Annotated in this window: 49 protein-coding genes, 1 pseudogene and 1 riboswitch; of the genes and pseudogenes, 29 read left to right on the top strand and 21 right to left on the bottom strand. The window is 73.1% G+C overall.

What is annotated here, in order from left to right; translation table 11 throughout:
• Position 1 precedes the first annotated feature (1 nt).
• Positions 2–1,150: an alpha/beta hydrolase gene (locus tag ACFC1F_RS18120; RefSeq protein ID WP_376159389.1), complete on the top strand. Its 1,149-nt coding sequence runs from the start codon at positions 2–4 to the stop codon at positions 1,148–1,150.
• Positions 1,151–1,256: 106 nt separating this feature from the next.
• On the opposite strand, the gene ACFC1F_RS18115 is transcribed toward ACFC1F_RS18120, so the two are convergent.
• Entirely contained in the window at positions 1,257–1,586 is a 330-nt protein-coding gene (locus ACFC1F_RS18115) for a MoaF N-terminal domain-containing protein (protein ID WP_148641765.1), read from the bottom strand.
• Between the two features lie 271 nt (positions 1,587–1,857).
• Between ACFC1F_RS18115 and ACFC1F_RS18110 the strand changes: the two genes are divergently transcribed.
• Both ACFC1F_RS18110 and ACFC1F_RS18105 read left to right on the top strand, forming a co-directional pair.
• Complete coding sequence (locus ACFC1F_RS18110) at positions 1,858–3,189, top strand: esterase/lipase family protein (RefSeq protein WP_376159387.1); 1,332 nt, start codon at positions 1,858–1,860, stop codon at positions 3,187–3,189.
• 225 nt (positions 3,190–3,414) lie between these two features.
• A riboswitch (cyclic di-AMP (ydaO/yuaA leader) is annotated at positions 3,415–3,580 on the top strand.
• A 2-nt stretch (positions 3,581–3,582) separates the two neighbouring features.
• A complete protein-coding gene (locus ACFC1F_RS18105) occupies positions 3,583–4,866 on the top strand; it encodes a hypothetical protein (protein WP_376159385.1) in 1,284 nt (427 codons plus the stop codon).
• A gap of 27 nt (positions 4,867–4,893) precedes the next feature.
• Here the strand turns inward: ACFC1F_RS18105 and ACFC1F_RS18100 are convergent, their stop codons facing one another.
• Both ACFC1F_RS18100 and ACFC1F_RS18095 read right to left on the bottom strand, forming a co-directional pair.
• Positions 4,894–5,574, bottom strand: a complete 681-nt coding sequence (locus ACFC1F_RS18100) for a hypothetical protein (RefSeq protein WP_376159383.1) — start codon at positions 5,572–5,574, stop codon at positions 4,894–4,896.
• 186 nt (positions 5,575–5,760) lie between these two features.
• Entirely contained in the window at positions 5,761–6,558 is a 798-nt protein-coding gene (locus tag ACFC1F_RS18095; protein WP_209409059.1) for an IclR family transcriptional regulator, read from the bottom strand.
• Between the two features lie 200 nt (positions 6,559–6,758).
• Here ACFC1F_RS18095 and aceB point away from each other — a divergent pair, with 200 nt between their 5' ends.
• Together aceB and ACFC1F_RS18085 are read left to right on the top strand one after the other, a co-directional pair.
• Positions 6,759–8,411: a malate synthase A gene (gene aceB, locus ACFC1F_RS18090; RefSeq protein WP_376159381.1), complete on the top strand. Its 1,653-nt coding sequence runs from the start codon at positions 6,759–6,761 to the stop codon at positions 8,409–8,411.
• A 144-nt stretch (positions 8,412–8,555) separates the two neighbouring features.
• Entirely contained in the window at positions 8,556–8,942 is a 387-nt protein-coding gene (locus ACFC1F_RS18085; protein WP_148641760.1) for a gamma-glutamylcyclotransferase, read from the top strand.
• A gap of 27 nt (positions 8,943–8,969) precedes the next feature.
• On the opposite strand, the gene ACFC1F_RS18080 is transcribed toward ACFC1F_RS18085, so the two are convergent.
• Complete coding sequence (locus ACFC1F_RS18080) at positions 8,970–10,031, bottom strand: winged helix-turn-helix domain-containing protein (RefSeq protein ID WP_376159379.1); 1,062 nt, start codon at positions 10,029–10,031, stop codon at positions 8,970–8,972.
• 55 nt (positions 10,032–10,086) lie between these two features.
• On the opposite strand from ACFC1F_RS18080, the gene ACFC1F_RS18075 reads away from it, so the two are divergent.
• On the top strand, positions 10,087–11,325 hold the full coding sequence (locus ACFC1F_RS18075) for an MFS transporter (protein ID WP_376159377.1): 1,239 nt from the start codon (positions 10,087–10,089) through the stop codon (positions 11,323–11,325).
• Between the two features lie 223 nt (positions 11,326–11,548).
• Here the strand turns inward: ACFC1F_RS18075 and ACFC1F_RS18070 are convergent, their stop codons facing one another.
• The 7 genes from ACFC1F_RS18070 to ACFC1F_RS18040 form a co-directional block, all read right to left on the bottom strand.
• A complete protein-coding gene (locus ACFC1F_RS18070) occupies positions 11,549–12,934 on the bottom strand; it encodes an 8-oxoguanine deaminase (protein ID WP_376159375.1) in 1,386 nt (461 codons plus the stop codon).
• Positions 12,935–12,990: 56 nt separating this feature from the next.
• Positions 12,991–14,454, bottom strand: coding sequence for a nucleobase:cation symporter-2 family protein (locus ACFC1F_RS18065; RefSeq protein WP_376159373.1), 1,464 nt, complete (start codon positions 14,452–14,454; stop codon positions 12,991–12,993).
• Positions 14,455–14,743: 289 nt separating this feature from the next.
• A complete protein-coding gene (gene pucL, locus ACFC1F_RS18060) occupies positions 14,744–15,664 on the bottom strand; it encodes a factor-independent urate hydroxylase (RefSeq protein WP_148641755.1) in 921 nt (306 codons plus the stop codon).
• A 27-nt stretch (positions 15,665–15,691) separates the two neighbouring features.
• Positions 15,692–16,027: a hydroxyisourate hydrolase gene (gene uraH, locus ACFC1F_RS18055; protein WP_209409037.1), complete on the bottom strand. Its 336-nt coding sequence runs from the start codon at positions 16,025–16,027 to the stop codon at positions 15,692–15,694.
• A 75-nt stretch (positions 16,028–16,102) separates the two neighbouring features.
• Entirely contained in the window at positions 16,103–16,606 is a 504-nt protein-coding gene (uraD, locus tag ACFC1F_RS18050; RefSeq protein ID WP_376159370.1) for a 2-oxo-4-hydroxy-4-carboxy-5-ureidoimidazoline decarboxylase, read from the bottom strand.
• Between the two features lie 223 nt (positions 16,607–16,829).
• A complete protein-coding gene (locus ACFC1F_RS18045) occupies positions 16,830–17,210 on the bottom strand; it encodes a helix-turn-helix domain-containing protein (RefSeq protein ID WP_376159368.1) in 381 nt (126 codons plus the stop codon).
• Positions 17,207–17,452 carry a thiamine-binding protein gene (locus tag ACFC1F_RS18040; protein ID WP_148642267.1) on the bottom strand — a complete coding sequence of 82 codons (246 nt, stop codon included), beginning with the start codon at positions 17,450–17,452 and terminating at the stop codon, positions 17,207–17,209. The genes ACFC1F_RS18045 and ACFC1F_RS18040 overlap by 4 nt, the downstream gene beginning before the upstream one ends.
• 213 nt (positions 17,453–17,665) lie before the next feature.
• On the opposite strand from ACFC1F_RS18040, the gene ACFC1F_RS18035 reads away from it, so the two are divergent.
• From ACFC1F_RS18035 to ACFC1F_RS17985, 11 genes and pseudogenes are all read left to right on the top strand, one after another.
• Positions 17,666–18,511 carry a TIM barrel protein gene (locus ACFC1F_RS18035; protein WP_376159366.1) on the top strand — a complete coding sequence of 282 codons (846 nt, stop codon included), beginning with the start codon at positions 17,666–17,668 and terminating at the stop codon, positions 18,509–18,511.
• Positions 18,512–18,572: 61 nt separating this feature from the next.
• Complete coding sequence (locus tag ACFC1F_RS18030; protein ID WP_209409025.1) at positions 18,573–19,460, top strand: 2-hydroxy-3-oxopropionate reductase; 888 nt, start codon at positions 18,573–18,575, stop codon at positions 19,458–19,460.
• A 436-nt stretch (positions 19,461–19,896) separates the two neighbouring features.
• Positions 19,897–21,054: a glycerate kinase gene (locus ACFC1F_RS18025; protein WP_376159364.1), complete on the top strand. Its 1,158-nt coding sequence runs from the start codon at positions 19,897–19,899 to the stop codon at positions 21,052–21,054.
• Positions 21,055–21,185: 131 nt separating this feature from the next.
• Positions 21,186–22,562: an allantoinase AllB gene (gene allB, locus ACFC1F_RS18020; protein WP_376159362.1), complete on the top strand. Its 1,377-nt coding sequence runs from the start codon at positions 21,186–21,188 to the stop codon at positions 22,560–22,562.
• Positions 22,559–23,611: pseudogene (gene alc / locus ACFC1F_RS18015) on the top strand (allantoicase); the annotation flags it as partial. The gene allB and the pseudogene alc, both read left to right, overlap by 4 nt.
• Positions 23,612–23,895: 284 nt before the next feature.
• The gene (locus tag ACFC1F_RS18010; RefSeq protein ID WP_376159360.1) at positions 23,896–25,356 is read left to right on the top strand and encodes a catalase; all 1,461 of its coding nucleotides are present in this window, start codon (positions 23,896–23,898) and stop codon (positions 25,354–25,356) included.
• 353 nt (positions 25,357–25,709) lie between these two features.
• Positions 25,710–26,489, top strand: coding sequence for an IclR family transcriptional regulator (locus ACFC1F_RS18005; RefSeq protein ID WP_376159358.1), 780 nt, complete (start codon positions 25,710–25,712; stop codon positions 26,487–26,489).
• A gap of 273 nt (positions 26,490–26,762) precedes the next feature.
• Positions 26,763–27,677 carry a metal-dependent hydrolase gene (locus tag ACFC1F_RS18000; protein ID WP_209408998.1) on the top strand — a complete coding sequence of 305 codons (915 nt, stop codon included), beginning with the start codon at positions 26,763–26,765 and terminating at the stop codon, positions 27,675–27,677.
• Positions 27,678–27,763: 86 nt separating this feature from the next.
• Positions 27,764–28,852 carry a PDR/VanB family oxidoreductase gene (locus ACFC1F_RS17995; RefSeq protein ID WP_376159356.1) on the top strand — a complete coding sequence of 363 codons (1,089 nt, stop codon included), beginning with the start codon at positions 27,764–27,766 and terminating at the stop codon, positions 28,850–28,852.
• A 9-nt stretch (positions 28,853–28,861) separates the two neighbouring features.
• Positions 28,862–29,827 carry a M24 family metallopeptidase gene (locus ACFC1F_RS17990; protein ID WP_376159354.1) on the top strand — a complete coding sequence of 322 codons (966 nt, stop codon included), beginning with the start codon at positions 28,862–28,864 and terminating at the stop codon, positions 29,825–29,827.
• The gene (locus ACFC1F_RS17985) at positions 29,824–31,545 is read left to right on the top strand and encodes an SDR family oxidoreductase (RefSeq protein ID WP_209408993.1); all 1,722 of its coding nucleotides are present in this window, start codon (positions 29,824–29,826) and stop codon (positions 31,543–31,545) included. The genes ACFC1F_RS17990 and ACFC1F_RS17985 overlap by 4 nt, the downstream gene beginning before the upstream one ends.
• Before the next feature lie 324 nt (positions 31,546–31,869).
• Here ACFC1F_RS17985 and ACFC1F_RS17980 read toward each other — a convergent pair whose 3' ends face one another.
• Positions 31,870–32,733 (bottom strand): hypothetical protein, encoded by an 864-nt coding sequence (locus ACFC1F_RS17980; protein WP_376159352.1) that lies wholly within the window; start codon positions 32,731–32,733, stop codon positions 31,870–31,872.
• 239 nt (positions 32,734–32,972) lie between these two features.
• On the opposite strand from ACFC1F_RS17980, the gene ACFC1F_RS17975 reads away from it, so the two are divergent.
• Positions 32,973–33,887 (top strand): SDR family oxidoreductase, encoded by a 915-nt coding sequence (locus tag ACFC1F_RS17975; protein ID WP_376159350.1) that lies wholly within the window; start codon positions 32,973–32,975, stop codon positions 33,885–33,887.
• Here ACFC1F_RS17975 and ACFC1F_RS17970 read toward each other — a convergent pair.
• The gene (locus ACFC1F_RS17970) at positions 33,878–34,960 is read right to left on the bottom strand and encodes a helix-turn-helix transcriptional regulator (protein ID WP_376159348.1); all 1,083 of its coding nucleotides are present in this window, start codon (positions 34,958–34,960) and stop codon (positions 33,878–33,880) included. The genes ACFC1F_RS17975 and ACFC1F_RS17970 overlap by 10 nt on opposite strands.
• Positions 34,961–35,121: 161 nt before the next feature.
• Here ACFC1F_RS17970 and ACFC1F_RS17965 point away from each other — a divergent pair, with 161 nt between their 5' ends.
• Complete coding sequence (locus ACFC1F_RS17965; protein WP_376159346.1) at positions 35,122–35,325, top strand: cold-shock protein; 204 nt, start codon at positions 35,122–35,124, stop codon at positions 35,323–35,325.
• Positions 35,326–35,450: 125 nt separating this feature from the next.
• Complete coding sequence (locus tag ACFC1F_RS17960) at positions 35,451–36,071, top strand: LysE family translocator (protein ID WP_376159344.1); 621 nt, start codon at positions 35,451–35,453, stop codon at positions 36,069–36,071.
• A gap of 29 nt (positions 36,072–36,100) precedes the next feature.
• Here the strand turns inward: ACFC1F_RS17960 and ACFC1F_RS17955 are convergent, their stop codons facing one another.
• On the bottom strand, positions 36,101–36,394 hold the full coding sequence (locus ACFC1F_RS17955; protein ID WP_376159342.1) for a hypothetical protein: 294 nt from the start codon (positions 36,392–36,394) through the stop codon (positions 36,101–36,103).
• Between the two features lie 203 nt (positions 36,395–36,597).
• On the opposite strand from ACFC1F_RS17955, the gene ACFC1F_RS17950 reads away from it, so the two are divergent.
• Positions 36,598–36,891 carry a hypothetical protein gene (locus ACFC1F_RS17950; protein WP_209408933.1) on the top strand — a complete coding sequence of 98 codons (294 nt, stop codon included), beginning with the start codon at positions 36,598–36,600 and terminating at the stop codon, positions 36,889–36,891.
• A gap of 108 nt (positions 36,892–36,999) precedes the next feature.
• Here the strand turns inward: ACFC1F_RS17950 and ACFC1F_RS17945 are convergent, their stop codons facing one another.
• From ACFC1F_RS17945 to ACFC1F_RS17925, 5 genes are all read right to left on the bottom strand, one after another.
• Complete coding sequence (locus tag ACFC1F_RS17945) at positions 37,000–38,271, bottom strand: XdhC family protein (protein ID WP_209408930.1); 1,272 nt, start codon at positions 38,269–38,271, stop codon at positions 37,000–37,002.
• A gap of 80 nt (positions 38,272–38,351) precedes the next feature.
• On the bottom strand, positions 38,352–39,833 hold the full coding sequence (locus ACFC1F_RS17940) for an NCS2 family permease (protein ID WP_376159340.1): 1,482 nt from the start codon (positions 39,831–39,833) through the stop codon (positions 38,352–38,354).
• Between the two features lie 399 nt (positions 39,834–40,232).
• On the bottom strand, positions 40,233–42,605 hold the full coding sequence (pucD, locus tag ACFC1F_RS17935; protein WP_209408924.1) for a xanthine dehydrogenase subunit D: 2,373 nt from the start codon (positions 42,603–42,605) through the stop codon (positions 40,233–40,235).
• On the bottom strand, positions 42,602–43,090 hold the full coding sequence (locus ACFC1F_RS17930; RefSeq protein ID WP_209408921.1) for a (2Fe-2S)-binding protein: 489 nt from the start codon (positions 43,088–43,090) through the stop codon (positions 42,602–42,604). Before ACFC1F_RS17930 ends, pucD begins: the two co-directional genes overlap by 4 nt.
• Positions 43,087–43,974 (bottom strand): xanthine dehydrogenase family protein subunit M, encoded by an 888-nt coding sequence (locus ACFC1F_RS17925; protein ID WP_209408918.1) that lies wholly within the window; start codon positions 43,972–43,974, stop codon positions 43,087–43,089. The genes ACFC1F_RS17930 and ACFC1F_RS17925 overlap by 4 nt, the downstream gene beginning before the upstream one ends.
• A gap of 423 nt (positions 43,975–44,397) precedes the next feature.
• Between ACFC1F_RS17925 and ACFC1F_RS17920 the strand changes: the two genes are divergently transcribed.
• Positions 44,398–45,990: a PucR family transcriptional regulator gene (locus ACFC1F_RS17920; protein ID WP_209408915.1), complete on the top strand. Its 1,593-nt coding sequence runs from the start codon at positions 44,398–44,400 to the stop codon at positions 45,988–45,990.
• 121 nt (positions 45,991–46,111) lie between these two features.
• Here the strand turns inward: ACFC1F_RS17920 and ACFC1F_RS17915 are convergent, their stop codons facing one another.
• Entirely contained in the window at positions 46,112–47,221 is a 1,110-nt protein-coding gene (locus ACFC1F_RS17915) for an alpha/beta hydrolase (RefSeq protein WP_376159337.1), read from the bottom strand.
• Between the two features lie 358 nt (positions 47,222–47,579).
• Between ACFC1F_RS17915 and ACFC1F_RS17910 the strand changes: the two genes are divergently transcribed.
• From ACFC1F_RS17910 to ACFC1F_RS17895, 4 genes are read left to right on the top strand one after another with little or no spacing between them, the layout of a single operon-like run.
• Positions 47,580–48,599, top strand: coding sequence for a sugar ABC transporter substrate-binding protein (locus ACFC1F_RS17910; protein WP_209408909.1), 1,020 nt, complete (start codon positions 47,580–47,582; stop codon positions 48,597–48,599).
• Positions 48,596–49,639 (top strand): ABC transporter permease, encoded by a 1,044-nt coding sequence (locus ACFC1F_RS17905; RefSeq protein WP_376159335.1) that lies wholly within the window; start codon positions 48,596–48,598, stop codon positions 49,637–49,639. The genes ACFC1F_RS17910 and ACFC1F_RS17905 overlap by 4 nt, the downstream gene beginning before the upstream one ends.
• Positions 49,636–50,490, top strand: coding sequence for an ATP-binding cassette domain-containing protein (locus ACFC1F_RS17900; RefSeq protein WP_376159333.1), 855 nt, complete (start codon positions 49,636–49,638; stop codon positions 50,488–50,490). The genes ACFC1F_RS17905 and ACFC1F_RS17900 overlap by 4 nt, the downstream gene beginning before the upstream one ends.
• Positions 50,487–51,593 carry an ROK family glucokinase gene (locus ACFC1F_RS17895; RefSeq protein WP_209408902.1) on the top strand — a complete coding sequence of 369 codons (1,107 nt, stop codon included), beginning with the start codon at positions 50,487–50,489 and terminating at the stop codon, positions 51,591–51,593. The genes ACFC1F_RS17900 and ACFC1F_RS17895 overlap by 4 nt, the downstream gene beginning before the upstream one ends.
• A gap of 81 nt (positions 51,594–51,674) precedes the next feature.
• Here the strand turns inward: ACFC1F_RS17895 and ACFC1F_RS17890 are convergent, their stop codons facing one another.
• Positions 51,675–52,028 carry a VOC family protein gene (locus ACFC1F_RS17890; protein WP_376159331.1) on the bottom strand — a complete coding sequence of 118 codons (354 nt, stop codon included), beginning with the start codon at positions 52,026–52,028 and terminating at the stop codon, positions 51,675–51,677.
• A gap of 209 nt (positions 52,029–52,237) precedes the next feature.
• On the opposite strand from ACFC1F_RS17890, the gene ggt reads away from it, so the two are divergent.
• From ggt to ACFC1F_RS17875, 3 genes are all read left to right on the top strand, one after another.
• A complete protein-coding gene (gene ggt, locus ACFC1F_RS17885) occupies positions 52,238–54,040 on the top strand; it encodes a gamma-glutamyltransferase (protein ID WP_376159329.1) in 1,803 nt (600 codons plus the stop codon).
• Positions 54,041–54,178: 138 nt separating this feature from the next.
• Positions 54,179–54,982: an exodeoxyribonuclease III gene (locus ACFC1F_RS17880; protein WP_376159327.1), complete on the top strand. Its 804-nt coding sequence runs from the start codon at positions 54,179–54,181 to the stop codon at positions 54,980–54,982.
• Positions 54,983–55,135: 153 nt separating this feature from the next.
• Entirely contained in the window at positions 55,136–55,747 is a 612-nt protein-coding gene (locus ACFC1F_RS17875; protein WP_209408894.1) for a hypothetical protein, read from the top strand.
• Positions 55,748–55,884 lie beyond the last annotated feature (137 nt).

The following is a 55,884-nucleotide window of genomic DNA, read 5'->3' as shown; positions in this document are numbered from 1 at the left end:
CATGGGTCTGACGAGCCACAAGGTGCTGGCGCTGACCGCATTGATCGCCGTCGGGATGATGGCGGGCACGGTCTGGTTGTGGCCGAGACTGGCGAAGCGGACCTGGCAGGCGGTGCTCGGCCGGATCGGCACGCTGCTCGCCACCCAGCTCGCCGTGCTCGCGGCACTGGGCCTGGTGGCCAACAACTACTTCGCCTTCTACAGCAGCTGGGACGACCTGCTCGGCACCGGTGACAACGGCCCGGTCGTCATCCAGAACAAGGCGGACGCCTCGGGCCGTCTGCAGGTGGAGACCATCGGCCACGCCGCCGTCCAGGGCGGCGGGGCGCTCGGCCGCGATCCCAGGCAGTCCGGCGAGATCCGCGAGGTGCGGATCGACGGTGCCGCCAGCCGGCTCTCCACCGAGGGGTACGTCTACCTGCCGCCGCAGTACTTCCAGCCGGAGTACGAGCAGAAGCAGTTCCCGGCGATCATCGTCTCCACCGGCTTTCCCGGCATCGCCAAGAACCTGGTGACCCGGCTGAACTACCCGGGCGCGGCACTGAAGCTGCTCCAGGAGGGCCGGATGCAGCCGACCGTGCTGGTGCTGATGACGCCGTCGCCCGCGCTGCCGCAGGACACCGAGTGCGAGGACGTCCCGGGCGGCCCGCAGTCCGAGACCTACTACACCAAGGACGTTCCCGCCGCGATCCAGGCGTCGTACCGGGTCTCCTCGGACCCGCAGGCCTGGGGCTTCATGGGCAACTCGACCGGCGGCTACTGCGCCCTCAAGCTGGCCATGCGCCACCCGGAGGCCTTCCCGACCGCGGTCTCGCTCTCCGGCTACTACCAGGCGTCCGACGACCCGACCACCACCGAGCTCTTCAAGGGCCCCGGCGCCCAGCAGCGCCGCCACGAGGCCGACCTCATGTGGCGGCTGAAGAACCTGCCGCACCCCAAGGTGTCCGTGCTGCTGGCCGGCACCAAGCAGGGCGACGGCGACTACAAGCGTGACACCGAGGCGTTCGTGGCCGCGGTCAACAGCCCGATGAAGGTCTCGTACAGCATGCTGCAGACCGGCGGCCACAACTTCGAGACCTGGAGCAAGCTGCTGCCGTCCTCGCTGGAGTGGCTCTCCCAGCGCCTCCAGGTCCCCGGCCGGACGGTCTGACCCCGGTCCGCCGCGCCGACCACCGAAACCCGGGGCCCGCCCACGTCGAACGCCGGGCCCGCCCACCCCGAGGGGTGAGCGGGCCCGGCGTTCCGGTTCCTCCGCCTCAGCCCACCGGCTCCAGCGTGCCGGTGTGCAGCTCGCCGACCCGGCCGCCCTCGCCCTCGTACGTCCAGAACGCGCGCACCGTCAGCTTCCCGAGGTCCATCAGGTGGCTGACGGTGATGCCGCTCTGCTCGGTCCAGCTGACGAAGTAGAGCTCGGGGCCCACCTGGGCGACGTGCAGGGCGACGTCCTCCCACTGGCCGGCCGACTCGCCGAGGCCCTCCCAGCGCAGCCGCTTGCCGTCGGCCGAGTACGCGTTGCGGAAGGCCGCGCCGTTGTCGACCTGGAAGAGGTAGGTGCGGCCGGCGAAGGCGGGCAGGGGCGCGGTCATGGCGGGACGGGTCCTCGTCTCTCGTCTGGGCGTACGGCACTGCGGGTGGACCTCCAACCTATCCGACGGGTGACCTTCGCGGCGGCGTTGCGCCCACCCCGTCACGGCGCGGGCCCGCCGGCGCCACGGCCGGGGCCGCCACGCCCTCCGCCCGCGGGGTGTGACACCGGCACATGGGCGGCCCGGCGGTCCGGTCGTACGGTGCAGGATCCGGCCCACCGGGACGTGGGCCGACCCAGCAGCCCGCCACCTTCCGGCCAGGGAGCCGCCGATGCCCGCCACCAGCACCAGCACCGCCAGCACCGGACCCGTCACCGGGCCCGTCACCGGAGGAGCCACCCCGTCCACCCCCGCCGGACGCCTGCCGGCCGCCCTCACCGTCCTCCTCACCCTCACCGCCCTCCTCCTCGGCACGCCCCCGCCCGCATCGGCGGCCACCGCACCGCTCACCCTGGAGGCCGCCTTCACCGCTCCCGGCAACGGCTGGGCCAAGGTCGAGCGCTACCTCGACACCACCGCCGGGTTCCGCGCCGAGCAGTACCCGCCCGGCGGGCGGGGGGACCAGGACGGCGCCCGCCTGACCTACTTCGGCGGCGTCCGCCAGCCCTATTCCGGGCGCTTCCTGCTCTACTCGGCCGCGGGCTGGGACACCGGCGGCCGGGACGTCCCGGTCCTGCTGGTCCACGGCGCCAACGACAACGCCGACCGCGCCTGGGCGAACCCGAACGAGAGCGGCAGCTGCGGCGCGTCCGCCTGCCCGTCCACCGGCCTCGCCCAGTACCTCGCCGGGACCGGCCACCGCGTCTTCGCGATCGGCTTCGCGCACAAGCAGGGCGACAACCTGCTCCAGGCGCAGGCCGTCGGAGACGCGATCGCCCTGATCCGGGCCCGGCTCGGGGTGTCCCAGGTGGACGTGGTCGCCTGGAGCAAGGGGGAGGTCGCCGCCCGCGCGTACGTCTCCTCGGTACGGCCGTCCTGGGGCCGGGCTTACGCGGGAGACGTCCGCCGCCTGGTCACCCTCGGCGGGCCGAACGGCGGCCTGGACTACGTCTACGCGCACGGCTGGGCGTTCTCGCTGGCCACCTGGCCGGCCTGCGGCGGCACCGCCAACGCGCCCTCGCCGCACCTGTACATGACCTGCTACGGCACGTACACCGCCCAGCCCTGCCTCGGGGTCCTGCCCGCCGGCGGGTACGACTGCTACCCGGGCCAGCGCCAGCTGCTCGCCCGCTGGGACGGCGTCTACGGGGTGGACGGCTCGGCCCAGGACTGGTGGACGACGTACTACGGGGGACAGGGCTACTACACCTCCGGCCAGGGCATCCAGGCGGCGATCGACGCCGGTTCGCTGATCGGGCCGCTCCAGCAGGCGGGCGTCCCGGCGGCGGTCGCCACCTTCCTGATGGCGGGCGGCTCGGCCGACATCCCGGGGATCCTCAACGAGAACCGCGGGCCCAGCGACGGCATCGTCCTCTCCCGCAGCGCCCTGGACACCACCGGGATCGGTACGGTCGGCGCGACGCGGCTGCTCGGCGGGCTCAACCACCTGGAGCTGGCGTGGTCCCCGGACGCGATGAGCCAGGTGAACAGCTGGCTCGGCTGACCACCCGGCCGGCGACCGCCCGGCCGGCGCCCCGCTCACCGTCCTCCCGGTGCCCGTTCGGCCAACTGATCCACTCCGCACCGTCGTTGATCGACTCCACTGTGACCTGCACGACAACACCCTCCACCGAGTTGTCGCCCCCCGGACGGCCTGCCTAGCCTGCTCGGGACGTCCGCTTCGCGGACCTCCGCCGTCGGGACGCCGAGTCCTGTCCACCCGCCGGCCGGCAACCGAGCACCACAGCGGACGGGAGCGGGGGACCCAGGTCAGTGCCCGGCCCGTGCGCTCCCCGCGCCCGGGCCGTGGCTAGGGGTGAAGCCGCTCCACAGGCGGCCGGGCAACCTCAGCCCGAACCCGACAGCTCACCTCGCAGGCGTCGCAGAGGACACTGCCATGCAGAAGCCTGCCCGGCGCAGCGCGCCGCGCCATGCCCGCCCCAGCCACCGCGGTCGCAACGCCGCCTTCGCCGTCACCGGCGTGCTCGCTGTCAGCGGTGCCGGCCTCCTGGGCATTCCCGCGGTGAGCGGGGCCCAGGCGGCCACCGCGCCGACCGTCACCCAGGACAGGCTCGGCCCGGCCACCATGGTCGCGGGCAACGCCTCCGCCGCCTCGCTGACCGTCCACTCCTCGGCCTGCTTCACCGCCAGGACGGTCGGTGTCGGCGTGCGTGACGCGGCCGGCCACAACCTCGACTTCCCCGGCAACCGCACCAACGCGCAGATCTGCCCGGGCGGGCTGACGGTCACCACCGGCTCGCGGACTCTGCCGGCCGGCACCTACACCCAGTTCGGCTTCTGGCAGGACACCGCCGGTGCCTGGCACAACCTGCCCTCGCAGAAGCTCGTGGTCTCGGCCGCCGCCGCCACGCCGGCGCCCGCCCCGACCACCGCACCCACCGCCACCCCGACGCCCGCACCCACCGCCACCCCGACGCCCGCGCCGACCGCGACCCCGTCGCAGACCGCCGCCCCGGGCGCGATACCGGTCGCCGGCAAGAAGCTCACCTGGTCGGACGACTTCAACAGCCTCGACCTGGGCTCCCGCTGGACGGCCGACCGGAGCAGCTCGTACCACTACGGCGACCACAACCCGAACGACAACAAGCTCGACTGGCTGAACAAGAACAACGTCACCGTCTCCGGCGGCGTCGCCACCTTCACCGCCAAGCCGAGCAGCCACACGCTGGAGAACGGCAAGCAGGCCTGGGACACCGGGCTGCTCACCACGGAGTACTCCAGCGAGGGCTTCAAGGTGAAGACCGGCGACTACATCGAGACCCGGGTCAAGCTCCCCGCCGGCACCGGCGCCTGGCCGGCGCTGTGGACCTGGAACGGCACCAGCGGCGCCCACGGTGAGATCGACTCCTTCGAGTACCACACCGACAACCCGAACCTGCTGGAGCTGACCAACCACATCACCCCGGGTCACCTTTACTACACGGACGCCAAGGCGATCGCGAAGGACGGCTGGGTCACCATCGGCACCTACTACGGGGCCACCTCGGTCGACTGGTACGTGAACGGCGCCAAGGTGTTCTCCGACGGCAAGGGCGTCGGCGCCGACTGGGCCGCGTACCCGATCCTCAACCTGTCCCTGAGCGCGGGGCAGTACCACCCCGCGCCGCAGGGCACGGCGCCGATCACCTTCGCCGCGGACTACGTCCGCGTCTACCGGTAGGACCGGCCGTTGCGGACCGCCCGCCCGTCAGTGGCGGGCGGCCTCCACGACCTGGATGCTGAACGGCTGCCGGTTGTCCGTCTCGTTCCGGTCGTCGTCACCGCGCACCGCGACGTAGCCGCCGCTCAGCTCGCCGAGGGGGACGGTGGGGGCGAGCCGGACCGGGATCAGCGCCGTCGCGCTCCGGTACCGCCCCAGGCCGGCCGGGAAGGTGCAGCGCACCCGGTGGCCGTTCTGGAAGTCGTAGCAGTTCTCCGGGAAGTAGGGCTTCTCGGGCGTGACCCCCTCCGGCAGGGTGATCACCACGGTGAACGGGGAGGCCGTCCGGTCCGGGCCGGTGTTGGCGACGAAGGCGTGCACCGTGGTGGTGCCGCCGGGTACGGCGGGGTCCGGATCGATCCGGATCACCTCCAGGTCGGAATCGGAGGCGGAGGGGGCGGCGGAGGCGGCGGGGGCCGCGGGCGCCGCCGGCGCGGTGACCTCCGCCGCCGGGTCGGTCCCCGGGGCCGGATCGGCGTCCGGGCACGCCCACGCGGGACCGGCGGCCAGCGCCGCCAGTGCACACCCGACCGTCAGCGACCTGACGGCCAGCGACCGGCCTGCCGACGGCCCGACCACCGCCCGCCCGACCGCCGGTTCTCCGGCCCCGGGCGCCCCGGCCTCCGCCGACCTGCCGAAGAAACCCCGTACGGACCCTCTGCGCGACATCGTCGCTCACCCTGTCCTTCGCGTTCCGGCGCCCGGCACCGTCGCGGGGCGCGTCCGCATTCAGCGTGACCGACCGGCCCGTCGCGGCCGGGGCAACCCGCCCTCGGGCCGCTCGAACGGGCGAACGCCTCCGCAGGAGGCCGACCGGGTCGACCTCCTGTGCGGGGAAACGCCGGTGACGCCGTGTCAGGGAGCCAGGACCTGCCCCAGCCGGGCCGCGATGTGGTGCATCACCGGTACCAGCGAGGCCGCGCCGGCCTGCTCCTCCAGCGCCCGGATCCGGGCCTCCGGGCCGGAGACCGAGAGGGCCGTCGGGGTCGGTGCGCCCGGTACGGCGAGGGCGATGCAGCGCACCCCGATCTCCTGCTCCTGGTCGTCCACCACGTAGCCGCGCTCGCGCGCCTCGGCCAGCTGGTTCAGCAGCTCCTGCGGGTCGGTCACCGTGAACTCGGTGTGCGCGGGCAGCGGGTTGGGGCCGAGGACGGCGCGGGCCTCGTCCTCCGGCAGCTGGGCCAGCAGGGCCTTGCCGACGCCGGTGCAGTGCGGCTGCACCCGGCGGCCGACCTCGGTGAACATCCGCATCGAGCGCCGCGACTGCACCTGCCCGACGTAGACCACCTCGCCGCCCTCCAGCACGGCCAGGTTGGCCGTCTCGCCGGTGGCCTCCATCAGCTCGGCCAGGTAGGGGCGGGCCCAGCTGCCCAGCAGCCGGCCGGCCGTCTCGCCGAGCCGGATCAGCCTCGGGCCGAGGGTGTAGCGGCGTGCGGTGTCCTGGCGCACATAGCCCTGCTGGACGAGGGTACGAACCAGACGGTGGATGGTGGGCATCGGCAGCCCGGAGGAGGTGGAGAGCTCGCTGAGCGTGGCCACGCCGCCGGAGTCGGCCAGCGCCTCCAGCAGCTGGAAGGCGCGCTCGACGGACTGCACACCGCCGCTCGCGCGGTCCGTGCCCGTCGTCGATGCTGTGTCGGGGGTCGCAACCACCGGCGTTCCCTTCGCTGTCGGGGGAGGAGTAGAGTCCCTGCGATCACCTCAACAAACCGTTGAAATTCTGTATCGCGGAAACTAGTCTCCACCTTACAGAATCGAACCCTCCGGTAGGTGGGTTCAGATCGGTTCAGATCAAGGAAGTTCCCACCGGAACTGCCTTCGCCATGCTCAACCGTCTTAGGAGTGTCCTGCTCATGGCTACAGATCAGGGACCCGCCGGCGCCTCCCCCGCCGCTCCGGTCGTCACTGTCGCCGGTCCGCGCGTCCATCGGGCGGAGGAGGTGCTCACTCCGGAGGCGGTCGCCTTCGTCGTCGGGCTGCACCGCGCCTTCGAGGACCGCCGACAGGAGCTCCTGGCCCGCCGCAAGACCCGCCGCGCGGAGATCGCCCGCGCCGGCGTCCTGGACTTCCTCCCCGAGACGGCCGCCGTGCGCGAAGGCGACTGGACGGTGGCCGAGGCCCCGCGCGCGCTCCAGGACCGCCGGGTCGAGATCACCGGCCCCACCGACCGCAAGATGGTCATCAACGCGCTGAACTCCGGCGCCAGGGTCTGGCTCGCCGACTTCGAGGACGCCACCTCCCCGACCTGGGAGAACGTGGTCAGCGGCCAGATCAACCTGATCGACGCCTTCGAGGGCCGGATCGACTTCACGTCCTCGGCCGGCAAGGCCTACACCCTCAAGCCCGCCGCCGAACTCGCCACCGTCGTGGTCCGCCCGCGCGGCTGGCACCTGGACGAGAACCACCTGCTGGTCGACGGCAAGCCGGTGGCCGGCGCCTTCCTCGACTTCGGGCTCTACTTCTTCCACAACGCGGCCCGGCTGACCGCCCGCGGCGCCGAGGACCCCAACTCCGGCCCGTACTTCTACCTCCCGAAGACCGAGAGCCACCTCGAAGCCCGGCTCTGGAACGACGTCTTCACGCACGCCCAGGCCGCCCTCGGCATCCCGCACGGCACCGTCCGTGCCACCGTGCTGATCGAGACCATCACGGCCGCGTTCGAGATGGAGGAGATCCTCTACGAGCTGCGCGACCACGCCGCCGGGCTCAACGCCGGCCGGTGGGACTACCTGTTCTCGATCGTCAAGAACTTCCGCGACGCCGGCGAGCACTACATCCTGCCGGACCGCAACACCGTCACCATGGCGTCCCCCTTCATGGCCGCCTACACCCGGCTGCTGGTGCAGACCTGTCACCGCCGCGGCGCCCACGCGATCGGCGGCATGGCCGCCTTCATCCCCAGCCGCAAGGACCCGGCGGTCAACGCGGCCGCCCTGGAGAAGGTCAAGGCCGACAAGGACCGCGAGGCCGGCAACGGCTTCGACGGCTCCTGGGTCGCCCACCCGGACCTCGTGCCCGTCGCCCGCGCCTCCTTCGACGCCGTCCTCGGGGACCGCCCGAACCAGAAGGACAACCCCGGCCCGGCCGAGCCCGTCACCGCAGCCCAGCTGCTCGACATCGCCGGCGCCGGCGGCACCTGCACCCACGCGGGCCTGCACAACGCCGTCCAGGTCGGCGTCCGCTACATCGAGGCCTGGCTGCGCGGCCTCGGCGCCGTCGGCATCTTCAACATGATGGAGGACGCCGCCACCGCCGAGATCTCCCGCTCGCAGATCTGGCAGTGGATCAACAACGGCGTCGTGCTCTCCGACACCGGGGAGAAGGCCACCGCCGAGCTCGTGCGCCGCCTGGTGGCCGAGGAGCTCGCCGGGCTCCGGGCCGAGCTGGGCGACGAGGCCTACGCCGGCGGGCGTTGGCGCGAGGCCGCCAAGCTCTTCGAACAGGTCTCCCTGGCCGAGGAGTTCGCGGACTTCCTGACCCTCCCCGCGCTTCCCCTGCTGGGCTGAGCCCCAATCTATCCAGTACGGAAGAGGCTGCCGCCTGCCAGGCTGTAGCACTCCTCCCGCTCCATTGCTCCGTTCCGTACGGCGACGAATCCACCGTCTTCCCATCGCCGTACGGAACGGCCTCTCCCCCTCCCGAGGACCCCCGTGCCCCGCATCTTCTTCAACGGCCAGGCCATGGTCGGCGGCCCGTTCCACGCCTCCGTCGCCGACGCCCTGGTCGGCCCCGTCCGCACCGCGCCCGGCTACCGCTTCTTCTCCATCGGCGACGTCTGCCCCGGCCTGCACCCGGACCCGGCCGCCGACACCGCGATCGAGGGCGAGCTGTACGACATCACCCTCGAACACCTCCGCGACGTCATCCTGCCGGGCGAGCCCCGTGAGCTCGAACTCGGCGTCATCGAGCTGGACGACGGATCCGCCTGCCTCTCGATGCTGCTGGCCCGGGGCGAGGCCGACCGCGGCGTGCACCGTGAGATCACCCACCACGGCGGCTGGCGCGCCTACCTCGCCACCCTGGGCCGCACGGCCTGAGCCGGTCCGCCGGTACGCCGGCCCCCGTCAGCCGGCCCCGGGTCCGTCAGCCGTCCCCGGTCTGCGGCCCCGCCCGACCAGGGCGTCGCCGAGAGGGCTGCGGCGGTACAGGACGCTGCGCCCGTGCCGGGTGCGGTCCAACAGGCCGGCGGCGGCGAGCGCACCGAGGTGGCGGCTGACCGCGCCGGGCGTGACGCCCAGCCGGTGGGCGAGTTCGGTGGTGCTGGCGGGGGACTCCAGCAGGAGGAGCAGCCTGGTCCGCGGCGCGCCGATCAGCCCGGTCAGCGGCCCGGCCGCCGGCCCCGCGGCCCCCGCCGGCTCCCCGCGGTGGCCGCCGCCCAGACCCTCGGCCATGGTGGCCTTCCCGCGTGCGGGGTACGTGATCAGCGGCGGCCCCACCTGGGTGATGTCGGTCTGCGCGCCGAGCCCGAACAGCGTCGGGATCAGCACCAGCCCCCGCCCGGCGACGTCCACCGAGGCGCCCACGGCCTGCACGGCCGGATGGGGATCGGTGAGCCGCAGCACCCCCGCGCACCAGGAGAGCCGCGCGTCGAGGTCGGCGAAGAGCCCCTCCGCGCCGCGCTCCGAGAGCATCCGGCCCCGGTACGCGATGTCCGCCTCCAGCACCGACCGCGCCCGCGGCCACCAGACGGGGGCGAGGCAGCGCGTCCAGTACGCCTCCAGCGCCTCGGCCACCCGGGCGGTGAGCGCCGCCGGGTCGTCCACGAGCTCCGCGAGCACGGGCGGCAGCGGGCTCCCGTCGCCCCGGTACGCGGCGAGCACGTCGGCGCGCACCACCTCCGGCGGTGTGGCCGCCAGCCGGGCGAGTTCGGCGGTGAACTCCGGACGGGGCGCCGGCGGACGGGGCGTGAGGAAGTCCGGCACGAAGCCGACCGGCGCGATCAGCGACTCCAGCAGAGCGGTGTCCAGCGTCTCGTACCGGGACCGCCAGGCCGCGATCCACGGCCGGTGCTCCGGGTAGCGGGCGGCGAACCGCCGGGTACGAAGGCTCAGCACGGTCTCCTGGAGCGGCGAGTACGCGAACCAGGTGGCGGCGAGGTCGTCAACATCGAAGCGGAACTCGAACATTGACCGCAACGGTAAAAGAATTCCGCCCGCCCGGGAACCCCGCTGTCCTTCTGTCATGACCTCCACCGCGGTGCGCCCCGCTGCTCTCGGCCGCCTACTGCCGGACGATCCGCTCCTGCGCCGGCTCGTCCTGATGAGCCTGGTGAACACCGTCGGGGACGGCCTCTTCGTGACGGTGAGCGTCCTGTTCTTCACCCGCTCCGTCGGCCTGACGCCGGGCCGGGTGGCACTCGGCCTCACCGTGGCCGGCGTCTGCGGCGTGCTCGCCGGCGTGCCGATGGGGCGGCTGGCCGACCGGGTCGGCAGCAAGCGGCTGCTGCTGGTGGTCGGGCCGCTGGAGGCCGCGGCGGTGCTCGGCTACGCGTTCGTGCACTCCTTCGCGGCCTTCGTGGCACTGGCCTGTGCGGCGACGGTGCTGGAGCGCGGTGCGGTGGCGGTGCGCAGCGCGCTGATCGCCCGGGCGCTGCCCGCCGAGGGGCAGGTCCGCGCCCGGGCGTTGCTGCGCTCGGTGATGAACGCGGGCCTCGTCGTCGGCTCCGGCGGTGCGGCCCTCGCGCTGCAGGCCGATGCGTACGCCGGGTACGTGACGATGATGGTGCTGGACGCGGCGAGCTTCCTGGGTGTGACGGCGCTGCTGGCCGGCCTGCCCGTGCCGGCCGGGCCGGTCCGTGCGGCGGGCGCCGCCGGGGGGCCGGCGAAGCGGCGCACCGCGCTGCGGGACGGCCGGTACCTGCTGGTCACCGGGCTGCACGCGGTGCTGGAGCTCCAGCTCGCGGTGCTCACGGTGGGCCTCCCGCTCTGGATCGTGCTGGGCACGGACGCGCCGCCGGGGGTGGTCTCCGCGGTGAACGTGGCCAACTGCCTGCTGGTGGTGCTGTTCCAGGTCCGGGCGAGCCGGGGGGTGACGGACGTGGCGAGCGCGGCGTCGGCCTGCGCGCGTGGCGCGCTGCTGCTGGCGGGCGCCTGCCTGGTGTACGCGGCCGCGCAGTCCGGCCCGGCGGCCCTGGCGGCCGGGGTGATCCTCGCGGGGGCCCTGGTGCACAGCCTGGGTGAGCTGCTGACCTCGGCCGGCGGCTGGACGCTCAGTCTGGAGCTGGCCGATCCGCAGGCGCACGGCGAGTACCAGGGGGTGTTCATGAGCGGGCAGGCGGCCGCCCACGTGATCGGCCCGTTGGTGATCACCGTGACGGCGGTCGACCACGGCGGTGCCGGATGGGTGGTGCTGGCGGGGCTGTTCGCCCTGGCGGGGCTGGCCCTGCCGGCGGCCGTCCGCGGGCCGGTGCGCGCCGGGTAGCCCGGCCGGCCCGCGCCCCACGGGGGTGGGAGCGGGCCGGCGGGGTGTGCGCGGGCACGCCACAGCCCCGGACCCTCGCCGTGGGTCCGGGGCTGTGTTCCGCACGCCGTCCTGAGGGGGGCGGCGGGCGGAGTCCGGGTGACGCACCGTCCCTGGGCGGCCCGGAGTTCGGGGGGTAGTGCGGAGCGGTCCTCCGGAGGGGCCCTCCGGAGGGGACCGTGCACTACACCGGGCGGGCGGCCAGCTCCTTGGCGGCGCGGGCGCAGGCCTGGGCGATCCGGTCCTCGTTCACGGTGGTCAGCTGCCCCTTCTCGACCACGGCGTTGCCGTTGACGAAGAGGGTGGCCAGCGGCGGCAGCGCGCCGAGGGTGAGGGCGGCGACCGGGTCGGCGATCGAGGAGTGCATGATCCCGTCGATCTTCCAGAGCGCGAGGTCCGCGAGCTTGCCGACCTCGATGGAGCCGATCTCGTTCTGCCGGCCGAGCACCCGGGCGCCGCCCATGGTGCCCAGGCGCAGGGCCTGCCGGCCGGTGAGCGCGGTCGGGTAGCCGTGCAGGCGGTTGATCAGCAGCGCGTTGCGCAGCTCGGTGCCCAGCTCGCCGGACTCGTTGGAGGCGGTGCCGTCCACGCCGAGGCCGACCGGCACACCGGCCTTGAGCATGTCGGGGACGCGGGCGATGCCGGCGGCGAGGCGGGCGTTGGAGGACGGGCAGTGGGCGACGCCGGTGCCGGTCTCGGCGAACTTGGCGATGTCGGAGTCGTTCATGTGGACGCAGTGCGCCATCCAGACGTCCTCGCCCAGCCAGCCCACCGACTCGAAGTAGTCGGTCGGGCCCATGCCGAACAGCTCCTTGCAGAACGCCTCCTCCTCGGCGGTCTCCGAGCCGTGGGTGTGCAGCCGCACGCCCAGGCGGCGGGCCAGCACGGCGGACTCGCGCAGCAGCTCGGTGGAGACCGAGAAGGGGGAGCAGGGCGCGAGGGCGATCTGCAGCATCGAGTCGGGGGAGGCGTCGTGGTACCTGGCGACGGCCTCCTCGGAGGCGATGAGGATGTCCTCGGTCTTCTCGACGGCGTGGTCGGGCGGCAGGAAGCCGTCCTTCTTGCTGCGGTCCATCGAGCCGCGCAGCGCGGTGAAGCGCATGCCGAGCTCCTGGACGGCCTCGATCTCGGCGCCGAGGATGTCGCCGCCGTCCTCGGGGAACACGTAGTGGTGGTCCGAGGCGGTCGTACAACCGGACTTGAGCAGCGCGGCGGCCGAGCCCTGCGCGGCGGCGTGGACGAGCCTGTCGTCGATCCGGGCCCAGGTCGGGTAGAGGGCGACCAGCCAGTCGAAGAGGATGTTGTCCTGGGCGAGGCCGCGGGTGATCCACTGGTAGAAGTGGTGGTGGGTGTTGACCAGGCCAGGGGTGACGAGGTGGCCCTCGCCGTTGATCCGGCGTACCACGTTGTCCAGCCACTGCGGGGCGGGGCCGTCGCCGACCGACTCGATCCTGTTGCCGAGGATGACCACGTGGCCGCGGGCGTACTCGGTGTCGTTGGCGTCGACCGTCGCGATCGCGACGTTCTCGATGACGATCCGCTGGTCGGCGGGCGGAGGCTGGACTGCCATGGGGAACTCCTATGGGGGAGGCCGGGCGGGCATGGGGCGCATGCCCGCCCGGTGGGTCAGGACGGTGTCGCCGTCGGCACCGTCGTGCCGGGTGTTCCGTCGGCCGGCGACCGGCGGGCGACCCCGACGTGGTGGAAGAGCAGGTTGAGCAGGACGGCCATCACGCAGCCGGCCGATATCCCGGAGTGCATGAGGGTGCGGACGGCCTCCGGGAACGCGTCGTAGAAGGTCGGGACGGCGATCGGGATGATGCCGACGCCGAGCGAGACGGACACCAGGATGGTGTTCGAGCTGGACTCCATCCCGGCCTCCGCGAGGGTGCGGATCCCGCTCGCCGCGACCGTGCCGAAGAGCACGATCCCGGCGCCGCCGAGGACGGGCTGCGGTACGAGGGAGACGACCGAACCGAGCACGGGGAAGAGCCCGAGCACGATCAGGATGCCTCCGCCGGCCGCGACCACGAAGCGGCTGCGGATCTTCGTCAGCGCCACCAGCCCGATGTTCTGGGCGAAGGCGCTGGCGGCGAAGCCGTTGAAGACCGGGCTGAGCGCGGTGGCCAGTCCGTCGGCCCGCAGGCCGGCGGCGAGGACGGGCTCGTCGGCCTCACGGTCGACGATCTTGCCGAGCGCCAGCATGTCGGCGGTGGACTCGGTCATCGAGACCACCATGACGATGCAGAGCGAGGCGATCGCGGCCGCGTCGAACAGCGGTGCGCCGAAGTGGAACGGGGAGGGGAGCGCGAAGACCTTCGCGTCCTGGACCGGGCCGAAGTCGGCCAGGCCCAGCGGGAAGGCGAGCAGGGTGCCGATCGCCAGTCCTATGAGCAACGAGAGCTGCTGCCAGAAGCCGCGCAGCAGCCGGTTGCAGAGCACCACCGCGACGAGGGTGATCGCGGCGAGGCCGATGGCCCGCACGGAGCCGTATCCGGGGGCGCCCGGCGAGCCGCCGCGCGCCCAGTTCACCGCCACCGGGAGCAGGGACACCCCGATGAGGGTGATCACGGTGCCCTGGACGACCGGCGGGAAGAACCTGATGAGCTTGCAGAAGTACGGTGCCGCGAGGAAGCACAGGACCCCCGCGACGATCACCGCGCCGAAGATCACCGGGAGGGCGTCCTTCGGCCCGTGCTCCTTGGCGATGGCGATCATGGGAGCGACGCCCGCGAACGAGACGCCGTTCACGAACGGCAGCCGCGCTCCGATCTTCCAGAGGCCGAGGGTCTGGAGCAGGGTGGCCAGCCCGGCGGTGAACAGGCTGGCCGAGATGAGCAGGGCGAGCTCGGTGGGGGAGAGCCCCACGCAAGCACCGACGATGAGCGGGGGAGCGACGACTCCCGCGTACATCGCGGCGACGTGCTGCAGGCCGGTGGTGATGAGCTTCACCGGTGGCAGCAACTCGTCCACGGGGTGGGTTTCCGGTCCGGACGGCTTGCCGGGGAGGCTGCTTGACGCACCGTCCGGACCAGAAGATCTTGCAGGGGTGGAACCGCCGTCTGTGCTGCTGGTGTTGCTGGGTGCCATGTCGAGCCCCTCTTGTACCCGTGGCTCGCGGCGCGCCCGTGGCGCTGGAGACTGGCTGGCAATGCCCTGGCCGAGGGCGGGACGGCGGTGCAAGGGTCCCTCGGCCGGCCTCCCCAGCGCCCCGGGCCGGCCGCCGTGAGGCGGGCACGATCTCCGGTGGGTGGGGGGTGGAGAAACAGGTGGTGCAGGTGGTGCGGGTGGAGCGGGTGTTTCCGGCCGCCCGGCAGCGGCCGGCCCGTGGGGGCCGGAGGGTGCAGCGGTGCCGGGCGGGGGCATGAGGGTGATGAGGTCAGGCGACCGGGATGACCGGGACGACGCCCTCGCGGTGCACGGTGCCCTCGATCAGGCCGTACATCCGGTCGGCGGCGTAGTAGACCTCGTTGTCGTTCTTGAGGCCGAACGGCTCCAGGTCGACGAGGAAGTGGTGCTTGTTGGGGAGTTCGAGGCGGACCTCGTCCACCTCGGCGCGGTTGTTCAGGACGCGGGTGCCCATCGCGTGCAGGGTCTGCTGCAGCGAGTACGAGTAGGTCTCCGCGAAGGCCTCCAGCATGTGGCGCCGCACGTGGGCGTAGGAGCGGTTCCAGTTGGGCTGGGCCTCGCCGTCACGCCCGTTGAAGCCGTACTTCCAGCGTGCCGTCACCTGGGTGGCGAGGATGCGGTCGTACGCCTCCTGGAGGGTGGTGTACTTGTCCTTGATGTAGCCCCAGAACTCCGAGTTGGTGGAGTTCATCACGATGAGGTCCTTGAGGCCCGAGATGACCTGGACGTTCTCGCCGTCGTAGACGATCTCGGTGGTGCGGGTCTCCTGCCCGTTGCGGACGAAGGAGTGGCCGACCTCCTCGGAGCCGATGAAGCGCGCCGAGTTGTCCGGCGTCTTGATCCGGTCCCAGGCGTACTCCTCGATCCGGATCCGGGCGCTGTGCACCACACCGCGCTCGGTGTCGTCCACGAAGTGCCGCGCCAGGGTGATGCCGAACTGCTCCGCCGACTCGATCCCGTACTCCTTCGCGAAGGCGTACACGGTGTTCTTCGTCGTGTCGGTGGGCAGGCAGTTGGCGTTCGACCCGGTGAGGTGGACGTCCTCGAACTCGCCCTGGAGGGAGACCGAGACGTTCAGGTCCTTGATCTCGTGACGGGTCGAGTCACGGTAGATCCGGACGATGCGGTTCTCCGCCTTGCCGTACTGGTTCTGACCGAGCACGTGGGCCATGACATGGCTCCCAATCAATGAGGCGGTCTAGCTTCCGCGGTAGACCGAGTATCCGAACGGGTTGAGCAGCAGCGGCACGTGGTAGTGGTGCTGCGCGGGCGCGACCGTGAAGACGATCGAGACCTCGGGGAAGAACGGCGTCTCGTCCGACTTCGCCGCGTAGTACGCGGCGGTGTCGAAGAGCAGCCGGACGACCGAGCCCGCCTCCACGGCCGGCAGGTCCTTGGCCCGGCCGTCGGAGTCCGTGGCGGAGGTGCCGAGCACCTTCCAGCCACCCTCGGTGTGCAGTGCGAGCTCGACCGGGACACCCTCGGCCGGGCGGCCGAGGCTGGTGTCGAGCACGTGGGTGGAGATGCCAGTCATGGGTGAAGTGACCTTACTGATGGCAGATGTGACTTTACGTCGGAAAGAACTGACGGTACGTCAGGCGCGTGGCCGTCAGGCCTCGTCGAGCAGGCGGTTGATGCGGATGTCGTTGATCTTCCGCAGCTCGCCCCGGACGATCTCCGCCTCGGTGGCGGCGTCGTTGGGGAAGCGCTCGCGCAGGGCGGCGAGCATCGTGTCCGCGGTGCGGCCGGTCGCGCAGATCAGGAACACGTGGCCGAACTTGGCCTCGTAGGCGGCGTTGGCCTCGTGCAGTTCGTCGAGGAGTGCGGTGTCCACTCCCCTGATGCCGGCCTGTTCGCGCTCGGAGGTGGCGTCGCCGGTCTTGGGCTTGCCGATCCGGGCGTGGCCGGCCATCGCGTCGTGCAGGTCGTCGGCCGCGAGTGCGGCCATGGCCGACGCGTTGGCGTCGAGCAGGGCCGCGCGGTCGGACCACGGGCGGGCCGCCGCGACGGCGTCGGCCCAACGGGGGCTGGAGCAGACCTCCAGCAGGATCGCCCTCAGCTCGGCGGCGTCGGCCGTCGCCAGGGCCTCAAGGGCGTGGGGGTGGTTGGTCACGGGTGGACCTCCTGAAGAGTGGTGCCACCCGCACAAGCTAGATCCACCCACCCGGGCCGTCAACACTTTGTTTAACGGTTGGTGGTTACGTTTTGAACGGGCCCCGGTTGCCGGGCCGTTTCGTGTGCGATGAGACAAGTGTGCCCCGCCGGGGGCTGGTGAAGACTGGCCGGACCGGCAGGGGCACCCCCGGACACGCCCGCAGGGGCGCGTCCGTTCGTACTCAGCTGGACTTCGAGCCGTCCTGGCGGTTGAGGTAGTTGTACACGGTGAAGCGGCTCACGCCCAGCGCCGTGGCGACCGTCTCCACCCCGTGGCGGACGGTGAAGGCGCCCCGCTCCTCCAGCAGGGCGACCACCCGCTGCTTCTCCCCGCGGTCCAGCTCGGACAGCGGGCGGCCGTCGAACTGGCGGGTCATCTCGGCCAGCAGGCGGTCCAGCGCACTGCTCAGGTGGGGCAGCCGGACGGCCAGTGCCGGGACGCCCTCCCACTCCAGGACGACGTCCTCGGCCTTGGCCTCGTCCAGCGGGACGGGCGTCGCGCCGACGGCGGCCAGCAGCGGCTTTATCGCCGCGGAGAGCGGGTGTTCCAGGTGCTCGGTCATGGCGTACCGCCCTCCTCGCCGAGGACGCTGACCTGGACGGAGATCCGGGTCGCGCCGGCGTCCAGGGTGTTCCGGAGCAGCTTGGTCACGGCGGCCAGGACCTCCTCGGCCTCGCCCTCCGCGCCGGTGCCGAAGGGGCCGACCGAGACGGCCAGGCCGGCCTCGTCGACCACCTTGCGGGCCGCCACCGCGTGCTCCGGGAACGTGTCCAGTTCGAACGGTTCTGTCGTGAACTCCACCATCAATCGCACCCGCTCACTCTAGCGAGCGGGTGCGGGCGGGGTCAGGGGCTGGTCGATCGAACAGCGGCCGGGCCTGGGGCGGAGCGCTCCGGAGAGGCTTCAACAAATTGTTGCGGCGGTCTTGACACCCGATCGGCGCTCCGGACATGCTTCCACCAAGCAGAATCCCTCTTCCGGATCGTGGAAGTTGCGGATGAAGGAAGAGAGTGAGAGGTGATTGACGTGACGGCCGCCGCCCAGCACAGCTTCACGGTCAACCTGTCGATCCTGTTCAGCGAGCTGCCGCTCCTGGAGCGTCCGGCCGCAGCCGCCGCCGCCGGCTTCACCGCCGCCGAGCTGTGGTGGCCGTTCGGCGAGGAGCACGCCCCGTCGGAGGCCGAGCAGGACGCGCTCCGCAAGGCCTTCACCGACGCCGGCGTACAGCTCACCGGCCTCAACTTCCTGGACGACCTGAGCAGGGGCGCCCGCGGTACCGTCTCCGTGCCGGCCGAGCGGGAGCGCTTCCGGGCCAACGTCCCGGTCGCCGCCGGGCTCGCCTCCTCCCTCGGCACCAAGGCGCTCAACGCCCTCTACGGCAACCGGGTCGAGGGTGTGGACCCGGCCGAGCAGGACGCGCTCGCGCTGGAGAACCTCGTCCTCGCAGCCCGGGCCGCCCACGAGATCGGCGCGGTCCTGCTGATCGAGGCGCTGAACCGGCCGGAGTCCCCGGACTACCCGCTGGTCTCCGCCGCCGCCGCCGTCGAGGTCGTCGACAAGGTGAACGCCGCGACCGGCCTCGGCAACGCGAAGTTCCTCTGCGACCTGTACCACCTGGCCAAGAACGGCGAGGACCTGGCGGCCGTCATCGACACCTACGCCGACCGCTTCGGCCACGTGCAGATCGCCGACAACCCGGGCCGCAACGAGCCCGGCACCGGCGGGCTGGACTTCGAGGACCTCTTCGCCCGCCTCGCCGCCGCCGGTTACACCGGCCGGATCGGCCTGGAGTACCGCCCCTCCACCGGCGTCAGCGCCGACAGCTTCGAGTGGCTCCCGCGCGAGCTGCGCCCGTCCCACTGACGCGCGCCGCCGAACCGGCCCTCGGTACCCCACACCCCTCCACGTACAAAGGAACCACGCGATGAGCCGCAAGATCGCCTTCATCGGCCTCGGCATCATGGGCAGCCCGATGGCCGCCAACCTGGTCAAGGCCGGCCACCACGTCACCGGGTACAACCTCACCCAGCCGCAGATCGACGCCCTGGTCGCGGCCGGCGGCCACGGTGCGACCAGCATCGCGGACGCGGTGAAGGACGCCGAGGTCGTCATCACGATGGTCCCCGCCGACCCGCACGTCGAGCAGGCCATCCTGGGCGAGGGCGGTGTGCTGGAGAACGTGAAGGCCGGCACCCTCGTGATCGACATGTCGAGCATCACGCCGCAGACCTCGATCAAGGTCGAGGCCGCCGCCAAGGAGAAGGGCGTCCGCACCCTGGACGCCCCGGTCTCCGGCGGCGAGGCCGGTGCCGTCGAGGCCGTGCTGTCGATCATGGTCGGTGGCGCCGCCGAGGACTTCGCCGAGGCGAAGCCGCTGTTCGACGCGCTGGGCACCACGGTCGTCCACGTCGGCCCGGCCGGCGCCGGCCAGACCGTCAAGGCCGCCAACCAGCTGATCGTCGCCGTCAACATCCAGGTCCTGGCCGAGGCCGTGGTCTTCCTGGAGAACGCCGGCGTCGACCTCGGCGCCGCGCTGGACGTGCTCGGCGGCGGCCTGGCGGGTTCCACGGTGCTCAACCGCAAGAAGGCGAACATGCTGGACCGCGAGTTCGCCCCCGGCTTCCGCATCGACCTGCACCACAAGGACATGGGCATCGTCACCGACGCCGCCCGCGCCGTGGGCGCGGCCCTGCCGGTCGGCGCGGTCGTCGCCCAGCTGGTCGCCTCGGCCCGTGCCAACGGCGACGGCTCCCTGGACCACTCGGCGCTGCTGCGCGGCGTCGAGCGGCTGTCGGGCCGCGAGGTCAAGTAGCCCACGCGTCGCCCGCCGCCGCCCTTCCCGGGCGCGCGGTGCGCGACACCCTCCGGGGCCGGGGTGGTGAGACCCCGGCCCCGGGCCGGGGCGGTCGAGCCCCGGCACCACAGACTCCTCCTGGTGGCGTGTACCTATCCGGTCGTGCCCGCGCCACCAGGAGGCCAGGCCCGATCGGCAGGCGGGCTGGGGCTCATCCGCCTCCTGCCGATCGTCCAAGCCGGTGACGCGCACTCCCTGTCGGGGGCACTTCGGTCGTGCCGTTGCGCGTCGCCCGGCCCCCTCCTTCGCCGAGGGGAGCCCCTCGTACGTCGGAAGCGGGACGAGGGGAACGGCGGGGAGGGGGCCGCCCCCAACCGAACCCGGGCCGCCACGGCCGCCAGGGCACATGCTTGACGAACCATCGCCAGACCCGTCCGGAAGTGAGGCCCACGCCATGCCCGCCACCCCCACCCAGGGCCATGTGGTCGTAGCTCCCGACAAGTTCAAGGGCACCCTGGAGGGAGCCGAGGTCGCCGCCCGGATCGCCGCCGGAATCCGCCGCGCCGCGCCCGGCGCCGACGTCCGCGAACTGCCCGTCGCCGACGGCGGCGAGGGCACCCTGGCCGCCGCGCTGGCGGCCGGCTTCACCCGGATCCCGGCCAAGGTGGCCGGCCCCACCGGCCTGCCCGTGGACGCGGCGCTCGCCGTCCGGGGCGACACCGCCGTGGTCGAGCTGGCGCAGTCCTCCGGTCTCGCCCGCCTGCCCGGCGGCCGGACCGCCCCGCTCGCGGCCGGCTCCTACGGCGTCGGCCAGCTGATCGGCCGGGCGGTCTCCCTGGGTGCCAAGCGGATCGTGCTCGGCCTCGGCGGCAGCGCCTGCACCGACGGCGGCGCGGGCATGGTCCAGGCGCTGGGCGTCTCGCTGCTGGACGCCGACGGCGCCGAGCTGCCGCCCGGCGGCGCCGCGCTGCGCCGGCTGGCCCGGCTGGACCTCGGCCCGCTGGCCACCGGGACACCGGCGGCGGGGCTCACCGGGGTCGAGGTCGTGGTGGCCTGCGACGTGGACAACCCGCTGCTCGGCCGGCGCGGCGCGACCGCCGTCTACGGCCCGCAGAAGGGCGCCGACGGCGACGACCTGGTGATCCTGGAGGAGGGCCTGACCCGCTTCGCCGACGTCGTCGGCGAGGCCGTCGGACGGGACTTCCGCGACGCCCCCGGCGCCGGGGCCGCGGGCGGGGTGGGCTTCGCCGCCCTCGCCCTGCTCGGCGCCACCATGCGACCCGGCATCGAGCTCATGCTCGAACTGCTGGGTTTCGACGAGGCCGTGCGTGGGGCACGCCTCGTCGTGACCGGCGAGGGCTGCCTGGACGCTCAGACGCTCCATGGCAAGGCACCCGCCGGAGTTGCCGCGGCGGCCGCCCGGGCGGGGGTTCGGGTGGCCGCTGTGGCAGGGCGGCTGGAACTGTCGGAGCGCGAGTGGCGGGCGGCGGGGTTCGCCGCCGCCTACGCCCTCACCGACCTGGCCGAACAGCCCGGGGACAGCATGACCAAGGCGGCCGAGCTGGCCGAGGTCGCGGGGGAGCGGCTCGCGGCCGCGCTCCTGGCCCGCTAGCGACCCGTACGCCTCTCGTACGTTCCTCCATTGACGTTTTGTTGAAGGCGGCCCTAGGCTCCGGGCAATCCTTCGACGAAGTCCTCAACTCTTCTTCAGGCAACCGCTCTTTCAGGTTTCGGAGGCCCCCCATGCCCTTCAGTGACACCGTGGTGATCCGCTCCCGCCGGGTGGTCCTGCCGGACGGCGAGCGTCCCGCGGACGTGCTGATCCGGGACGGGCGGATCGAGCAGATCGCCGAGCACGGCTCCCTCCTGGCCGGCGACCAGCACCTGACCGACCTCGGCGACACCGCCCTGCTCCCCGGCCTGGTCGACACCCACGTGCACGTGAACGAGCCCGGCCGGACCGAGTGGGAGGGCTTCGCCACCGCCACCCGGGCCGCCGCCGCCGGCGGTGTCACCACCGTCATCGACATGCCGCTCAACTCCGTCCCGCCCACCACCACGGTGGACGGCCTGGAGGCCAAGCGGAAGGTCGCCGAGGGCCAGGCCTGGATCGACCTCGGCTTCTGGGGCGGCGCCGTTCCCGGCAACGTCCCCGACCTCGAACCGCTGCACCGCGCCGGCGTGTTCGGCTTCAAGAGCTTCCTCGCACCCTCCGGCGTGGACGAGTTCCCGCACGTCGAGCAGGCCGACCTGGAGGCCGCGCTGGCCGAGCAGGCCCGGATCGGCGCACTGGCGATCATCCACGCCGAGGACCCGGCCGTCCTGGACGCCGCCCCGCAGCAGCCCGGCGTCCACTACCGGGACTTCCTGGCCTCCCGCCCCGCCGACGCGGAGACCGCGGCCGTGGCCCGGCTGCTGGACACCGCGCGCCGCACCGGCGCCCGCGTCCACATCCTGCACGTCTCCTCCGCCGCCGTGCTGCCGCTGCTGCGCCAGGCCCGGGAGGACGGCGTCCGGGTCACCGCCGAGACCTGTCCGCACTACCTCACCCTCGCGGCCGAGGAGGTCCCGGACGGCGACACCGCCTTCAAGTGCTGCCCGCCGATCCGCGACGAGTCCAACCGCGACGCGCTCTGGGCGGCCCTGGCCGCCGGCGAGTTCATCGCGGTCGTCTCCGACCACTCGCCGTCCACCCCCGAGCTCAAGCTGCTGCCCGAGCTCGGCGGCAGCGGCGACTTCGCCGCCGCCTGGGGCGGCATCGCCTCCCTCCAGCTCGGCCTGCCGGCGATCTGGACCGAGGCCCGGCGCCGCGGCCACACGCTCGGCGACGTCGTCCGCTGGATGGCGAGCGGCCCGGCCTCCCTGGTCGGCCTCACCGGGACCAAGGGCGCCATCGCCGTCGGCCACGACGCCGACCTGGTCGCCTTCGACCCGGACGCCGACTTCGCCGTGCACGCCGCCGAGCTGCACCACCGCAACCCCGTCACCCCGTACGCGGGCCGGACGCTGACCGGCGCCGTGCGCACGACCTGGCTCCGCGGCCGGGTCGTCGACGTCACGGCCGAGCCGTTCGGCCGCCAGATCACCCGCCCGGTCACCCGTCACGAGGAGTCTCAGTGAGCACCGTCAACACCCCGAGCGCTCCGTTCACCGAGCTGGTCAACCTGGCCTCCCGGCTGCTCGGCGCCGGCGTCGTCGCCACCAACGAGGACACCTTCGCGGACGCGGAGAACCTGCTGGTCGCCAAGCCCGCCGAGTTCCGCGCGCACACCTTCGGCCACAAGGGCCAGATCATGGACGGCTGGGAGTCCAAGCGCCGCCGCGGCGTCAGCGCCGAGCAGCCGCACCCCACCGACGAGGACCACGACTGGACGATCGTGCGGCTCGGCGTCGGCGGCGTCGTCCGCGGGCTGGTCGTCGACACCGCGCACTTCACCGGCAACTACCCGGAGAGCGCCTCGGTCGAGGCCGCGGCCGTCCCCGGCCACCCGTCGCCGGAGGAGCTGGCCGCGGCCGAGTGGGTCGAACTGCTGCCGCGCACCCCGCTCCAGGGCGACACCGCGCACGAGTTCGCCGTCGACAACGGCACCCGCTTCACGCACGTACGCCTCAACATCTTCCCGGACGGCGGCGTCGCCCGGCTCCGCGTGCACGGCGAGGTGCTGCCCGACCCGCGCGAACTGGACGGCCTCACCTTCGACCTGGCCGCCCAGGAGTACGGCGGGGTGGCCGAGGCGGCGTCCGACCGCTACTTCTCCTCCCCGCACAACCTGAACGCTCCCGGTCGCGCCTCCGTCATGGGCGAGGGCTGGGAGACCCGGCGTCGGCGCGACAAGGCCAACGACTGGGTGCAGATCGCCCTGGCCGGGGGCGGCGAGGTCCTGGCAGCCGAGGTGGACACCACCCACTTCGTCGCCAACGCCCCCGGCTGGGCCGACCTGACCGGCTACGACGCCTCGGCGGGCGGCGACCCGTCGCAGGATCGCGACGGCTGGTTCGAGATCCTGCCCCGCACCCGCCTCCAGCCCGACACCCGCCACCGCTTCCGGCTCGACGTCGGCCGCCCCGTCACGCACGTCCGGATCAACGTCTACCCGGACGGCGGCCTCGCCCGGCTCCGCCTCACCGGCCGCCTCACCGAGGCCGGCCGCGCCGCCCTCGCGCTGCGCTGGTTCAACGCCGTCCCGGCCGCCGAGGCCGTCGCGGCGCTCACCGAGGCCGGACTGGCCGCCGACGAGGCCGCCGCCCTGGCCGCCGCCCGCCCGCTGGCGGACCGGGCCGCGGCCGCCACCGCCGTCGCCGCGCTCCGGCCGGCCGACGGCCCGGACGGCGAGCACTCCTCCCGCCGCCGCTCCGCCGTCTGGCGCCTGCTCGGCATCTGAGCATCCTTCACCTGAGGCACAGTCACCTCACCCTCCACGCAACGCCTTTATCGACACCCGAAGGACCCCCCATGTCCAAGATCCTGACCACGGAGTCCGGCGCGCCCGTCGCCGACAACCAGAACTCGGCGTCGGCCGGCGAGTACGGCCCGCTGCTCATCCAGGACCAGCAGCTCCTGGAGAAGCTCGCCCGGTTCAACCGCGAGCGCATCCCGGAGCGCGTCGTGCACGCCCGCGGCTCCGGCGCGTACGGCTACTTCGAGGTGACCGACGAGGTTTCGCAGTACACCAGGGCCGCCTTCCTCTCCGAGGTCGGCAAGCGCACCGAGCTGTTCCTGCGCTTCTCCACCGTGGCCGGCAACCTGGGCTCCAGCGACGCAGTCCGCGACCCGCGCGGCTTCGCGGTGAAGTTCTACACCGAGGAGGGCAACTACGACCTCGTCGGCAACAACACCCCGGTGTTCTTCATCAAGGACCCGATCAAGTTCCCCGACTTCATCCACTCGCAGAAGCGCGACCCGTACACGGGCATCCAGGAGGCCGACAACGTCTGGGACTTCTGGGCCCACTCGCCGGCCTCCACCCACCAGATCACCTGGCTCTTCGGCGACCGCGGCATCCCGGCCTCGTACCGCCACATGAACGGCTACGGCTCGCACACCTACCAGTGGGTCAACGAGCAGGGCGACGCCTTCTGGGTGAAGTACCACTTCAAGACCAACCAGGGCATCCGCTCGCTGGACGGCGACCAGTCCGCCGAGGTGCTCGGCGCCGACGCCGACTCGCACCAGCGCGACCTGCACCAGGCCATCGAGCGCGGTGTCTTCCCGTCCTGGACCCTCTACGTCCAGCTGATGCCGGTCGCGGAGGCCGCGGAGTACCGCTTCAACCCGTTCGACCTCACCAAGGTCTGGCCGCACGCCGACTACCCGCTGGTGAAGGTCGGCCGCCTGGTGCTGAACCGCAACCCCGAGAACGTCTTCGCCGACGTCGAGCAGTCCGCGTTCTCGCCGAACAACTTCGTGCCCGGCATCGGCCCGTCCCCGGACAAGATGCTCCAGGGCCGCCTGTTCGCCTACGCCGACGCCCAGCGCTACCGCCTCGGCGTCAACCACACCCTGCTCGCCGTCAACGCCCCCCGGGCCACCGAGGCGAACAACTACGGCCGTGACGGCTTCTCCGCCGTCAACAAGTCCGGCCGCGGCAAGAACTACGAGCCCAACTCGTACGACGGCCCCGCCCAGACCGACAGCGCCCTCGCCGCGCCGGTCAGGCTGGACGGCCACACCGGCACCTACACCACGCCGGCGCACACCAAGGACGACGACTTCTTCCAGGCCGGTGAGCTCTACCGCCTGATGTCGGCCGGCGAGAGGACCCGACTGATCAACAACATCGCGGGCTTCCTGGCGCAGGTCTCGCGCGACGACGTCGTCGAGAAGAACCTCGCCCACTTCCACGCCGCCGACGAGGAGTACGGCGCCCGCCTGGAGGCCGCCGTCACCAAGCTGCGCGCCGGCGACGAGGGCTGACGCCCCGTCCGACCACCCTCACCGGCCGCCGGGGCCCGTACCCCGGCGGCCGCGACCGGGCCTCTCCCCCCCAGGGCAGTGGGGGAGGGGCCCGTTCCGTCTCCCGGGACCGGCCGCCGGTCGGGGCCCGCAGGTCCGTGGCCGGTTGTCGTCGGCCCGTGGCCGGTGGTCGTCGGGCGCCGTCCTCCGGGACTCCCCGGGGGCGTTCGCCGGCCCCCTGCGAAGCACGCGGCCCTCGGGCCCGTCCAGCACCTTCACCGAATATTCGCGGACGGCAACTGCCGGGCCCCCGGGATGGCTAGGCTGGAGGCGCCCGCAGGTCGCTCCGCGGGCGGACATCGGAAGGGGACGACATGTCGACACCAGCCCCGGGTCGTCACGCCGCACTGGACCGGGGCACGCCCGGTCCGTTCACCTCCTTGCAGTACGCCCTCAGACTGCTGGAGGCCGTCGACCGGCACCCCGGCGGTGCCACCCTGGTCTCCCTCGCCAGGGAGACGTCCCTGAGCCTGTCGACGGTTCGCGGGCTCGCCGAGATCCTCGAGATCGAGGGCTATCTCCAGTGCCAGGACGGCGGTTGGGTGCTCGGCGGCACCTTCGCGTTGCTCGGGCAGTACAACCGGGAGCAGCTGGTGCGCGCCCGGCTGGACCGCAAACTCGCCGACCTGCGCGACGAGTTGGGTGCCGCAGTGTACTTCAGCCGGTACCACGACGGCGAGTTGTCGGTGGAGGCGGTCTCGGCCGCCGAGCACGCGCCGGCCGTGCAGGAGTGGGTGGACTTCCGGGCCACCGCGCACGCGAGCGCGATCGGCAAGTGCCTGCTGAGCCAGCTCGACCACGACGCCCGCCGGGACCACCTGTCCCGGCACCCGGTCGCCCGGCTCACCTCGCGGACGGTCACCGACGCCGACCAACTGATGCACCGGCTGGAGCGCCAGCCCGCCACCGTGCCGGTGCTGGACATCCAGGAGTACGCGCTCGGCACCGTCTGCGCGGCCGTCCCGGTGATGGCCGGCAGCACGGTCGGCTGCCTGGCCACCTCGATGCCGGTGGACAACGTGCACCGGCTGAAGGCGGCCGCCGAGCTGCTGGCGGCCCGGGCGGCGCCGCTGATGCTGGCGATGGCGGTCTGACCGCCGGCCCGCGTCGCGGGCCCCGCCGAAACCGCAGGCCCCGCCGTACGACAGGGCAACCGCAGGCCCCGCCATACCGCAGGTCGACCGCAGGCCCCGTCGAACCCCTTCCGGGATTCGGCGGGGCCCGCGCGCTTCCCGGGCTGCCGTCCGGTGCACATCACTTATTAGACTCGATGTCGATAAGGGGTGCCGAAACCCTTGTCGCCACCGCTACCCGCGAGTACGTTTCCCCTGAGCCGAGCCGCCACCGCAGGTCAGGAGGGCCCTCCCATGTCCAGCACCACCCCCGTCCCCGCCGTCGCCGCCCCCGCCGCGCGCGTGCACGACGCCCTCGTCCTGGAGCCCCGCGACGTCCGCTTCGACTGGGCCGGACTGCCGCTGCACTGGATCCCGGACGAGCCGATGGCCACCCACATCGTCAACGTCCTCCACCTGCTGCTCCCCGAGGGCGAACGCTGGTTCGTCAAGGTGTTCAAGGAGGCGCTGCCGCTGATCCGGGACGAGCAGCTGCGCGAGGAGGTGCTCGGCTTCATCGGGCAGGAGGCGATCCACGCCGAGGCGCACCAGGAGGTGCTGGACCACCTGCTCGGCCAGGGCCTCGACCCGCGCCCGTACGTCCGCCAGGTCTCCTGGCTGTTCCGCCGCGTGCTCGGCGACAAGCCCGGGCTGTCACCGGCCCGGCGGCGCGAGAACATCATCGAGCGGGTCGCCTTCGTCGCAGCGATTGAGCACTTCACCGCCTTCCTCGGCAACTGGGCGCTCAACTCCCCGGGCCTGGACCGGGCCAAGGCCGACCCGACCATGCTGGACCTGCTGCGCTGGCACGGCGCGGAGGAGGTCGAGCACCGCAGCGTCGCCTTCGACCTGATGGTCCACCTTGACCCGGGCTACCTGCGGCGGGTCCGCGGCATGGCGGTCTCCGGCCCGCTGCTGGTCCACCTCTGGGTACGCGGCGCCCGCTTCCTGCTGGCCGCCGACCCGACCCTGGACGGCCGGCTGCGGCCCAGCTGGCGGGAGGCCGGCCGGATCGCCCGGCGCGGCCTGCTGCCCGACCCGCTCGGGTCGGTCCGCTCCGGCCTGCGCTACCTGCGGCCCGGCTACCACCCGACCCAGGAGGGCTCCTCCAGCCAGGCCCTCGGCTACCTCGCCACCTCCCCGGCCGCCCGCGCCGCGGCCGGCCGCTGACGGACCGCAGCCCGCCCCCGCCCGTCGCCCGTCAGCCCCGCCCGTCGCCCCTGCCCGTCGCCCCAGGACCCCAAGGACCCCGCCGGATGGACCTGCACAACCCGCCCCCCGACCTCTACGGCCGCCCCCGCGCCGACCGGTTCATGCAGCGCCTCACCGCCTTCGGCGACCGCTACAGCCCCGCCCTCGGCTCCCCGTTGCTGCGCCGCAGCCCCCGCCGCCCGCCCGGCCGCCCCACCCCGCCGCTGCAACTGGTGGTCACCGCCCGCCGTCAGGTCGCCGCCGACGTCGTCGAGTTGACGCTGTCAGACCCCTCCGGCGGCCCGCTCCCGGCCTGGCAGCCCGGCGCGCACCTGCGCCTCGCGCTCCCGTCCGGCCGCGAACGCCACTACTCGCTCTGCGGCGACCCCGCCGACCGCACCGCCTACCGGATCGCCGTACGCCGGCTGCCGGAGGGCGGCGGAGGCTCGGTCGAGGTCCACGACATGCTGCACCCCGGCACCCGCCTCACCGCCCGCCGCCCCCGCAACGGCTTCGCCTTCTGCGCCGAGCCGGCCGTCCTGCTGCTGGCCGGCGGCATCGGCGTCACCCCGCTGCTCCCGATGGCCCGCGAGGCGCAGCGCCACGGCCTGGACTGGCGGCTCGTCCACGTCGGCCGCAGCGCCGACACCCTCCCGTACGCGGACGAGCTGCGCGACCTCGACCCCCGCCGGGTCCACCTGCGCACCGATGACGCGAACGGCGGCGTGCCGACCGGTGCCGAGCTGCTCGCGCACGCCCCGCGCGGCGCCGCCGTCTACTGCTGCGGCCCGGCACCGATGCTGGCCGCCGTCCAGCGGGCGCTGGACGGGTCGCCCGCCGCGGCCCTGCACTTCGAGCGGTTCGGCGCCGCCCCGGTCACCGGCGGCGAGCCGTTCACGGTCCGCCTCGGCGCGGACGGCCCGGCGCTCGACGTGCCCGCCGACCGTTCCGCCCTGGACGTGCTCCGCGAGGCCCGCCCCGATCTCCCGTACTCCTGCCACCAGGGGTTCTGCGGCACCTGCGAGGTCCGGCTGCTGGCCGGCACCCCCGACCACCGCGACCGCCGCCTCACCCCCGAGCAGCGCGCCGCCGGCGCCCTGCTGCCCTGCGTCTCCCGGGCCGCCGAGGGCGAGACCCTCGTGCTCGACGTCTAAGGAGCCCCGATGACCACGAAGCCCGCGACGGCGGGGAGGGCGGCCACGGCCACGGCCCGGCCCGCCTTCCCGTACACCGACCACGACCTCGCCCGGTTCCGGGAGACCCAGCAGCTCGCCTACCACTGCGCCGAGCAGGTCGCCGCCTGGATCGAACCGGGCGTCACCGAGCGCCAGGCCACCGCCAAGCTGCGCCGCTGCCTGGTCGCCGCCGGCGTGCAGGACTTCTTCCACGTCCCCTTCGCCTGGTTCGGCGACCGGACGGCGTTCCGGCACTTCCACACCCCGCTCCAGTTCTTCGCCGGCGGCCGCCGGCTGGAGGAGGGCATGCCGTACGTGCTGGACTGCGCCCCGGTCGTGGACGGCTACACCGCCGACATCGGCTACGGCGGCAAGGTCGGCGAGAACCGGGTCTGGGACCGGCTCGCCGCCGACCTCCGGGTGTACCGCGAACTGATCCTCGCCGAGGTCCGCGCCCGCAGGCCGCTCGACGAGGTGTACGCGGCGGTGGACGCGCAGATCGCCGCGCACGGCTACGACAACCGCCACCAGGTCTACCCGGGCCGGGTGATCGGCCACCAGGTGACCCGGACGACCGCCCGCGGCCCGGCCGGGGTCAACCTCTTCGGCTTCGGTGTGCGTACACTCCAGACGCTCGGCCGCGAGCTGATCAGCGAACGCCTGCACGGCCGTTCGCCGCTCTGGGCGGACGGACGGGCGTCCCGGCACGCGCCGACCCCGGGCCTGTGGGCGGTGGAACCGCACATCGGGTTCCGCGAGGTGGGCATCAAGTTCGAGGAGCTGCTGGTGGTCACCGAGTCCCCCGACGACGAGCACGGGGGTGCGTACTGGCTCGACGACGACCTGCCGCACGTCCGCCGCTGGACGGCGGCGGCAGCGGCCGGGACCGCGCCGGATCCCGTGACCGCGGCAGCGGCCGCCGACCCCGAGACCGCCCAGGAGGCGACCCGATGACGACCACCCGCCGCCGGACCGTCCACTCCGGCGGGCTCCCGCTCGCCGTGTTCGAGGACGGCGACCCGGCCGCACCCACCGTCCTCCTGGTGCACGGCTACCCGGACACCCACGTGGTCTGGGACGACGTCGCCGCCGACCTCGCCCGCGACCACCACGTCGTCCGCTACGACGTGCGCGGCGCCGGCGAGTCCGGTGTGCCCGCCTCCCGCGAGGGCTACCGGCTGGAGCACCTCGCCGCCGACCTCTTCGCGGTCGCCGACGCCGTCAGCCCGGACCGCCCGGTGCACGTGGTCGCCCACGACTGGGGCTCGCTGCAGTCCTGGGAGGCCGTCACCTCGCCCGGCGCCGAGCAGCGGCTCGCGTCGTACACCACCATGTCCGGGCCCTGCCTCGACCACATGGGGCACTGGCTGCGCGACCGCTACCGCCGTCCCACCCCGCGCCACCTGAAGCAGCTGCTCACCCAGGGCGTCCACTCCTGGTACATCACCGCCTTCCACCTGCCCTACCTCGCCCCCGGCATATGGCGGCTCGGTCTGGCCCGCGCCTGGGGCCGGGTGCTGCGCGACCTGGAGGAGGTCACCCCGCGCCCCAACCACCCGCAGCCCACCCTGCGCCGGGACGCGGTGCGCGGCATCGAGCTGTACCGCGCCAACATGCGGCCGACCCTGCGCAACCCGCGCGAGCGGCCCACCGAGGTGCCGGTGCAGCTGATCACCCTGACCAAGGACCACTACGTCGGCGGGTTCCTCTCCGAGGGCCTGGAGCGCTGGGTGCCCAGGCTGACCCGCCGCTCGCTGCACGCCACCCACTGGTCCGCCCTGCTGGAGAAGGGATCCGCCGTGGCCGGCATGGTCCGCGAGTTCACCGCTTCCGTCGGCGCCGGACGGGGCACCGGGGAGGCCGGCCTCGGCCGGCTGGTCGTCGTCACCGGCGGCGGCAGCGGCATCGGCCGCGCCACCGCACTGGCCTTCGCCGAGGACGGCGCCCGCGTCGTCGTCTGCGACCTCGACCTCGACGCGGCCCGCCGTACCGCCGAACTCGCCTCCCTGATCGGCCCGCAGGCCCACGCCTACCGGGTCGACGTCAGCGACGGCTCCGCCGTCGACGCCTTCGCGGAGGAGGTCGCCGCCGCCCACGGCGTCCCCGACGTGGTGGTCAACAACGCGGGCATCGGCCACTCCGGGACGTTCCTGCAGACCACCGAGAAGGAGTGGCAGCGCGTCCTGGACGTCAACCTCTGGGGCGTCATCCACGGCTGCCGCGCCTTCGGCACCCTGATGGCCGACCGCGGCGCCGGCGGCCACATCGTCAACCTCGCCTCGGCCGCCGCCTACCTGCCGTCCAAGGCGCTCACCGCCTACGCGACCAGCAAGGCCGCCGTCTTCATGCTCTCCGACTGCCTGCGCGCCGAACTCGCCGGCCACGGCATCGGGGTCTCCACCATCTGCCCTGGCATCGTCAACACCAACATCACCCGCACCTCGACCTTCTCCGCGACCAGTGCCGCCCAGCAGGCCGCCAAGCAGGCCCGTGCCGCCAAGCTCTACGCCCGCCGCGGCTTCCCGCCCGAGAAGGTCGCCGCCGCCATCCTGCACGCGGTGCGCACCGGCAAGCCCGTCGTCCCGGTCACCCCCGAGGCCAAGGCGGCCCGCTTCCTCAGCCGCCTCTCCCCGGGCCTGCTCCGCCTGGCCGCCCGCCTCAACGTGACGTGAGCGAAAGGCTCGTGGGCCTGTGACGTCGGTAGGGTCCGACACCGATGCCGCAGGCCCACTTCTCGGGGAGGTCGGCCGTGGCCCGTACCGCGGCCGGCTCGCCGAGGGCGGTCTGCCGATCTCACCGGTCGGTGGACAAGGGTGGGTGAGCGCCTCCTGATCGACAGGTCGACCCGCCGAGCGCCACGGCGCCGTCGTGCTGCACGACGACGGCGACCACGACAGGATCGCCGTCGTCATCGGTCAGCCCGGCCGCCGGGTCGTCCCGCAGGGCACGGCGGACCGGCCGGTGCCTCGACACCGGCCAGTCCGCCGTGCCGATCCCTAGGCCGGCCGGGCGACCTTCTCGACCGGGCCGAAGTCCTTGAAGGTGCCGTGGGTTCGCATGGCGACGCCGTTCAGCTCGGTGCGCCGGTCGTAGCGGACGGTCCGGCCCTGCGCGTCGATCCACTGCTCGAGCCGGAAGGACGTCACGTTCTTGCTCTTGAGGATCTTGTACTGCTCGGCCTCCAGCGTCCGCATCTGCTCCAGGTCGACCGTGCCGGCGAGGTGGAAGCACGGGGTGCCGGCGCAGTCCTCCATCCCCTTGCGGGCGGCCGGGCCGAGAGCGAGCAGCGCCTTCGCGTAACCGTGGTAGTCGGCGATCCGGTCCCCCAGCGGGGACGTCCGCCAGCTGCTGCCGCTCCTGATGTAGGTGGTCCCGTCGTCGGTGACGACGACATCGGGACCGGTGCCGCCGTCACCGAGCAGGTCCTCACCGCCCGCGCTCATCGTCTGGGTGAGGCGTCCGCTACGGACCGGGCCGTTGAGGTTGACGCGGGCCGTGGTGATCGCGGTGAGCGGGCCGCCCTCGGAGCGGAAGTCCTGGGTGGCCGCATACGGCGTCTTCCCGGCCAGGGCGAGCGCCTGCTCCGGGTCGATCACCCCACCCGCGCCGGTGGCCGCGGGCGGGGCCGCGGGCGCGGTGGTGGCCGTGCTCGCTGCGGTGGCGGCAGCTGACGCGGTCGGCGAAGCGTCGGTGGCTGCCGATGCCGATGCCGATGCCGGTGCCGATGCCGGTGCCGATGCCGACGCGGTGGTGGCGGCCGCGGTGGCGGACGCCGCAGGAGCGGAGTCGTCGTCGCAGCCCACCAGGCCGGTGAGGGAGACGATCGCGACGGCGGTGGCGAGCACGGTGGTGCGACGCATGGTCAAGAAGAGCCCCCCGAACGGGACGAACAGGTCGGCGCATCCTGACACACCGACAGGGTCGTGATCGAATCGATTTTCGACCACCGGCCGACGTGCGCCCCGCCCGGCGAGCCGCCCGACGCGCCTGGCACCACCCGGTGCGCACAGACTTCTTCCCCGGACAATCCCGACAGCAGGTGTCGGGATTCCACGGCAGCATCGGTGGTGTCGAAGGAAGCACGACGGAAGGGCAGGACATGGCACAGCCGCTCAAGGGCAAGGTCGCACTGGTCGCCGGGGCGACGCGAGGGGCCGGGCGGGGGATCGCGGTGCAGCTCGGAGCCGCGGGGGCGACGGTGTACGGGACGGGGCGCAGCGCCGGCGGGCACCGGTCGGAGTACGGGCGGCCGGAGACCCTGGAGGAGACGGCCGCACTGGTGACGGCGGCCGGCGGCCGGGGGATCGCCGTGCGGGCGGACCACCTGGTGCCCGCCGAGGTGGAGGCCGTGGCGAAGCGGATCGAGGCCGAGCAGGGCGGGCTGGACATCCTGGTCAACGACATCTGGGGCGGTGAGCAGCTCTTCGAGTGGGAGAGCCCGGTCTGGGAGCACGACCTCGACAACGGGCTGCGCCTGTTGCGCCTGGCCGTGGAGACGCACGCGATCACCAGTCACCACCTGTTGCCGCTGCTGCTGCGCCGGCCGGGCGGGCTGGTGGTGGAGATGACGGACGGCACCGCCGAGTACAACGCGACCCGCTACCGGAACTCCTTCTTCTACGACGTCGCCAAGTCCTCGGTGCTGCGGATGGCCTTCGCCCTGGGGCACGAGCTGGCCCCGCGCGGGGCGACGGCGGTCGCGCTGACGCCCGGCTGGATGCGTTCCGAGATGATGCTGGAGCACTTCGAGGTCACCGAGGAGAACTGGCGGGAGGCCACGCGGCGGCAGCCGGACTTCGGCATCTCGGAGTCGCCCGCGTACGTCGGCCGCGCGGTGGTCGCGCTGGCCGCGGACCCCGAGGTGGCGCGCTGGAACGGCACCTCGCTCTCCAGCGGCGCACTGGCCAGGGAGTACGGCTTCACCGACCTGGACGGCAGCCGCCCGGACGCCTGGAGCTACCTGGTGGACGCCGAGGGGGTGGACGGCCCGCTGGACCCGGCCGGCTACCGCTGAACGTCCCCGCCGTTCCGGTCCGCGCCCGGCCGGTCGTCGCTCGGAGGGTCTCCGCCGTTCCGGGCCTCACCCGGCCGCTTCTCGTTCGGAGGGGCCCCGCCGTTCCGGTCCGCGGCGCCGTACAGCGCCGCGGTGCGGGCCGCCGCCTCGGCCAACCGCTGCCGTAGCGCCGGGGGTTCGAGCAGTTCGGCCTCCGGCCCGAGCCTGAGCAGCTCGTCGTAGGCGACGTCCGCCGACTCGACCCCGAGCCGGACGGTGACCCACCCGTCGCCGTCCGGCTCCCCGGCCGTCGCCAGTGCCTGCCGGGCGGCGACCGGCTCCAGCAGCAGCGGCAGCCGCTCGGCGCCGAGCGGGCTGAGCCGCACCAGCACGCTCTCCCGCAGCAGCGAGCGGGCGAACTCCTCCGCCTTCGCCTCCCAGAACGCGGCGAGGTCGAACTGCCCGTCCCGCTCGAACGGCTGGTCCAGCGGCTCGGCGGTGACCAGTCGGTCCACCCGGTACACCAGTGGGACCCCGGACCGGCCCGGACCGGCGACCAGGTACCAGGTGCCCGCCTTCAGCACCAGCCCGTACGGCCGCAGCGTCCGCTCCACCTCGGTGTCGCGCCGCGGGTAGCGGATCCGCAGCAACCGCTCGCCCCAGACCGCCCGGGAGACCTCGGCGAGCAGCGGCGGCACGGGCGCCGTACGGAACCAGCCGGGGGCGTCCAGGTGGAACCGCCGGGCACCGGCGGAGGGCGCCTCGCCGACCTCGGTCAGCACCTTCAGCCGGGCGGCGAGGGCCGGGCCGTCGAGGCCCATGTCGCCGAGCGGCCCGGGCAGCCCGGCGAGGAGCAGCACCTCGGCCTCGGCCCGGTCCAGCCCGGTCAGCCGGGTGCGGTAGCCGTCGAGCAGCCGGTAGCCGCCGGCCCGGCCGCGGTCGGCGTAGACCGGCACCCCGGCCTCCGCCAGCGCCAGGACGTCCCGCTGGACGGTGCGCTCGGACACCTCCAGCTCCGCGGCCAGTTCGGCCCCGGTCAGGCTCCGCCGCGCCTGGAGCAGCAACAGCAGCGAGATGGCACGCGCCGCCCGCACAGACCCACCACCCTCCGCAGCCGGACCGTCCTCCGCCGGACTGTCATCCGCCGGGCCGTTCCCCGCCGGGCCGGTGACCTGATCCTAGGACGCGCGCCGCCGGGCCCCAGCCCCGATCATGGGTGCCACGAGGAGGGGGCCGACACCAGCGAGGAGCACCCATGGCCACCGGCACCGTGAGCACGTACAACGTCCACCACGGCTACGGCACGATCACCCCCGACGACGAGGGGCCCGCACTCTACGTCTACTTCGACTCGATCGAGGGCGAGGGGGACCGGGCCCTCGCCGAGGGGCAGCGGGTGGAGTACGACCCGACCGAGCAGGAGGGCCGCCCGGTGGCGGAACGGGTCCGGCCGCTCTGAGCGTCCGCCCGCTCTGAGCATCCGGCCGCTCTGAGCGGGGCCTGCCGGAGGGCGTGGGGCCCGTCCGACTCCCGTCCCCCTGCCGGGCGGACGGGAGTCCACGGACGGCCCCTACGATCAGGCCCATGGAGATGACAACCGCTCTGTGGTCCTTCGCCCTCGTGGTGGGGGTGCTCACGCTGGCGCCCGGCGTGGATACCGCCCTGATCCTGCGCACCGCCGCCCTCGGCCACCGCCGGCAGGCCTGGGGCGTGATCACCGGCGTGCAGACCGGCACCCTGACCTGGGGCGTCCTCAGCTCGGCCGGGGTGACGGCGCTGCTCACCGCCTCCCAGGTGGCGTACGAGGTCCTGCGGTGGGCGGGCGCCGCCTACCTGATCTGGATGGGCGTGAAGCTGCTGCGCAGCCGGGGCGGCGAGGCGGCGGCCGAGGCCGGTCCGGCGGCCGGCGGATTCCGGCAGGGCTGGCGACGCGGTACGACGACCAACCTGCTCAACCCCAAGGTCGGCGTCTTCTACATGGCGGTGCTGCCGCAGTTCATCCCGGCCGGTGCCCCGCACTTCGCCGCCGGCGTGGCGCTGACCTGCGTGCACCTCCTGGAGGGTCTGGTCTGGTCGGCCGTGCTGGTGGCGTTCGCGCAGGCGGTGCGCGGGTGGCTGCGCCGGCCGTCCGCGCGCCGCCTGATGGACCGGGTGACCGGGGCGGTCGTGGTCGGGTTCGGAGTGAAGCTGGCGGCCGCCCAGTAGGGGGCGGCGTGCCGGGGGCTGCGCGGGGCTCAGCGCGCGAGCCGGCCGAGGCCCTCGCGCAGTTCCTCGGCGTTCATGCAGATGTGCACCTCGACGGAGGCGTTGAACTCCAGCCAGAACGGCTCGCAGACGGACGGCAGCGAGGCCTCGTCCGCGATGTCGATGACGACGACCTGGCAGCGCCTGCCGTTGCGGGCGAAGAAGTAGGCGGCCTCGGGTTTGAGGTTGCCCATGATCCGCTCGAACTTCGCGGCGACCTCGCCGTCGCTGATCAGCTTGTTGGTGGTCGCGGTGTCGATCTCGATCTCCAGCAGGGCACGCATGAGCGGTGCTCCTTCCCCGGACTCGTGGGGCCCGCGGGGGCGGGCCCGGCTTCCAGCGTCCCGCCGCCGTCCGGTGCCCGCAATGTCACCCGGCCGGTGGGGCACCCGGCCGCTGGGTCACCCGGCTGGTGGCCAGCGATGGCCGCGCCGGGCGGACCGGGGCTGCACTGGAGGCGACACCCCACCGTGAACGGGAGCACCCCATGGCGATCATCACGACCTTCGAGCTGGCCGGCGTCAGCCAGGCCCAGTACGACGAGGCGGTGGACCGGCTGACCGGCGGCGCCGGGCTGAACCGGCCGTCCGACTGGCCGGTGCGCGGGCTGGTCCTGCACGCGGCGGGCCCGACGCCGGACGGCGGGTGGCACGTCACGGACGTCTGGGAGTCCCGGGAGGCGTTCGAGCACTTCGCGGCGGTGCTGATGCCGATCCTCCAGGAGGTCGGCATCCCGACCACCCCGCCGCTCGTCTGCGAGGCCTACAACGTGGTGCACTGAGCCCGGCTGTCGTGCACCGAGCCCGGCCGTCGTGCACCGAGCCCGGCCGTCGTGTACCGAGCCCGGCCGTCGTGCACCGAGCCCGGCCCGGGCCGGACCGCGCCGGGCTCAGGCCGCGTGCGGCTGCGGGTCCCCGGCGTCCCGTTGCGCGGGGGCGTCCTCGGCGCGCGCCAGGTCGTGGTGGATCGGTCCGTTGCCGGCGCTCAGCGGCAGGCAGCTGCCGCCGCGCCGGTGGGCGACGATCTCCGCGGCGACCGAGACGGCCGTCTCCTCGGGCGTGCGGGCGCCGAGGTCCAGGCCGATGGGCGAGCGCAGCCGGCCGATCTCGGTCTCGGTGAGGCCGACCTCGCGCAGCCGCTCCTCGCGGTCGCGATGGGTGCGGCGCGAGCCCATCGCGCCGACGTAGCCGACCGGCAGGCGCAGGGCGCGCTCCAGCAGCGGGATGTCGAACTTGGCGTCGTGGGTGAGCACGCAGAGCACCGTGCGGCCGTCGAGCCGGTCGAGCTGCGAGTCCAGGTAGCGGTGCGGCCAGTCGACCACGACCTGGTCGGCCTCGGGGAAGCGCCGAGCGGTGGCGAAGACCGGGCGGGCGTCGCAGACGGTGACGTGGTAGCCGAGGAACTTGCCGATCCGCACCACGGCGGCGGCGAAGTCGATGGCGCCGAAGACCAGCATCCGCGGCGCGGGCACGTAGGCCTCGACGAAGAAGGTGACGGTGCCCTGCCCGCGTTCGTCGCAGGGGCGCCCGTCCAGGCCGAGCACCACCTGGCCGGTGCGTCCGGCGTCCAGCATGGCCCGGGCCTCGGCGACGATCGCGCGCTCCAGCCCGGCGATGAGGCGCCGCGCGAGGGGGGTCCCCCCGGCCGAGGGCCGGGGGAGCGCCGTCGCCAGGGCGGTGGCGGGCGACGGCCGGGCCGGTGCGGGGGAGAGCGCGCCGTGGTGGGTGTCGGCGGTGACGGCGACGGTGGCGCCGACCAGCCCGCCGGGGCCGGCGATCACCCGTGCGAGCGCGACGGGGGTGCCGGAGGCGATGTAGGTGATGCCCGCGTCCAGCGCGGGGTCGGTGCCGGGGACGACCGGCTGGACGAAGACGTCCAGGATGCCGCCGCAGGTCAGGCCGACGGCGAAGGCGTCCTCGTCGCTGTAGCCGAAGCGTTCGAGCACCGGCTCGCCGGACTCGATGGCGGCCTGGCAGAGCTCGTACACGGCGCCCTCGACGCAGCCGCCGGAGACGCTGCCGATGGCCTCGCCGGACGTGTCGACGGCGAGCGCGGCGCCCGGGTCGCGCGGCGCGCTGCCCGAGACGCCGACCACGGTGGCCACGGCGAAGGAGCGCCCGGACGCGTGCCAGGCCTGCAGCTGCTCGGCGATGTCCTGCATGTCGGGGAGCTCCTTACGAAACGGACGGGAACGGGAGGGGCCGCCGTACGGGAAACGATTCCCGTACGGCGGCGGTGCTGCTAGTGGACGCCCAGCCAGGACTTGATGGGTGTGAGCGCGAAGTAGACGACGAACACGGCGGTCAGGATCCACATCAGGGTGCCGGGCTCGCGCCACTTGCCCTGGCCCGCCTTGATGACCGTGTAGGAGATGACACCGGCGGCCACACCCGCGGTGATGCTGTAGGTGAACGGCATCAGGACGCTGGTGAGGAAGGCCGGGATGGCGACCTCGCGGTCCGACCAGTCGATGTGCCGGGCCTGGCTCATCATCATCGAGCCGATGACGACGAGGGCGGCGGAGGCGACCTCGGTCGGGACGATGCCCGCGATCGGCGAGAAGAAGAGCATCAGGGCGAACAGGCCGCCGGTGACGCTGGAGGCGAGGCCGGTCCGGGCGCCGTCGCCGACGCCGGTGGCGGACTCGACGAACACGGTCTGACCGGAGGCGCCCGCGACGCCGCCGATGGCACCGCCGGCGCCGTCGATGAACAGCGCCTTGGAGAGGCCGGGCATCCGGCCCTGCTTGTCGGCCAGGCCCGCCTCGGTGCCGACGCCGATGATGGTCGCCATCGCGTCGAAGAATCCGGCCAGGACGAGGGTGAAGACGGCGACCGTGGCGCTGATCGCGCCCAGGCCGTGGCTGCCGAAGGCACCGAACAGGTCGACGTGGCCGAAGAGGCCGAAGTCCGGGGAGGCGACCGGGCTGCCCGGCCAGACCGGGGCGGAGTTGATCCAGGTCTTCGCCGGCAGGTCGGCGACCGCGTTGACGACGAAGGCCACCGCGGTGCCGCCGGCGATGCCGATCAGGATCGCGCCGCGGACGTTGCGGGCCAGCAGGACGAAGATCGTGAGCAGGGTGAGGCAGAAGATCAGGACGGGCCAGCCGGCCAGTTCGCCGAAGGGGCCGAGGGAGACCGGGGTGGGACCACCGGTGTGCACGAAGCCGGCCTTGTAGAGGCCGATCAGCGCGACGAAGAGGCCGATGCCGATGGTGATCGCGTGCTTGAGCGGCAGTGGTATGCCGTTCATGATCTTCTCGCGGAGCCCGGAGACCACCAGCAGGACGATCAGCAGGCCGTAGATCACGCAGAGACCCATGGCCTGTGGCCAGGTGGTGTGCGGGACGACCAGCGCGGAGACCACACCGGAGACCGAGAGGCCGGCGGCGACGGCCAGCGGCACGTTGCCGACCACGCCCATGAGGATCGTGGTGACGGCGGCGGCCAGCGCGGTCGCGGTGGTGAGCTGGGCGTGGTCCAGCTTCAGGCCGTTGACGTCGGCCCCGCTGAGGATGATCGGGTTGAGCAGGATGATGTACGCCATCGCCATGAAGGTGGTGACGCCACCCCGCAGCTCGTTGGCGAGCGTCGATCCCCGGGCAGAGATCTTGAAGTACGTGTCCAGCGTGTTCTTCGAGGGTGGCGCGGGGACCGACGTGGGGGCGTCGTCCTCGGCGGGTCTGTCTTCAGTGGTGCCGGGCTCCGTGGGGATCCTGGTCATGTCCACTCCCAAGTGTCAAAGGGGGTTGGGGTGGGCGAGTCGACCTGACAGCCAGTCAACGAGGTTGGCACAGGGGGACGATTCGACTCACTGGGCGCACTCTGTGGCAGTGCCTGCGGTGCGTAGGTGGTGCGCACCGCTGCAGAACCCCGGCGTGGGAGAGGCAGCGGGATGGTGCGTTCGCGTTGCTTCAGGTGGTGCATCGGTGGTGCTCTTCACTGCTCTGGTGGTGCTGCCCCGGGGCGGCGGGGCTGTGCTCGATGTTCTCCTCGCCTGCGCTCGGAGAACCGTTCTCGATGTTCTCCTCGCCTGCGCTCGGAGAACTGTGCTCGACGTTCTCCTCGCCTGCGCTCGGAGAAAGCGTGTCGCCGCCCCGGGGAGGTGTGCGGGGACCCGTGGCTACAGGGGGCCGGGCGTCTCGGTGGTCAGGTGCTCGGGCCGGACGGGGATCCGGTTGAGCGCCAGGCCGGTGGCGTTGCGGATGGCGGCCACGATCGACGGCGTCGCCGAGACGGTCGGGGCCTCACCGACCCCGCGCAGCCCGTACGGGGCGTGGGGGTCGGGCAGTTCGAGGATCTCCACCGGGATCGGCGGGGTGTCCAGGATGGTGGGGATCAGGTAGTCGGTGAAGGACGCGTTGCGGACCTTCCCGTCCTTGACCACGATCTCCTCCATCACGGCCAGGCCGAGGGCCTGGGTGCAGCCGCCCTGGATCTGGCCGACCACGGAGAGCGGGTTGAGCGCCTTGCCGACGTCCTGGACGGCGGTCAGCTCGACCACCTTCACGAGGCCCAGCTCGACGTCCACGTCGACGACCGCGCGGTTGGCGCAGAAGGTGTACTGGACGTGGCCGAAGCCCTGCCCGGTCTCCTTGTCGAACGGGACGGTCGGGCGGTGGTGGTGCTCGCGGGTGAGGTCGATCGCCTCGTCGCCGAGCAGGTCCACCATGGAGACCAGCGCGCCGGCCGACTCGGAGACGACCTTGCCGCCGGCCAGCGACAGGTCGTTCCGGGTCCAGCCGTAACGACGGCGGCCCTTCTCGATCAGCGCCTGCTTCACCGCCTCGGCGGCCAGCTTCACGGCGCCGCCGGTCATGTAGGTCTGGCGCGACGCGGAGGTCGAGCCGGCGGAGCCGACCTCGGTGTTGGCCGGGTGGATGGTGACCTGCTCGACGCCCAGCTCGGTGCGGGCGATCTGGGCGTGCACGGTGACGCCGCCCTGGCCGACCTCGGCCATCGCGGTGTGCACCATGGCGACCGGCTCGCCGCCGATGACCTCCAGGCGGACCCGGGCGGTGGAGTAGTCGTCGAAGCCCTCGGAGAAGCCGACGTTCTTGATGCCGACCGAGTAGCCGACACCGCGCACGATGCCCTCGCCGTGCGAGGTGTTGGACAGCGCGCCGGGGACCTGCCGGACGTCCAGGTGCTCGGTGTCCAGCGGCGGCGGGAGCGGCATGTCCTTGACCCGCTGGAGCAACTCGGCGACCGGGGCGGGCGAGTCGATCTGCTGGCCGGTGGGCATGTGGTCGCCCTCCGCCATGGCGTTCAGCTGCCGCAGCTCGACCGGGTCCATGCCCAGTTCGGCGGCCAGCCGGTCCATCTGCGTCTCGTAGCCGAACGCGGCCTGGACGGCGCCGAAGCCGCGCATCGCGCCGCAGGACGGGTTGTTGCTGTAGAGCGCGATGGCGTGCATCTTGACGTTCGGGATCACGTACGGGCCGTGTCCGAGCGAGGCCGCGTTGCCGACCACGGCGGGCGAGGCCGAGGCGTACGCGCCGCCGTCCAGCACGATCCGGGCGTCGGCGAAGACCAGCTTGCCGTCGCGGGTGGCGCCGTGCTCGTACTGCATCCTGGCCGGGTGGCGGTGCACGTGGCCGTAGAAGGACTCGTCACGGGCGTAGACGATCTTGACCGGCTTGCCGGTGTGCTGGGCGAGCAGGCAGGCGTGGATCTGCATCGAGATGTCCTCGCGGCCGCCGAAGGCGCCGCCGACACCGGCCAGCGTGAGGCGGACCTTCTCCTCCGGCAGGGCCAGTACGGGCGCCATCTGCTGGCGGTCCACGTGCAGCCACTGGGTGGCGACGTAGAGGTCGATGCCGCCGTCCTCGGCCGGCACGGCCAGGCCGGACTCCGGGCCGAGGAAGGCCTGGTCCTGCATGCCGACCTCGTAGGTGCCCTTGACGATGACGTCCGCCATCGCCCGCACCTCGTCGGTCACGCCGAGACCGGAGACCAGCTTCTGCTCGTGGCAGATGTTGCCGTAGCCGTGCGACTTGAACTCGTGCGGCTCGTGCACGTAGCCGTGGGTCTCGGGGTCGAGGCACTGCTCCTCGGTGACGATCGGGGTGAGCACCTCGTACTCGACCTTGATCTTCTTCACCGCGCGGCGGGCCGTCTCCGGGTGGTCGGCCGCGACCAGCGCGATCGCCTCACCGTGGTACCGGACCTTGTCGATCGCCAGGGCCGGCTGGTCCTGGATCTCCAGGCCGTAGAACTTCGAGCCCGGGATGTCGTCGTGGGTGAGGACGGCGTACACGCCCGGCACCTTGAGCGCCTCGGAGACGTCCACCGAGAGGATGTTGGCGCGGGGGTGCGGCGAGCGCAGCGCCATACCCCAGAGCATGTCCTCGTGCCACATGTCGGACGAGTACGCGAACTCGCCCTTGACCTTCAGGTTGCCGTCCGGGCGCAGCGGCGAGCCGCCGATGCCGTCCTTGGACGCCTGGTTGATGTTCTGCAGGTTCTTCTGACCCTGGATCGTGCGAGTGCTCATTCCGAAGCCGCCTTACCAGCGCACTTGCGGGCGGAAGCCAGCCGCACCGCGTCCATGATCTTCTCGTAGCCCGTGCAGCGGCAGAGGTTGCCCGACAGCGCCTCGCGGATGTCGTTGTCGCTCGGCTGGGCGTCGTTCTCCAGCAGCGCGTCCGTCTGCACCAGCAGGCCGGGGGTGCAGAAGCCGCACTGGACGGCGCCGGCGTCGATGAACGCCTGCTGGACGAGGCCCAGCTCACCGTTCTCGTCGGCCAGGCCCTCGACCGTGCGGACCTCGCGGTCCTGCACCTGGCCGGCGGCGACCAGGCAGGAACAGACCGGCGTCCCGTCCAGGTAGACCGTGCAGGAGCCGCACTCGCCCTGCTCGCAGGCGTTCTTCGAGCCCGGGAGGCCGACCCGCTCGCGCAGCACGTACAGCAGGCTCTCGCCCTCCCACACGTCGTCGGCCTCGACCGGCTTGCCGTTGGCGGTGAAAGTGACCCTCATGCCGCGCTCCTGATCTGCTTGCTGTAGTCGTTCCAACACCAGGTGAGGGTGCGGCGGGCCATCACGGCCAGCGAGTGCCGCCGGTAGTCGGCGGTGCCGCGGACGTCGTCGATGGGCGAGGCCGCGGCCTTGACCAGCTCGCCGAACCGCTGGATCACCTCGGCGCCCAGCAGGTCGCCCGACTCCCAGAGGCCGCGCTCGGCGAGCACGCCCTGCAGGTACTCCTCGGCCTCCACGGCGCGGCGCGGCGTGGGGGCAGCCGAACCGATACCGGTGCCGACGGTGCCGTTCTTCGGGTGGAGGGCGAAACCGAAGGCGCAGACCGCGATCACCATGGCGTTGCGGGTGCCGATCTTCGAGAACTGCTGCGGGCCGTCCGCGACGGGGATGTGCACGGCCCGGATCAGCTCGTCGGCCTCCAGGCTGTTGCGCTTCACGCCGACGTAGAACTCGTCGATCGGGATCATCCGGGTGCCGCGCACCGAGGCCGCCTCGACGAAGACGTCCCGGCCCGCCGCCAGCAGCGCGGGGTGCGCGTCGCCGGCCGGGGAGGCACCGCCGAGGTTCCCGCCGACGCCGCCGCGGTTGCGGATCTGCGGCGAGCCGACGGTGTGGGCCGCCAGGGCCAGGCCGGGCAGCGGTCCGGACAGCTCGTTGATGATCCGGGTGTAGGGGACCGAGGCGCCGAGCTTGACGACGTCGCCGTCGTTCGACCATTCGGTGAGCTCGGTGATGCGGTTCAGGTCGAGAATCGCGGATGGCCGGTGCACGTCGAAGTTCATCTCGACCATGACGTCCGTGCCGCCCGAGATGGGCAGCGCGGTCGGGTACTCAGCCTTCGCCGCGAGTGCCTCGTCCCAGGTAGCGGGCCGAAGGAACTCCATGCGGGTGTCTCCTCAAGTCGTTGCCGGCCGGACTGGTGGGCACAGTGCCCGGAACTCGGTGTTCGGACCGTGCGAACCGCTTCGTTACCTCGGCGTCCGATCCTGGTCACCGGGATGTGTCCGGCGGCGTGTGGCCAGTGAACCGCTGTGACGGGGCCCACTGGCAGTCACCGATGGCATGAAGCCCCGGCTGTGGTCCCGCCCGGCATCCTGTACGTTCCTCTAAGGCGGACAATCTCGCAGCCCAGCCGTTTACCGGGCGCTACCTACGACCGTAATCCGGCCGTGATTCCCAAGCTATGGCCCCGTGATCCGGGCGCCGGTCGGTACGTAACACCGAGCACAGATGTTCGGGCACACTGTCTCCCCGGACCGAGCGCTCGGGCCCCCTTCACCCTCCCCCCAGCCCGTTAGGAGTCCCGGATGCGTGTCCGTGACCTGCTCGCCCCCGGAGCCCCGCGACTGCGCCTGCTCGCGGCGGAGGAAGAGCTTGACCGCCAGGTCAGCGGCGTCATGACCACGGACCTGCACGACCCCGGCCGCTACCTGCACGGCGGCGAGCTGGTGCTCACCGGCATGCTCTGGCGCACCGGGCCCGCCGACTCCGAGCGGTTCGTGCGGACCATCGTGGCCGGCGGCGCCGTCGCCCTCGCGGCCGGCGAGGCCGAGGTCGGCCCCGTCCCCGAGGACCTCGTCGACGCCTGTCGCCGCCACCGCATGCCCCTGTTGGCGGTACCCGACGACATCGCTTTCGGCACCGTCACCGAGTTCATCGGCCGGCAGGTCTCCGCCGACCGCGCGGCCGACCTCGCCGCCCTGGTCGACCGCCACCGCCTGCTGGTCTCCGCGGCCGGCGGCGGTGGCCTGGACGCCGTCCTCGACCTGCTCGGCGGCGACCTCGACCTCGACTGCTGGGTGCTCACCCCCACCGGCGCGGTGATCGCGGGCCCGGCCGACCGGCTCTCCGCCGAGGACCGGGACCAGCTGGTCCGTGCCCACCTGGGCGCCCAGCGCCAGCGCCGCCGCCCCCCGCACCGGGCCCGGCTGGTCACCGGCTCCTACTCGCTGCTGCCCGCCCCCGCCACCCCCGACGCCGAGTCGCCGCTCGCCGACTGGGTGCTCGCGGTGGCCGGCGACGTCACCGAGTGGACCGGCAAGCGCCAGCAGCTCGCCGAGAACCTGGCCCGGCTGGTCGCCGCCGAGCGGCAGCGCCGCGACGAGGGCCGCCGGCTGCGCCGCCGCCTCGCCGACGAGGTGCTCACCCTGCTGCAGCGCGACGCCGACCCGGCCGAGATCAGCCGCACCCTCTACGCCTCCTCGGCGATGGCCGCCCGCTACGAGAGCCACGAGCCCAAGCCCCAGGCGCAGGACGGTTCCTGGCTGGTGCTCAGCGCCGAGGGCACGGGCCTGCCGGAGGGGACGGTGCGCTCGGTCCTGGAGGAGGCCCTGGGCGGGACGACCGACCGCGCGCTGATCGCCGGGGCCGGCACCGGCGCCGTCGTGGTGCTGCCCGCGCTGGACAGCGCGGTGCCCGCCGACACCCTGCGCGAACTGCTCGCCCCGCTGGAGGCCGGCCTCGGTTCGGAGGGCCGGATCACCCTCGGCGTCTCCGCCCCCGCCTCCGAGGCGGGCGGTCTGCGCGGCGCCCTGGAGGAGGCCCGGCACGCCCGCCGGATCGCCGCGGCCCGGGTCGGCCGGGTCTGCGTGGCCGGCCCGGAGGAGCTGGCCTCGCACGTGCTGCTGCTGGCGGCCGTCCCGGACGAGGTCCGCCGGGCGTTCCGCAGCCGGCTGCTGGACAAGGTGATCGCCTACGACATCGAGCACCAGGCGGACCTCGTCCGCACCCTGGAGGCGTTCCTGCGCTCGGACGGTTCGTGGACCAGGTGCGCGGGCCAGCTGCACGTCCACGTCAACACGCTGCGCTACCGGATCGGCCGGATCGAGGAGCTGACCGGCCGGGACCTCTCCCGGCTGGAGGACCGGGTGGACTTCTACCTGGCCCTCGAACTGGCCTGACCGCCCGGCGGGCTGACGCCACGGCGGGCTGACCGTCCGGAGCCTGACCGTTCGGCAGGCCGGCCGGACGACGAAGGGCCCGCCGCGAGCGGATCGCGGGCGGGCCCTTCGTCTCAACCGGTCAGGGCTGGGCGGGGATCACACTGGTGATCCACTCGAACACGCCCGGCACCATGTTCTTCCAGACGTCGCTGGAGTGCGGCCCGGTGGTCTCCTGGACCTGCACGGTGGTCGGCGCCTTCGCGGCCGCGGCGATCGCCTGGCCGTCCTCGTAGCCGTCACCCTTGTTGCCGGAGATGTACAGGGCGACCTTCGGCGGCTGGGCGGCGGTCTTGACGATGTTGACCGGGTTGTTCGCCTCGCGCAGCTTCGGGTCCTTGCCGACCAGCGAGTCCTTCTCGGTCGCGGGGTCGTTGTAGCCGGAGAGGCTGACGCCGGCCCGGTAGCGGTTGGGGTGGGCCAGGGACAGCTTGGTGGCGCAGTGGGCCCCGGCCGAGTACCCGGCGACCGCCCAGCGGTCGGGGGAGGCGTCGGCGCGGAAGTTGTCCAGCACCATCTGCGGGACGTCCCGGGTCAGCCAGGTGTCCGCGTTGACCTTGCCTGGCACGTCGGTGCAGCCGGCGTCGGTGCTGTTGCCCAGCAGCAGGGTGCGCGGGGAGACCAGGATGAACGGGGCGACCTTGCCCTGCTGCATCAGCGGCTTGAGCTGCTCGGAGACCTTCAGCGTGCCGTACCAGGTGGAGGAGGAGCCCGGGAAGCCCGGGATCAGCTCGACGACCGGGAACTTCTTGTCCTTGAACGCCGGGTCGTGGTACTGCGGCGGCAGCCAGACCAGGACCTCGCCGTCCACGCCGGACAGCTGGCCCTTCAGGTCGGTCTTCTGGACGTCGTTCGGCACCTTCGGGTCGTCCACGCCGCGGAACTGCTGCGCCACCTTGGGCGGTTGCTTGGCGTCCCCGCTGCCCGCCTGGCCGCCGGACGCGGCGGCCGTGCCACCGGCACCCGGGTCGGCCGGCGGCACCGAGGGCACCGCCCGCACGTGCTTGCCGGTGCCGAGGAGGTCGTCCCAGCTGCCGTAGATCAGGTTGGCGTTGTTGACCATGATGAAGACCATCAGCACGGCCGTGACCTGACAGAAGACGATCATCGCGAGCCTGGACAGGATCTGCACCGGCCGGGGCCCGCGCACCTTGCCCCAGAGCAGCAGGGCCACTGCGATGGAGATCGGCACGAGGATGACCGTGCAGAGGAAGAATGGCGTGCCTGTCAGTTGCATCAAGTTCTCGTATCCGGGTTCAAAGCCGTCCGGGGCCCCACTCGCCCGGAACTCGCTCCAATGACATCGGACGGCCAGGAACGGGGATCGGTTGCCGTCCTAATCTGTGTGGAACCTGAGAGGAACATCACGTTTCCGTGATGATCCCTTTTCGGGTCCGTCCTAGTCTGCCACCCTGACGGCCCGTGCCCTGACGATGCGCCCAGCCGACTCCCAGGATTTCCCCCCGGCAGGGCACGATACCGCCCGGACGGAGCGCGGTGGCAGGCGAGGCGGTGCACGGGCCGCTACGGCGTGCAGCGAGACTATGGTCATGAGCATTACGCGCTTCCGACCTTCCCACCGGATCCGGCCCGTCTGCGCCGCCCTGGTCCTGCTGGCCGCCGTCGCCGGCTGCAGCAGTACCGGAGGCCTGCGCGCCGAGCAGGCCAGAGCCAAGGCCTCGGCCGCCGCCGGCAGCGCCGTCACGACCCCGCGCTGGAAGATCGCCATGGTGACCCACGCGGGCGCCGGCGACGCCTTCTGGGACACCGTGCGCAAGGGCGCCGAGCAGGCGGCCGCCAAGGACAACATCACCTTCCTGTACTCCAACGACGCGCAGACCCAGAACCAGGTCCAGCTCGTCCAGGCCGCCATCGACCAGAAGGTCGACGGTCTGCTGGTCACCCTTGCCAAGGGCGATGCGCTCGGCGACGTCCTCGGCAAGGCCAAGGCCGCCGGCATCCCGGTGATCACCATCAACTCGGGCCAGGAGTTCTCCGCCAAGTTCGGCGCCCTCACCCACATCGGCCAGGACGAGTCCACCGCCGGTCAGGCCGCCGGCGCCGAGCTGGCGACGCGCGGGCGCAAGAACGTGCTCTGCGTGATCCACGAGCAGGGCAACGTCGGCCAGGAACAGCGCTGCTCCGGTGCCCAGGCCAAGGCCGGCGGCGCCTTCCAGGTGCTCTACGTGGACGGCGTGAACATGCCCGACGCGCGGGCCGCCCTCGCCGCCAAGCTCCAGGCCGACCCGGCCATCGACACGGTGCTCACGCTCTCCGGCCCGATGGCCGCCACCGGCCTCCAGGCGATCCAGGACGCCCGCCGCACCGTCGAGCTGGACACCTTCGACCTCGGGACGCAGGTGGTCTCCGGGCTCAAGGCCGGCAGCGTCGGCTTCGCCGTCGACCAGCAGCCCTACCTCCAGGGCTACGAGGGCGTCGACCTGCTCTGGCTCTACCGCTCCAACCTCGACATGCTCGGTGGCGGCAAGCCGGTGCTGACCGGCCCGCAGATCCTCACCAAGGACAACGCCGACGCGCTCGCCGAGTACGTCGCGAGGGGGACGCGTTGAGCACCCCCGACCTGCTCGTGCAGGACCCCGCCCAGGACCGCCCGGCGGCCCTGCGGCGGCTGCTCGCCCGGCCCGAGCTGGGCGCGCTGATCGCCGCCGCCGCCGTGTTCCTGGTCTTCTCCGCCGTTGCCGAACCCTTTCTGCAGGTCTCCTCGCTGGGCACCGTGCTCTACGCGGCGTCCACCATCGGGATCATGGCGGTGCCGGTCTCCCTGCTGATGATCGGCGGCGAGTTCGACCTCTCGGCCGGCGTGCTCGTCACCACCGCCGCGCTGACCTCGTCCATGGTCAGCTACCAGCTCACCGCGGTGACCTGGGTCGGCGTGCTGGTCTCCCTGCTGGTCACGCTGTCCGTCGGCGGCTTCAACGGCTGGATGCTCAGCCGGACGAAGCTCCCCAGCTTCATCGTCACGCTGGGCACCTTCCTGATGCTCACCGGCGCCAACCTGGGCCTCACCAAGCTGGTCTCCGGCACCGTCTCCACCAAGCCGATCTCCGACATGGAGGGCTTCGGATCCTGCCGCTGGCTCTTCGCCTCCGAGGTCACCGTCGGCGGGCTGACGATCAAGGCGACCGTCTGGTGGTGGCTCGGCCTGCTGGTGGTCGGCAGCTGGGTGCTGCTGCGCACCCGGTTCGGCAACTGGATCTTCGCGGTCGGCGGCGACGCGGCCGCGGCCCGCGCGGTCGGCGTGCCGGTCGCCCGGACCAAGACCGTGCTCTACCTCGGCGTCGGCTTCGGCGCCTGGGTGCTCGGCCAGCACCTGCTGTTCTCCTTCGACACCGTGCAGTCCGGCGAGGGCGTCGGCAACGAGCTGATCTACATCGTGGCGGCCGTCATCGGCGGCTGCCTGATCACCGGCGGCTACGGATCGGTGGCCGGCTCCGCGCTCGGCGCGCTGATCTTCGGCATGGCCAGCAAGGGCATCATCTACGCCCAGTGGAACCCCGACTGGTTCAAGTTCTTCCTGGGCGCGATGCTGCTGCTCGCGGCCCTGCTGAACTCCTGGGTCAAGCGCCGCGCCGAGAGGGGACCGCGATGACCGGCCTGCCTGCCCCCGAGCCGCTCGCCACCGAGCCGCTCCCGTCCGAGCTGCTCTCCCTCAAGGGCGTCGGCAAGACGTACGGGACGGTCCGCGCACTGGAGGACGTCTCGCTCACCCTGCGGGCCGGCGAGATCAGCTGCGTGCTCGGCGACAACGGCGCCGGCAAGTCCACCCTGATCAAGATCATCGCAGGGCTGCACCGGCACGACGAGGGCACCTACGCCATCGGCGGCGAGGAGGTCCGCCTGGACTCCCCGCGCCAGGCCCTCGACCGCGGCATCGCCACCGTCTACCAGGACCTCGCCGTGGTGCCGCTGATGCCCGTATGGCGGAACTTCTTCCTCGGTTCCGAGCGGGGGTACAAGCGGTGGGGCGGCCTGCGGCTGGACGCCGACGGGATGCGCGCCACCACCCGTGAGGCCCTCGCCAGGATGGGCATCGACCTGCACGACGTCGACCGGCCCATCGGCACCCTCTCCGGCGGCCAGCGCCAGTGCGTCGCCATCGCCCGTGCCGTGCACTTCGGCGCCAAGGTGCTGATCCTGGACGAGCCGACCGCCGCACTCGGCGTCAAGCAGTCCGGTGTGGTGCTCAAGTACGTCACCGCGGCGCGCGACGCCGGGCTCGGGGTCGTGCTGATCACCCACAACCCGCACCACGCGTACCTGGTCGGCGACCACTTCACCCTGCTCAGGCGGGGCCGGATGGCCGGCAGCCACCCCAGGGCCGAGATCGGCCTCGAGGAGCTCACCACCGAGATGGCCGGCGGCTCCGACCTCGCCGAACTCTCGCACGAACTCGCCCGCCCGCAGCCCGTCGACACCCCTGAGGAGCGCCCGCAGCCGTGACCAGCCCCAACGCCGCCACCCGGCCGCCGGTCCTGCCCACCCTGCTCGGCCTCGGCCCGCGCGCCGAGCGCCGCCGCCGTGCCCTGCCCGCAGGCCTCCTGCGGCTGCCCACCATCGGCGTCGACATCGGCGGCACCAAGGTCGTCGCGGGCGTGGTGGACGGCGAGGGCAAGGTGCTGGAGAAGCTGCGCACCGACACCCCCGACAAGAGCAAGAGCGCCAAGGTCGTCGAGGACGTCATCGTCGAGCTGGTGCTCCAGCTCGCCGACCGGCACGACGTCCACGCGGTCGGCATCGGCGCGGCCGGCTGGGTCGACGCCGACCGCTCCAAGGTGCTCTTCGCCCCGCACCTCAACTGGCGCAACGAGCCGCTCCAGGAGGTGCTCAGCGAGCGGCTGCGGTTCCCGGTGATCGTCGAGAACGACGCCAACGCCGCGGCCTGGGCCGAGTGGCGCTTCGGCGCCGGGCGCGGCGAGGACCACATGGTGATGCTCACCCTCGGCACCGGCATCGGCGGCGCCGTCGTCCGCGACGGCTTCGTCGACCGCGGCAAGTACGGGCTGGCCGGCGAGTTCGGGCACATGCAGGTGGTGCCCGGCGGCCACCGCTGCCCCTGCGGCAACCGGGGCTGCTGGGAGCAGTACTCCTCCGGCAACGCCCTGGTGCGCGACGCCCGCGAACTGGTCGCCGAGGAGTCCCCGGTGGTCCAGCCGCTGCTCGCCCGGGCCGGCGGCACCGTCGAGGGCATCACCGGCCCGCTGGTCACCGAGGCCGCGCGGGCCGGCGACCCGACCGCCACCGAGCTCCTCTACGAGGTCGGCACCTGGCTCGGCGTCGGCATCGCCAACCTGGCCGCCGCCCTCGACCCCGGCCGCTTCGTCATCGGCGGCGGCGTCTCCGAGGCCGGCGACCTCCTCCTCGCCCCCGCCCGCGACACCTTCCGCCGCACCCTCACCGGCCGCGGCTTCCGCCCCGAGGCGACCATCGTGCACGCCGCCCTCGGCAACGAGGCCGGCCTGGTCGGCGCCGCCGACCTCGCCCGCCAGGTCGCCCGCCGCTTCCGCACCATCAAGCGCCGCCGGGTGGAACGCAGCGTCCCGTAGGGCTCGTCCCGGCGCGCGGGGGAGTGGGAAGTCGGCCGGTCCGACTTCCCACTCCGGGTCAGGCCGCGCGACCGGGCGGGGTCAGGCGGGCTGCCACAGCTCGATCCGGTTGCCCTCGGGGTCGGTGACCCAGCCGAACCGGCCCACACCCTCCATGTCCTGGGTGGCCCCGGCCACGTCCGCTCCCTTGGCCCGCAGCTGCGCGAGCATCGCGTCCAGGTCGCGGACCCGGAAGTTGAGCATGGTCTGCTGGGTGCGGGACCCGAAGTAGTCGGTCCCGGCCTCGAACGCCGCGAACACCGTCGGCCCGGCCTCCTGACGCCACAGGCCGTGCTCGTCGGCGTCCAGGCCCAGACAGTCGCGGTACCACGCGCTCAGGGCCGCCGGGTCGGCGGCCCGCAGGAAGTACCCACCGATTCCAAGCACACGTTCCATGGCGCCATCCTGCCAGGAGGGCGACCGGTCCGGCCGGCACCGCACCAGCGCGCCCCTCCCGTGGCACCGCACCCGGAACGCGCTGTCCCGCCCCGCCCGTCTCCGGCGGCCGTACGTCAACTACCCGTTGGTAGTGAAGCGGCCCTGTTGTCGCGGCCATGGCTCCTGTGAAACAACGGAGTTGACGTCGACTCAGGAGGCATTTCCGGATGAGAGCCCTGGCCCGCATCGCCCCGTCGCTCCTGCTTGCCACCGCCCTGGTCTGCTCCGTCGCGGGGCCGGCCACCGCGGCGGGGCCACCAGTGCAGTCGCCGCCCAAGGTGCCGGAGGCGGTGGGGTGGGGCGGCGCGGTCGCCAGCGTGGACGCCGACGCCACCGCCGCCGGGATCGAGGTGCTGCGCAAGGGCGGGAACGCGGTGGACGCCGCGGTCGCCGTCGCGGCGGCGCTCGGGGTCACCGAGCCGTACTCGGCCGGGATCGGCGGCGGCGGGTACTTCGTCTACTACGACCACGCCACCGGGCGGGTCTCCACCATCGACGGCCGGGAGACGGCCTCCCGGACGGCCGACGAGGGGCTCTTCCTGGAGGGCGGCAAGCCGCTGCCGTTCGCCGACGCCGTCACCAGCGGGCTGTCGGTCGGCGTGCCCGGCTCCCCGGCGACCTGGGAGACGGCCGTCCGGCTCTGGGGCAGGCGCTCCTTCGCCGACGCGCTGAAGCCCGCCCAGCGGATCGCCGACCAGGGCTTCACCGTCGACCAGACCTTCCAGGACCAGACGGCGCTCAACCAGGCCAGGTTCAAGGACTTCCCCGACACGGCGAAGCTCTTCCTCCCCGGCGGCAACCTGCCCGTCGTCGGCTCCACCTTCCGCAACCCCGACCTGGCCGCCACCTACCGGCAGCTCGGGAAGGAGGGTACGAAGGCGCTCTACCAGGGCGACCTCGCCACCGACATCGTCCGGACCATCCAGCACCCGCCGGTCGACCCGGCCTCCGGGCGCAACGCCCGCCCCGGCCGGGTGGACGCCACCGACCTGGCCGGCTACCAGGCGAAGCGCCAGCAGCCCACCCACGTGGCCTACCGCGATTACGACCTCTACTCGATCGCCCCGTCCAGCTCCGGCGGCACCACCGTCGGCGAGGCGCTCGGCATCCTGGAGGACGGCGAGGTCGGCGGCTACGACGCCACGCAGTACTACCACCACTTCCTGGACGCCTCCCGGATCGCCTTCGCCGACCGCAACCGCTGGGTCGGCGACCCGGCCTTCAACGACGTGCCGGTGAAGGAGCTGCTCTCTGAGCGCTACGCCGCCTCCCGGGCCTGCCTGGTCAGCCCCGACCGCGCCCTCACCAGCCCGCTCGCCCCGGGCGACCCGCGCCACCCGGCCGCCTGCGCGAGCGCCGGCCCCGCGCCCGCCGCCGAGCCGTACGAGGGCCTCAGCACGAGCCACCTGACCGTGGCCGACCGCTGGGGCAACGTCGTCTCCTACACGCTCACGCTGGAGCAGACCGGCGGCAGCGGCATCACCGTCCCCGGCCGCGGGTTCCTGCTCAACAACGAGCTGACCGACTTCAACTTCACCCCGCTCACCCCCGGGGTGCCCGATCCCAACCTGCCCGGCCCGGGCAAGCGCCCCCGGTCCTCGCTCTCGCCGACCATCGTGCTGCGCGACGGCGAGCCCGTGCTGGCGGCGGGCTCGCCCGGCGGCGCGACCATCATCACCACCACCCTCCAGGTGCTGCTCGGCCGCCTCGACCGGGGGCTGAGCCTGGAACAGGCGATCGCCGCGCCGCGCGCCAGCCAGCGCAACACGGCCGCCACGCAGGCCGAGCCGGCCTTCCTCGCCCTGCCCGAGCGGGCCCGGCTGGAGGCGCTCGGCCACGTGTTCGCGAGCACGCCCGAGATCGGCGCCGCGACCGGCGTCGAACGGCTGCCGGACGGCCGCTGGGTGGCGGCCGCCGAACCGGTCCGCCGCGGCGGCGGCGCGGCGGCGGTGGTGCGGCCCGCCCCCTGAGGCACCGGCCCGCGCCCGGGGCCGGGCCGGTTTGTCGGTGGGCGGCGGTAGATTCGGGGTGGGCGTCCTGCGGGCGCCCACCCGTCGTCCGCACGACCCGACGAACCACCGTCCGAACCACCGGGAAGGCCGCCCGCCGTGACCGTCCGCATCGCCACCTGGAACATCAACTCCGTCACCGCGCGGCTGCCCAAGCTCCTCGAATGGCTGGAGAGCGCCAAGCCGGACGTGCTCTGCCTCCAGGAGCTCAAGTGCGCCGCCGACGCCTTCCCGTACGAGGCGGTGCGCGAGCTGGGCTACGAGACGGCCGCGCACGGTACCGGCCGGTGGAACGGCGTCGCCGTCGTCTCCCGGATCGGCCTGGACGACGTCGTGCGCGACCTCCCCGGCCAGCCCGGCTACCTCGCCGACGACGCCCTGCTGCCCGACGTCGAGCCGCGCGCCATCGCCGCCACCTGCGGCCCGGTCCGGGTCTGGTCGGTCTACGTGCCCAACGGCCGCGAGGTCGGCCACGCCCACTACCGCTACAAGCTGGAGTGGCTGGAGGCCCTGCGCCAGGCCGCGCTGGAGGACGCCGCCGGCCCGCGCCCGTTCGCCGTCCTCGGGGACTTCAACATCGCCCCGGCCGACGAGGACGTCTTCGACGTCGCCGCCTTCGAGGGCCTCACCCACGTCACCCCCGCCGAGCGCGCCGCCCTCGCCGCCCTCGCCGAGGCCGGCCTCCAGGACGTCGTCCCCCGCCCGCTCAAGTACGACCGCCCCTACACCTACTGGGACTACCGCCAGCTGGCCTTCCCGAAGAACCGGGGCATGCGGATCGACCTCACCTACGGCAACAAGGCCTTCGCCGACGCCGTGACCGACAGCTACGTCGACCGCGAGGCCCGCAAGGGCAAGGGCACCTCCGACCACGCCCCGGTCGTCGTCGACCTGGACCTCTGATCCACTCCCGGTAGCGGGTCCTCCCTCGAACGGTCCAGAGCGGTGGCCGGGCGGGGGAGGGGTGCCTACCGTCGGTGAATGACTGGGTGTGGTTGTTCGATCACGAGGACATCGGAGTCCCCGGCTGCGCCCGAGAATCCCGGAGGTTCCGGCATGCGCCCCACGCGTACGGCCGCCGCCGCCCTGATCGGCGCGACGGTGCTGACCGGCCTGACGGCCCCCATCGCGCTGGCCAAGGACGGCGCCGCCACGGTCAGCCCTTCCCAGGCCGCACCGGGCCAGACCGTGACGGTCACGGTCTCCTGCGAGAAGTCCGACAAGCCCGACGGCAAGACCATCACCGCCAACTCCCAGGCGTTCGAGGGCGGCCCGGCCACCCTCACGCTCGGCTCCGACGGCAAGCACACCGGCTCGGCCCGGCTGGCGGGCAAGTACAGCGGCGACAACAAGGTCGACGGCACCTGCCCCGACGGCGCCGCCTTCTCCACCAGCGTCACGGTGACCACCGTGTCCGCGTCGACGACCACGTCGTCGCCGGCCGGGAGCCTCGGCGAGTGGGGACAGGCCGCCGGGGAGTGGGCGGGATCGCTCGGACAGTCCGGCGCGGGGAGCCAGCAGATCGCCCCGCACGGCGCGGTGAAGACCGGCCTCGGCGGCTCGGTCGCCTCCAACCCGGCGGAGCTGGCCGGCGGTGCGGCGCTGGTCGTCGGCGGCATCGGCGGCTTCTGGCTGCTGCGGCGGCGGACCGGTGCCGGCTCCGCCTGAAGGACCGCCGCCGGCGAGGACGAGCGCGCCGGTGGTCCTTCGGTCGGCCGTGTGGTGGCGCCCGGCCGATTGGCCCGCGGCCCCCGCCAGTTGCGGGCCCGGGCACAGACGGTGGGGGCGCCGGCCCCCCGCCCCGG

It is taken from the genome of Kitasatospora sp. NPDC056181 (assembly GCF_042266225.1).
GTDB lineage: Bacteria > Actinomycetota > Actinomycetes > Streptomycetales > Streptomycetaceae > Kitasatospora.
The sequence above is the reverse complement of the archived record's forward strand: the minus strand, read 5'-3'. Positions and strand labels throughout refer to the sequence as shown.

Coding starts and splice junctions, on each gene's coding strand:
- ACFC1F_RS18120 (WP_376159389.1), top strand. CDS start 2: ATGGGTCTGACGAGCCACAAGGTGCTGGCGCTGACCGCATTGATCGCC.
- ACFC1F_RS18115 (WP_148641765.1), bottom strand. CDS start 1,586: ATGACCGCGCCCCTGCCCGCCTTCGCCGGCCGCACCTACCTCTTCCAG.
- ACFC1F_RS18110 (WP_376159387.1), top strand. CDS start 1,858: ATGCCCGCCACCAGCACCAGCACCGCCAGCACCGGACCCGTCACCGGG.
- ACFC1F_RS18105 (WP_376159385.1), top strand. CDS start 3,583: ATGCAGAAGCCTGCCCGGCGCAGCGCGCCGCGCCATGCCCGCCCCAGC.
- ACFC1F_RS18100 (WP_376159383.1), bottom strand. CDS start 5,574: ATGTCGCGCAGAGGGTCCGTACGGGGTTTCTTCGGCAGGTCGGCGGAG.
- aceB (WP_376159381.1), top strand. CDS start 6,759: ATGGCTACAGATCAGGGACCCGCCGGCGCCTCCCCCGCCGCTCCGGTC.
- ACFC1F_RS18080 (WP_376159379.1), bottom strand. CDS start 10,031: ATGTTCGAGTTCCGCTTCGATGTTGACGACCTCGCCGCCACCTGGTTC.
- ACFC1F_RS18075 (WP_376159377.1), top strand. CDS start 10,087: ATGACCTCCACCGCGGTGCGCCCCGCTGCTCTCGGCCGCCTACTGCCG.
- ACFC1F_RS18070 (WP_376159375.1), bottom strand. CDS start 12,934: ATGGCAGTCCAGCCTCCGCCCGCCGACCAGCGGATCGTCATCGAGAAC.
- ACFC1F_RS18065 (WP_376159373.1), bottom strand. CDS start 14,454: ATGGCACCCAGCAACACCAGCAGCACAGACGGCGGTTCCACCCCTGCA.
- pucL (WP_148641755.1), bottom strand. CDS start 15,664: ATGGCCCACGTGCTCGGTCAGAACCAGTACGGCAAGGCGGAGAACCGC.
- uraH (WP_209409037.1), bottom strand. CDS start 16,027: ATGACTGGCATCTCCACCCACGTGCTCGACACCAGCCTCGGCCGCCCG.
- ACFC1F_RS18045 (WP_376159368.1), bottom strand. CDS start 17,210: ATGACCGAGCACCTGGAACACCCGCTCTCCGCGGCGATAAAGCCGCTG.
- ACFC1F_RS18040 (WP_148642267.1), bottom strand. CDS start 17,452: ATGGTGGAGTTCACGACAGAACCGTTCGAACTGGACACGTTCCCGGAG.
- ACFC1F_RS18030 (WP_209409025.1), top strand. CDS start 18,573: ATGAGCCGCAAGATCGCCTTCATCGGCCTCGGCATCATGGGCAGCCCG.
- ACFC1F_RS18025 (WP_376159364.1), top strand. CDS start 19,897: ATGCCCGCCACCCCCACCCAGGGCCATGTGGTCGTAGCTCCCGACAAG.
- allB (WP_376159362.1), top strand. CDS start 21,186: ATGCCCTTCAGTGACACCGTGGTGATCCGCTCCCGCCGGGTGGTCCTG.
- ACFC1F_RS18010 (WP_376159360.1), top strand. CDS start 23,896: ATGTCCAAGATCCTGACCACGGAGTCCGGCGCGCCCGTCGCCGACAAC.
- ACFC1F_RS18005 (WP_376159358.1), top strand. CDS start 25,710: ATGTCGACACCAGCCCCGGGTCGTCACGCCGCACTGGACCGGGGCACG.
- ACFC1F_RS18000 (WP_209408998.1), top strand. CDS start 26,763: ATGTCCAGCACCACCCCCGTCCCCGCCGTCGCCGCCCCCGCCGCGCGC.
- ACFC1F_RS17995 (WP_376159356.1), top strand. CDS start 27,764: ATGGACCTGCACAACCCGCCCCCCGACCTCTACGGCCGCCCCCGCGCC.
- ACFC1F_RS17990 (WP_376159354.1), top strand. CDS start 28,862: ATGACCACGAAGCCCGCGACGGCGGGGAGGGCGGCCACGGCCACGGCC.
- ACFC1F_RS17985 (WP_209408993.1), top strand. CDS start 29,824: ATGACGACCACCCGCCGCCGGACCGTCCACTCCGGCGGGCTCCCGCTC.
- ACFC1F_RS17980 (WP_376159352.1), bottom strand. CDS start 32,733: ATGCGTCGCACCACCGTGCTCGCCACCGCCGTCGCGATCGTCTCCCTC.
- ACFC1F_RS17975 (WP_376159350.1), top strand. CDS start 32,973: ATGGCACAGCCGCTCAAGGGCAAGGTCGCACTGGTCGCCGGGGCGACG.
- ACFC1F_RS17965 (WP_376159346.1), top strand. CDS start 35,122: ATGGCCACCGGCACCGTGAGCACGTACAACGTCCACCACGGCTACGGC.
- ACFC1F_RS17960 (WP_376159344.1), top strand. CDS start 35,451: ATGGAGATGACAACCGCTCTGTGGTCCTTCGCCCTCGTGGTGGGGGTG.
- ACFC1F_RS17955 (WP_376159342.1), bottom strand. CDS start 36,394: ATGCGTGCCCTGCTGGAGATCGAGATCGACACCGCGACCACCAACAAG.
- ACFC1F_RS17950 (WP_209408933.1), top strand. CDS start 36,598: ATGGCGATCATCACGACCTTCGAGCTGGCCGGCGTCAGCCAGGCCCAG.
- ACFC1F_RS17945 (WP_209408930.1), bottom strand. CDS start 38,271: ATGCAGGACATCGCCGAGCAGCTGCAGGCCTGGCACGCGTCCGGGCGC.
- ACFC1F_RS17940 (WP_376159340.1), bottom strand. CDS start 39,833: ATGACCAGGATCCCCACGGAGCCCGGCACCACTGAAGACAGACCCGCC.
- pucD (WP_209408924.1), bottom strand. CDS start 42,605: ATGAGCACTCGCACGATCCAGGGTCAGAAGAACCTGCAGAACATCAAC.
- ACFC1F_RS17930 (WP_209408921.1), bottom strand. CDS start 43,090: ATGAGGGTCACTTTCACCGCCAACGGCAAGCCGGTCGAGGCCGACGAC.
- ACFC1F_RS17925 (WP_209408918.1), bottom strand. CDS start 43,974: ATGGAGTTCCTTCGGCCCGCTACCTGGGACGAGGCACTCGCGGCGAAG.
- ACFC1F_RS17920 (WP_209408915.1), top strand. CDS start 44,398: ATGCGTGTCCGTGACCTGCTCGCCCCCGGAGCCCCGCGACTGCGCCTG.
- ACFC1F_RS17910 (WP_209408909.1), top strand. CDS start 47,580: ATGAGCATTACGCGCTTCCGACCTTCCCACCGGATCCGGCCCGTCTGC.
- ACFC1F_RS17900 (WP_376159333.1), top strand. CDS start 49,636: ATGACCGGCCTGCCTGCCCCCGAGCCGCTCGCCACCGAGCCGCTCCCG.
- ACFC1F_RS17890 (WP_376159331.1), bottom strand. CDS start 52,028: ATGGAACGTGTGCTTGGAATCGGTGGGTACTTCCTGCGGGCCGCCGAC.
- ggt (WP_376159329.1), top strand. CDS start 52,238: ATGAGAGCCCTGGCCCGCATCGCCCCGTCGCTCCTGCTTGCCACCGCC.
- ACFC1F_RS17875 (WP_209408894.1), top strand. CDS start 55,136: ATGCGCCCCACGCGTACGGCCGCCGCCGCCCTGATCGGCGCGACGGTG.